Source organism: Marinobacterium nitratireducens, from assembly GCF_014645375.1.
Lineage (GTDB): Bacteria > Pseudomonadota > Gammaproteobacteria > Pseudomonadales > Balneatricaceae > Marinobacterium_A > Marinobacterium_A nitratireducens.
Map to the genome: position 1 here is coordinate 370,773 of NZ_BMLT01000004.1, position 57,161 is coordinate 427,933.

At 63.4% G+C, this 57,161-nt stretch carries 51 protein-coding genes (1 of these 51 only partly in view); 35 read left to right on the plus strand and 16 right to left on the minus strand.

Annotated features, from left to right (window positions below; translation table 11 throughout):
- Positions 1-181 precede the first annotated feature (181 nt).
- Both IEX85_RS09975 and IEX85_RS09980 read left to right on the plus strand, forming a co-directional pair.
- Positions 182-898, plus strand: a complete 717-nt coding sequence (locus IEX85_RS09975) for an AzlC family ABC transporter permease (protein WP_188860431.1) — start codon at positions 182-184, stop codon at positions 896-898.
- The gene (locus IEX85_RS09980) at positions 891-1,205 is read left to right on the plus strand and encodes an AzlD domain-containing protein (protein ID WP_188860432.1); all 315 of its coding nucleotides are present in this window, start codon (positions 891-893) and stop codon (positions 1,203-1,205) included. The genes IEX85_RS09975 and IEX85_RS09980 overlap by 8 nt, the downstream gene beginning before the upstream one ends.
- A gap of 168 nt (positions 1,206-1,373) precedes the next feature.
- Here IEX85_RS09980 and IEX85_RS09985 read toward each other — a convergent pair whose 3' ends face one another.
- Entirely contained in the window at positions 1,374-1,892 is a 519-nt protein-coding gene (locus IEX85_RS09985; protein WP_188860433.1) for a retropepsin-like aspartic protease family protein, read from the minus strand.
- 326 nt (positions 1,893-2,218) lie between these two features.
- Here IEX85_RS09985 and IEX85_RS09990 point away from each other — a divergent pair, with 326 nt between their 5' ends.
- On the plus strand, positions 2,219-2,494 hold the full coding sequence (locus IEX85_RS09990) for a hypothetical protein (RefSeq protein ID WP_188860434.1): 276 nt from the start codon (positions 2,219-2,221) through the stop codon (positions 2,492-2,494).
- 326 nt (positions 2,495-2,820) lie between these two features.
- Here IEX85_RS09990 and mmsB read toward each other — a convergent pair whose 3' ends face one another.
- From mmsB to IEX85_RS10015, 5 genes are all read right to left on the minus strand, one after another.
- A complete protein-coding gene (gene mmsB, locus IEX85_RS09995; protein ID WP_188860435.1) occupies positions 2,821-3,711 on the minus strand; it encodes a 3-hydroxyisobutyrate dehydrogenase in 891 nt (296 codons plus the stop codon).
- Positions 3,712-3,791: 80 nt separating this feature from the next.
- Positions 3,792-4,889, minus strand: coding sequence for an enoyl-CoA hydratase/isomerase family protein (locus tag IEX85_RS10000; RefSeq protein ID WP_188860436.1), 1,098 nt, complete (start codon positions 4,887-4,889; stop codon positions 3,792-3,794).
- Between the two features lie 9 nt (positions 4,890-4,898).
- Complete coding sequence (locus IEX85_RS10005; RefSeq protein WP_188860437.1) at positions 4,899-5,675, minus strand: enoyl-CoA hydratase; 777 nt, start codon at positions 5,673-5,675, stop codon at positions 4,899-4,901.
- Positions 5,676-5,853: 178 nt separating this feature from the next.
- Positions 5,854-7,011: an acyl-CoA dehydrogenase family protein gene (locus IEX85_RS10010; RefSeq protein WP_188860438.1), complete on the minus strand. Its 1,158-nt coding sequence runs from the start codon at positions 7,009-7,011 to the stop codon at positions 5,854-5,856.
- Between the two features lie 60 nt (positions 7,012-7,071).
- Positions 7,072-8,565, minus strand: coding sequence for a CoA-acylating methylmalonate-semialdehyde dehydrogenase (locus IEX85_RS10015; protein WP_188860439.1), 1,494 nt, complete (start codon positions 8,563-8,565; stop codon positions 7,072-7,074).
- A gap of 136 nt (positions 8,566-8,701) precedes the next feature.
- On the opposite strand from IEX85_RS10015, the gene IEX85_RS10020 reads away from it, so the two are divergent.
- Both IEX85_RS10020 and phhA read left to right on the plus strand, forming a co-directional pair.
- Positions 8,702-9,601, plus strand: coding sequence for an AraC family transcriptional regulator (locus IEX85_RS10020; protein ID WP_188860440.1), 900 nt, complete (start codon positions 8,702-8,704; stop codon positions 9,599-9,601).
- A 66-nt stretch (positions 9,602-9,667) separates the two neighbouring features.
- On the plus strand, positions 9,668-10,468 hold the full coding sequence (phhA, locus tag IEX85_RS10025) for a phenylalanine 4-monooxygenase (protein ID WP_188860441.1): 801 nt from the start codon (positions 9,668-9,670) through the stop codon (positions 10,466-10,468).
- Positions 10,469-10,738: 270 nt separating this feature from the next.
- Here phhA and IEX85_RS10030 read toward each other — a convergent pair whose 3' ends face one another.
- Positions 10,739-11,920: an acetyl-CoA C-acyltransferase gene (locus IEX85_RS10030; protein WP_188860442.1), complete on the minus strand. Its 1,182-nt coding sequence runs from the start codon at positions 11,918-11,920 to the stop codon at positions 10,739-10,741.
- Positions 11,921-12,321: 401 nt separating this feature from the next.
- On the opposite strand from IEX85_RS10030, the gene IEX85_RS10035 reads away from it, so the two are divergent.
- The 7 genes from IEX85_RS10035 to IEX85_RS10065 all read left to right on the plus strand — a co-directional run bounded on the left by IEX85_RS10035 (position 12,322) and on the right by IEX85_RS10065 (position 21,086).
- Positions 12,322-12,735: a MerR family transcriptional regulator gene (locus IEX85_RS10035; RefSeq protein ID WP_188860443.1), complete on the plus strand. Its 414-nt coding sequence runs from the start codon at positions 12,322-12,324 to the stop codon at positions 12,733-12,735.
- Positions 12,736-12,811: 76 nt separating this feature from the next.
- On the plus strand, positions 12,812-13,423 hold the full coding sequence (locus IEX85_RS10040; protein WP_188860444.1) for a peroxidase-related enzyme: 612 nt from the start codon (positions 12,812-12,814) through the stop codon (positions 13,421-13,423).
- Between the two features lie 46 nt (positions 13,424-13,469).
- A complete protein-coding gene (locus IEX85_RS10045; RefSeq protein ID WP_188860445.1) occupies positions 13,470-15,158 on the plus strand; it encodes an AMP-binding protein in 1,689 nt (562 codons plus the stop codon).
- A gap of 11 nt (positions 15,159-15,169) precedes the next feature.
- A complete protein-coding gene (locus tag IEX85_RS10050) occupies positions 15,170-15,985 on the plus strand; it encodes a class I SAM-dependent methyltransferase (protein ID WP_188860446.1) in 816 nt (271 codons plus the stop codon).
- 246 nt (positions 15,986-16,231) lie between these two features.
- Positions 16,232-18,649: an EAL domain-containing protein gene (locus IEX85_RS10055; RefSeq protein WP_188860447.1), complete on the plus strand. Its 2,418-nt coding sequence runs from the start codon at positions 16,232-16,234 to the stop codon at positions 18,647-18,649.
- A gap of 269 nt (positions 18,650-18,918) precedes the next feature.
- On the plus strand, positions 18,919-20,478 hold the full coding sequence (locus IEX85_RS10060; protein WP_188860448.1) for a PAS domain-containing sensor histidine kinase: 1,560 nt from the start codon (positions 18,919-18,921) through the stop codon (positions 20,476-20,478).
- Positions 20,475-21,086, plus strand: a complete 612-nt coding sequence (locus tag IEX85_RS10065) for a response regulator transcription factor (RefSeq protein WP_188860449.1) — start codon at positions 20,475-20,477, stop codon at positions 21,084-21,086. The genes IEX85_RS10060 and IEX85_RS10065 overlap by 4 nt, the downstream gene beginning before the upstream one ends.
- Positions 21,087-21,222: 136 nt before the next feature.
- Here IEX85_RS10065 and IEX85_RS10070 read toward each other — a convergent pair whose 3' ends face one another.
- The 3 genes from IEX85_RS10070 to IEX85_RS10080 form a co-directional block, all read right to left on the minus strand.
- Positions 21,223-22,032 (minus strand): alpha/beta fold hydrolase, encoded by an 810-nt coding sequence (locus tag IEX85_RS10070; protein WP_188860450.1) that lies wholly within the window; start codon positions 22,030-22,032, stop codon positions 21,223-21,225.
- 188 nt (positions 22,033-22,220) lie between these two features.
- On the minus strand, positions 22,221-22,634 hold the full coding sequence (locus IEX85_RS10075) for a PaaI family thioesterase (RefSeq protein WP_188860451.1): 414 nt from the start codon (positions 22,632-22,634) through the stop codon (positions 22,221-22,223).
- Between the two features lie 56 nt (positions 22,635-22,690).
- Entirely contained in the window at positions 22,691-24,328 is a 1,638-nt protein-coding gene (locus tag IEX85_RS10080) for an AMP-binding protein (protein ID WP_188860452.1), read from the minus strand.
- Positions 24,329-24,544: 216 nt separating this feature from the next.
- On the opposite strand from IEX85_RS10080, the gene IEX85_RS10085 reads away from it, so the two are divergent.
- From IEX85_RS10085 to IEX85_RS10110, 6 genes are all read left to right on the plus strand, one after another.
- Complete coding sequence (locus IEX85_RS10085) at positions 24,545-25,093, plus strand: TetR/AcrR family transcriptional regulator (RefSeq protein WP_188860453.1); 549 nt, start codon at positions 24,545-24,547, stop codon at positions 25,091-25,093.
- An 853-nt stretch (positions 25,094-25,946) separates the two neighbouring features.
- Positions 25,947-27,113, plus strand: coding sequence for an isovaleryl-CoA dehydrogenase (locus IEX85_RS10090; protein WP_188860454.1), 1,167 nt, complete (start codon positions 25,947-25,949; stop codon positions 27,111-27,113).
- Positions 27,114-27,387: 274 nt separating this feature from the next.
- Positions 27,388-28,995 (plus strand): carboxyl transferase domain-containing protein, encoded by a 1,608-nt coding sequence (locus tag IEX85_RS10095; protein WP_188860455.1) that lies wholly within the window; start codon positions 27,388-27,390, stop codon positions 28,993-28,995.
- A 24-nt stretch (positions 28,996-29,019) separates the two neighbouring features.
- Complete coding sequence (locus tag IEX85_RS10100) at positions 29,020-29,814, plus strand: enoyl-CoA hydratase/isomerase family protein (RefSeq protein ID WP_188860456.1); 795 nt, start codon at positions 29,020-29,022, stop codon at positions 29,812-29,814.
- Between the two features lie 124 nt (positions 29,815-29,938).
- The gene (locus IEX85_RS10105; protein WP_188860457.1) at positions 29,939-31,933 is read left to right on the plus strand and encodes an acetyl/propionyl/methylcrotonyl-CoA carboxylase subunit alpha; all 1,995 of its coding nucleotides are present in this window, start codon (positions 29,939-29,941) and stop codon (positions 31,931-31,933) included.
- The gene (locus IEX85_RS10110) at positions 31,933-32,835 is read left to right on the plus strand and encodes a hydroxymethylglutaryl-CoA lyase (protein WP_188860458.1); all 903 of its coding nucleotides are present in this window, start codon (positions 31,933-31,935) and stop codon (positions 32,833-32,835) included. The genes IEX85_RS10105 and IEX85_RS10110 overlap by 1 nt, the downstream gene beginning before the upstream one ends.
- Before the next feature lie 777 nt (positions 32,836-33,612).
- On the opposite strand, the gene IEX85_RS10115 is transcribed toward IEX85_RS10110, so the two are convergent.
- Entirely contained in the window at positions 33,613-34,629 is a 1,017-nt protein-coding gene (locus IEX85_RS10115) for an LLM class flavin-dependent oxidoreductase (protein WP_188860459.1), read from the minus strand.
- A 348-nt stretch (positions 34,630-34,977) separates the two neighbouring features.
- Positions 34,978-35,403: a CBS domain-containing protein gene (locus IEX85_RS10120; RefSeq protein ID WP_188860460.1), complete on the minus strand. Its 426-nt coding sequence runs from the start codon at positions 35,401-35,403 to the stop codon at positions 34,978-34,980.
- Between the two features lie 125 nt (positions 35,404-35,528).
- On the opposite strand from IEX85_RS10120, the gene IEX85_RS10125 reads away from it, so the two are divergent.
- From IEX85_RS10125 to IEX85_RS10145, 5 genes are all read left to right on the plus strand, one after another.
- Entirely contained in the window at positions 35,529-36,455 is a 927-nt protein-coding gene (locus tag IEX85_RS10125) for an ABC transporter ATP-binding protein (protein WP_188860461.1), read from the plus strand.
- Positions 36,456-36,638: 183 nt separating this feature from the next.
- Positions 36,639-37,400 carry an ABC transporter permease gene (locus IEX85_RS10130; protein WP_188860462.1) on the plus strand — a complete coding sequence of 254 codons (762 nt, stop codon included), beginning with the start codon at positions 36,639-36,641 and terminating at the stop codon, positions 37,398-37,400.
- 287 nt (positions 37,401-37,687) lie between these two features.
- Positions 37,688-38,782 carry an extracellular catalytic domain type 2 short-chain-length polyhydroxyalkanoate depolymerase gene (locus IEX85_RS10135; RefSeq protein WP_229721866.1) on the plus strand — a complete coding sequence of 365 codons (1,095 nt, stop codon included), beginning with the start codon at positions 37,688-37,690 and terminating at the stop codon, positions 38,780-38,782.
- A 4-nt stretch (positions 38,783-38,786) separates the two neighbouring features.
- Positions 38,787-39,299 (plus strand): hypothetical protein, encoded by a 513-nt coding sequence (locus IEX85_RS10140; RefSeq protein ID WP_188860463.1) that lies wholly within the window; start codon positions 38,787-38,789, stop codon positions 39,297-39,299.
- Between the two features lie 618 nt (positions 39,300-39,917).
- Complete coding sequence (locus IEX85_RS10145) at positions 39,918-40,946, plus strand: sodium:calcium antiporter (protein ID WP_188860464.1); 1,029 nt, start codon at positions 39,918-39,920, stop codon at positions 40,944-40,946.
- Between the two features lie 158 nt (positions 40,947-41,104).
- Here IEX85_RS10145 and IEX85_RS10150 read toward each other — a convergent pair whose 3' ends face one another.
- A complete protein-coding gene (locus IEX85_RS10150; protein WP_229721867.1) occupies positions 41,105-43,012 on the minus strand; it encodes a sigma-54-dependent Fis family transcriptional regulator in 1,908 nt (635 codons plus the stop codon).
- A 497-nt stretch (positions 43,013-43,509) separates the two neighbouring features.
- Here IEX85_RS10150 and IEX85_RS10155 point away from each other — a divergent pair, with 497 nt between their 5' ends.
- The 8 genes from IEX85_RS10155 (at position 43,510) to IEX85_RS10185 (ending at position 49,663) form a co-directional block, all read left to right on the plus strand.
- Positions 43,510-44,496, plus strand: a complete 987-nt coding sequence (locus tag IEX85_RS10155) for a thiamine pyrophosphate-dependent dehydrogenase E1 component subunit alpha (protein ID WP_188860465.1) — start codon at positions 43,510-43,512, stop codon at positions 44,494-44,496.
- Positions 44,497-44,521: 25 nt separating this feature from the next.
- Entirely contained in the window at positions 44,522-45,541 is a 1,020-nt protein-coding gene (locus tag IEX85_RS10160; RefSeq protein WP_188860466.1) for an alpha-ketoacid dehydrogenase subunit beta, read from the plus strand.
- Between the two features lies 1 nt (position 45,542).
- Positions 45,543-45,776: a biotin/lipoyl-containing protein gene (locus IEX85_RS10165; RefSeq protein WP_188860467.1), complete on the plus strand. Its 234-nt coding sequence runs from the start codon at positions 45,543-45,545 to the stop codon at positions 45,774-45,776.
- Between the two features lie 25 nt (positions 45,777-45,801).
- Entirely contained in the window at positions 45,802-45,924 is a 123-nt protein-coding gene (locus tag IEX85_RS24130; protein ID WP_268238070.1) for a hypothetical protein, read from the plus strand.
- A 37-nt stretch (positions 45,925-45,961) separates the two neighbouring features.
- Positions 45,962-46,648 (plus strand): 2-oxo acid dehydrogenase subunit E2, encoded by a 687-nt coding sequence (locus IEX85_RS10170; protein ID WP_188860468.1) that lies wholly within the window; start codon positions 45,962-45,964, stop codon positions 46,646-46,648.
- Between the two features lie 5 nt (positions 46,649-46,653).
- Positions 46,654-47,400 (plus strand): lipoate--protein ligase family protein, encoded by a 747-nt coding sequence (locus tag IEX85_RS10175; protein WP_188860469.1) that lies wholly within the window; start codon positions 46,654-46,656, stop codon positions 47,398-47,400.
- 49 nt (positions 47,401-47,449) lie between these two features.
- Entirely contained in the window at positions 47,450-47,983 is a 534-nt protein-coding gene (locus IEX85_RS10180; RefSeq protein ID WP_229721868.1) for a gluconate 2-dehydrogenase subunit 3 family protein, read from the plus strand.
- A gap of 99 nt (positions 47,984-48,082) precedes the next feature.
- Positions 48,083-49,663 carry a GMC family oxidoreductase gene (locus tag IEX85_RS10185; protein WP_188860471.1) on the plus strand — a complete coding sequence of 527 codons (1,581 nt, stop codon included), beginning with the start codon at positions 48,083-48,085 and terminating at the stop codon, positions 49,661-49,663.
- A 300-nt stretch (positions 49,664-49,963) separates the two neighbouring features.
- On the opposite strand, the gene IEX85_RS10190 is transcribed toward IEX85_RS10185, so the two are convergent.
- Entirely contained in the window at positions 49,964-50,515 is a 552-nt protein-coding gene (locus tag IEX85_RS10190) for a cytochrome P460 family protein (protein ID WP_229721869.1), read from the minus strand.
- A 102-nt stretch (positions 50,516-50,617) separates the two neighbouring features.
- Here IEX85_RS10190 and IEX85_RS10195 point away from each other — a divergent pair, with 102 nt between their 5' ends.
- The 4 genes from IEX85_RS10195 (at position 50,618) to IEX85_RS10210 (ending at position 54,542) form a co-directional block, all read left to right on the plus strand.
- A complete protein-coding gene (locus IEX85_RS10195) occupies positions 50,618-51,430 on the plus strand; it encodes an AraC family transcriptional regulator (RefSeq protein ID WP_188860472.1) in 813 nt (270 codons plus the stop codon).
- 320 nt (positions 51,431-51,750) lie between these two features.
- On the plus strand, positions 51,751-52,344 hold the full coding sequence (locus IEX85_RS10200) for a VOC family protein (protein ID WP_188860473.1): 594 nt from the start codon (positions 51,751-51,753) through the stop codon (positions 52,342-52,344).
- Between the two features lie 245 nt (positions 52,345-52,589).
- Positions 52,590-53,840 carry a HupE/UreJ family protein gene (locus IEX85_RS10205; RefSeq protein ID WP_188860474.1) on the plus strand — a complete coding sequence of 417 codons (1,251 nt, stop codon included), beginning with the start codon at positions 52,590-52,592 and terminating at the stop codon, positions 53,838-53,840.
- Between the two features lie 210 nt (positions 53,841-54,050).
- Positions 54,051-54,542, plus strand: a complete 492-nt coding sequence (locus IEX85_RS10210; RefSeq protein ID WP_188860475.1) for a GNAT family N-acetyltransferase — start codon at positions 54,051-54,053, stop codon at positions 54,540-54,542.
- 96 nt (positions 54,543-54,638) lie between these two features.
- On the opposite strand, the gene IEX85_RS10215 is transcribed toward IEX85_RS10210, so the two are convergent.
- Both IEX85_RS10215 and aguA read right to left on the minus strand, forming a co-directional pair.
- Positions 54,639-56,096, minus strand: a complete 1,458-nt coding sequence (locus IEX85_RS10215) for a Na+/H+ antiporter NhaC family protein (protein ID WP_188860476.1) — start codon at positions 56,094-56,096, stop codon at positions 54,639-54,641.
- A 147-nt stretch (positions 56,097-56,243) separates the two neighbouring features.
- Positions 56,244-57,161, minus strand: the 3' portion of a protein-coding gene (aguA, locus tag IEX85_RS10220) for an agmatine deiminase (RefSeq protein WP_188860477.1). Its footprint extends 177 nt past the window's final position; only the last 918 of its 1,095 coding nucleotides appear in the window; the start codon falls outside the window, past its right edge; its stop codon occupies positions 56,244-56,246.

Below are 57,161 nucleotides of genomic sequence, written 5' to 3' on the forward strand. Positions count from 1 at the left end.
CGGCGACAGCATCACCCGAACCGGCATTTCAAACGGCCATCAGCAAACCCACCTCTGGCATCACGCCGGGACAATACAGGAACGGTATCCTCAGGGGTTGAGACGCCTGCGCAAGATCGTCCAAGCCCGCAGCCTCCCCGGCTCCTATACTGGATTGCGCATTCAACTTTGACGGAACCCCATGACACCCGCACGACTCTTCCTGACCGGTGCCCGAGACACCTTGCCCCTTATTCTCGCGGCGATTCCCTTCGGCATCGTTTACGGCGCCCTGGCCATGAACAACGGTCTGTCCGAATGGGCGACGCTGGCGATTTCGCTGTTCGTTTTCGCAGGCTCCGCGCAGTTCATCGCCGTCACCCTGGTCGCCAGCGCCGCCGCCCTGCCGGTGATACTGCTGACCGTTTTCGTCGTCAACCTGCGGCACATGCTCTACGCCGCCAGCCTGATGCCCTGGGTCAGCGGCCTGCCGCAGCGGCTGCGGGCACAGATGGCCTTCTGGCTGACCGACGAAACCTACGCGGTGGTCACCAACCGCATCGGCCAGGACCCGGAGCTGAAAGGCCTGCCCTGGTATTACTGCGGCTCGGGGCTGGCGATGTACGGCAACTGGGTATTCTGCACCTGGCTCGGCATCAGCCTTGGGCAGCAGATTCCGAACCTGACCGACTGGGGGCTGGACGTCGCCATGGTGGTCGCGTTCATCGGCATCGTGGTGCCGGCGCTGCAGAGTCGTGCCCAGTGGGCCTGCGCCCTCTGCGCCGGCGTCTGCGCACTGCTGACCCATGACTGGCCGCACCAGAGCGGTCTGTTGTTCACCGCCCTGGTGGCCATCACCATCGGCGTGGTGCTGGAGCGCCGGGCGGCCAGCAATACACGGGAGACGTCGTATGAATGAAGCACTGCTGATCGCGGGTATGGCGCTGCTCACTTTCGGTCCGCGATACCTGCCGCTGGCGCTGGCGGGACGGGTGAGGATTCCACCGCTGCTGGAACAGGCGCTGCGCTTCGTGCCGATTGCGGTTCTCAGCGCCATCATCGCCCAGACCACGCTGGTGCGGAACGGTGAGATCGACGCCAGCCCCGGCAATCCCTATTTGCTCGCGGCCGTCGCAGCCGGCGTAACCGCGTATTTCAGCCGACAGCTGTTCGCCACCGTGGCGGTGGGACTGCTGGTGTACGCAGCTGCACGCTGGCTGCTGTAAGCCCGGTTATCCACTATCCTCGTCGGCCTCATCTGCAGAACGGGGATACGATTCGGCACCCTGGAACCCGGTGGCGTTCGCTGCGCTCAGGCCACCCTACGACAGCAGCTTCGCAATTCGCAGCGAGGCGCCGCTCCCACGTTTTCTGTCTGCGCCTCACGAAGCGTCTCAGTGCAGCCGCAGGGTCAGGGTATCGCCGCGCTGCACCAGCTCCAGATCCTTGATGAAGCTCATTCCCAGCAGCACCATATCCCCGGGCATGCCCGGGTTGATGTTACCCGGCACATCGTGCAACCGAATGGAGCCCAGACGCACTTCGCTAAGGCGGGTATCGAAAACCGTGGCAACGCCATTGGCGGTGGTGACGCGGGACGCGAAACCCGGCTTCAGTCCCAGCCGCTGTGCCAGACCTTCCGGTACGCTGATACGGGTCGCGCCGGTATCGACCAGAAACTGAACCGGCTGACCGTTGATCAGTCCCGGCGCGATGTAGTGACCTGCGCGATTACGCTGCAGCACCACCTCGGCCGGCCCTTCGCTGCTGATCGCGGCGAGCTCGCTATTGGGGTTGTACTGGCGCTCCAGCCAGAACTCGAAGCCTAGCACCAGCACGCCGAGCAACGACAACCAGGCGGCAAACCACATCAGGCGTCCGGCCCTGCGCGGACGATTGTCGGGAATATTCATGCCAGTAGAGGCAACTGAGCGCGGCAAAAGTTCAGCCCGGACCATTCGGCACCCCAAGGGCCTGACAAACAGCGAATTAAGCAAGGAACAGTCCAGAAGGGACGCCGGCACGATAAAAGCTGAAGCAATCTAATAAAGTCTGTTGAGAGCGATTCGTAGAAACGCTCAGTTTACAGGCCCAAACCCTCTAAATGCGGGCATATATCCCATACAGGATCGAAGGCCGCATGCCTCACGCCGAATTATTGATGAATATTTCTAATCTATTTGCTGAAAAACTGTCGCTTGAGTCAACTCAGTGCTGTCCGTAAGATGGCGTCCATCAAATGATTGCTGAGCTCTTAGGAGCCGATGGTTTGGGGACCACGTCGAATTTGCAGGCAATCGAAACCGTGACACCGAGGCACAAAGTAATGTTTCACGAATATCAGATTCAGCATTTCGCATCTGTTGGCGAAGTTAACGTGGAAAACCTGATCGCGGCCGCACGCTCCGAACGTGCCAAGATCGTACGCGCTTTTCTGTCCAGGATTTTCCGCCGTCAGGCTCAGCCGGCATTCACCCAGCCGGCATTCACCCAGCCGGCACTGCAGGCCAGCTAAGACGCTGCCCGAACCTCTTTATCGATTGACTTGTTGTTCTTGTGAACTTCGGCCGGCCCCGGAAACGGGTGTCCGGCCTTTTTTGTCGTCATCCCCGCGTAAGCGGGCAGCCAGCAGTTCCCGGTGTTTATGGATTTCCGCGTTCGCGGGAAAGACGTGCTTCTAAGGTGATCGAATTTCGAATGATGGCCGGCCGGTAACTTTCACTGCACTTTCCCGCTAATCCGCGATGAACCTTTTTATTTGGCGAACTAACAGTTGTGAGTTCCCGGTGGACAGTTAAAGCGAGCCACCGGCACCCACTCGCCACTCGCCACTTGCCGGTGTCATTCCTCACGATAGAGGTTCAGCACGCTGGAGAAGTCCAGAGCGCCATTGCCCTTGGCCTTGTGCAGACTGAACAGCGCGCGGGCCGCTGAGCCCATCGGTATCGGCGAGGCGCTCTGCTGGCTCAGTTCCATCGCCAGCCCCAGGTCCTTGAACATGAGGTTGGTCTGGAATCCGCCCTCGTAGTCACGCGACGCCGGCGCGCTTTCCATGACACCGGGCCAGGGGTTGTAGACGTTCAGCGCCCAGTTGCCGCCGGAACTCTGCTTCATGATTTCGGACAGCACGGCCGGGTCCAGGCCGTTCTTGACCCCCATGTTCAGCGCCTCGCAGGTACCGGTCATCAGAATCGCCAGCATCATGTTGTTGCAGGCCTTGGCGATCTGACCGGCGCCGTGATCGCCGGCATGGAAGATATTCTTGCCCATTTTTTCCAGCACCGGCCGGGCACGCCCGAACTGCTCGTCGGACGCGCCAACCATAAAGCTCAGGGTGCCGGCCTGGGCGCCGCCCACACCGCCGGATACCGGCGCGTCGATAAAGTCGAGACCGCGGTCGGCGGCGGTTTTCGCCACCCGCTTGGCCACTTCCGCCTCGATGGTCGAGCAGTCGATGATCAGCGCGCGGGGGTCGATGGCGTCGAGCAGCGGCTCGGCGCCGGATACGTAAAGGCTTTCGACATGCACCCCGGCCGGCAGCATGGAGATGACGAATTCCGCCTCTCTGACGGCGTCGACAGCGCTGGCCGCCTGCACGCAGCCTTCTTCGACGGCATGGGCAAGCGCCTGCTCCGACAGGTCGAAGGCCTGTACCCGATGCCCGGCCGCGGCCAGGTTGTGGGCCATGGGGCCACCCATGTTGCCCAGTCCGATAAATGCGATCGTAGCCATGATTATTATCCTTCTTGTTCGCGGAGCCCAACGTCTGACAGCGCCGGGCGCCGGTTGATGTTTAGCAGGCTGTTACGGCTTCACAGATCCGCCAGCGGGTTGTCGTCCCATGGGCTGGCGAACAGCCCGGCAAGAACGTTTTCATCGACCTCGCCCACCGACTTGAAAGTCCAGTCCGGGTTGTTGTCCTTGTCGATCAGGAGCGCGCGCACGCCTTCGCGCACTTCCCGGTAACGGCAGCACTGTACCGACAGCTCGAATTCCCGCTGAAACACCTCGCGCAGCGACAGATGACGGCAGCGCCCGAGCTGCTCGGCGATCAGCCTGAGCGACAGCGGACTGCCGTTGCGTACCGCCTTCTGCGCGCGCCTGACCCACTTGTCCTCGGTATCGAGGGCCAGCAGCGCCGCGACCACGTCCTCCACGCTGTCGTGATCGGTCAGGGTGCGAACCAGGTCGAAGTGATCGCGAATCGGCGACGCCATCCCGGCAAACGCCGGCCGCGACTCGCTCTCGAGTTCGCGCAGGACCCGGCTGACGGTACCGCCGGCATCGCGGGACCAGTCCTCGGCGGCCAGCCGGCCCACCAGACCGTCGCGCAGATCGGCGCGCACCGCCCGGTCGGCAAGCCCCAGGAACAGCGCATCGCGGGCATTGACCGGATTGCCGGTGAGGCCGAGGAACAAACCAGTGCCGCCGGGCATGCGGTTGAGGAACCAGCTGCCGCCGACATCCGGGTAAAGGCCGATGGTCACCTCAGGCATCGCCAGGTGGGAGGTTTCGGTGACCACCCGGTGGCTGCAGCCGTTCATCAACCCCATGCCACCGCCCATGACGATACCGCTGCCCCAGCAGATGACCGGCTTGGCATAGGTGTGCAGGCAGTAATCCAGCCGGTACTCGCGGCCGAAGAACTGCTCGAGAAAATCCGCGTCACCGCCGGACATTGCCTTGTACAGATTGACGATATCGCCGCCGGCACAGAACGCCTTGCTGCCCTCGCTGTCGAGCAGCACCGCCACCACGCGCTTATCATCACGCCAGCGGTCGAGCTGCGGCTGGATCAGGTCGATCATCTCCAGCGTCAGCGAATTGAGCGAACGTTCGGCGTTAAGGCGGATCTCGCCGATCAGGTGACCGTCGGCGGTCGGATGTTCGGTAAAAAGTACGGCGCTCATCATGCCTCCTCAGCGGTTTTTCCATTCGGGCTTGCGCTTTTCGAGGAAGGCGTTGACCCCTTCGCGCTGATCCTCGCTGTGGAACAGGTCGACAAACAGCTCGCGCTCGAGAATGTAGCCCTGATCCAGCGGACGGCTGCGGCTCGACTGTACCAGTGTTTTACAGGCCGCCACCGCCACGGGGCTCTGCGCAGCGACCTGCTCCGCCAGCTGCAGCGCGCGCTCCAGCGCCTGTCCCTGTGGGACCACCTCCTCCACCAGGCCGATCTTCTCGGCGCAGGCGGCATCGATACGCTCGCCGCAGAGGATCATGCGCTTGGCCCAGCCTTCTCCCACCAGCAGCGCCAGGTTCTGGGTGCCGCCGGCGCAGGGCAGCAGGCCGACCTTGGCTTCCGGCAGTGCCATCTGCGCCTGCGCTTCGGCGATGCGGATATCGCAGGCCAGCGCGACCTCGAGACCGCCACCCATGGCGAAACCGTTGATCGCCGCGATCGAGACGCCGCGAAACCGGCTCAGGGTTTCGAAGGCTTCTCCGAAGCGGCGCGCCATATCGCGCGCCACGGCGAGATCGCCGTCGGCGAACAGCTTGAGATCGGCGCCGGCGGAAAAGAACTTCTCCCCCTGCCCGGTCAGCACCAGCGCGTAGATATCGCGGTCGGCGTTCAGTGCTTCCACCAGCGCCTTCAGCTCGCCGAGGCTCGCCGCAGTCCAGGTGTTGGCCGGCGGGTTGTTCATGGTCACCAGCGCCACATGGCCCCGACGATCGCAAATCAAAGCGTCACTCATCCTGTCTCTCCTGTTAATCTCGCGTGCAACCAGGCTCCCTACCTATATGCACGTCGCGTCAAAGAAACGGGCGCAGGTGCGCGTACATATTGGTTTCTGTGACGCTCGCATTGTCCTGCGGCCGGTGATGAAGCCTCTTTGCTTCATGAATTAATCCTCCGGATTAATACCGCTGCATTCAAAGCAGTTCGGCCGCGCCTTCGCTCAGCAGCCGGCGCGAGATGATCAGTCGCATCACTTCGTTGGTGCCTTCGAGTATGCGGTGCACACGGCTGTCGCGCAGATAGCGCTCCAGCGGATACTCCTTGATATAGCCGTTACCGCCGAACAGCTGCAGCGCCTCGTCGCAGACCCGGTAACCGACGTCGGTGGCGAATCGCTTGGCCATGGCGCAGTAGGTGGTGGCATCGCCGTGCCCGTTGTCGAGCTTGCTGGCGGCAAGACGCACCATCTGGCGCGCGGCGACGAGTTCGGTCGCCATATCGGCGAGCTTGAACTGCAGCGCCTGAAAATCCGCCAGCCGCTTGCCGAACTGGCGACGCTCGAGCATGTAATCGCGCGCCTCGTTAAGCGCCTGCTGGGCGGTGCCGAGCGAACAGGTGGCGATGTTCAGACGACCGCCGTCGAGCCCCTTCATCGCCAGCTTGAAGCCCTCGCCTTCGCTGGCGAGCAGATTGCCCACCGGGACTTTCACGTCCTCGAAGGTAATCATGCGCGTCGGCTGACAGTTCCAGCCCAGCTTGTCTTCCTTGCGACCGTAGGAAATACCGGCGCTGTCGGCGTCGATCACCAGCGCCGAGATGCCCGACGCACCCTCGCCGCCGGTCCGGGCCATCACCACCAGCACATCGGTACTGCCGGCGCCGGAGATGAAACACTTGCTGCCGTTGACGATGTAGTGGTCGCCATCGCGGCGGGCGCTGGTTTTCAGCGAGGCGGCATCGGAGCCGGCATTGGGCTCGGTGAGGCAGTAGGAGCCGAGCTTGACGCCGCTGGCCAGCTCACCGGCATAGCGGTCGCGAACCAGGTCGCTGCCGAAAGTCGCCACCATCCAGGTCACCATATTGTGGATCGTCAGATAGGCGGTGGTGGAGGTACAGCCCATGGCCAGCTGCTCGAAAATGATATGGGAGTCGAGCCGGCTCAGACCCATGCCGCCATGCTCCTGCGCGGTATACAGGCTGCAGAAGCCGAGCTCGCCGGCCTTCTTCAGCACATCTACCGGAAAGTGCGCCTGCTGGTCCCATTCGGCGGCATGGGGTGCCAGTTCGTTTTCGGCGAAAGCCCGCGCCATGTCGGCGAAGGCCACCTGATCTTCATTCAGTTCAAAGTCCATAGCTATTACCCCGGTCCGAATAGCGGGGGAAGGCGATACCCTCCCCCGTACTCTAGTGTATTACTTCAGCGCGATGGTCATGTTCGGACCCGAGGCGATATCGTCCTCGAACCAGCGCGCGGTCACGGTCTTGGTCTCGGTATAGAATTTGACCGCCTGCTTGCCGTAGGCGTGCTGGTCACCGTAGAAGGACTTGCGCCAGCCGGTGAAGGAGAAGAACGGCAGCGGCACCGGCACCGGCACGTTGATGCCGACCTGACCGACCTGGATCTCGTGCTGATACTTGCGCGCGGCGGCACCGGAGGCGGTGAAGATAGAGGTGCCGTTGCCGTAAGGGTTCTCGTTGATCAGCCTGATTGCCTCGTCGAGGGTCTCGGCTTCGATGGCGACCAGCACCGGACCGAAGATTTCCTCGCGGTATATCGACATCTCGGGCGTGACCCTGGTGAACAGCGTCGGCCCGACCCAGTTGCCGTCCGGCGCGTCCGGTACCACGCACTCACTGCCATCGAGCAGGCACTCGGCGCCGGCTTCCTTGCCTTCCTGGATAAACCGCAGCACGCGCTCCTTGGCCTGGGGGTTGATCAGCGGACCGTAGCCGGCTTCCGGATCGTTCCACAGTCCCGGGCGCACCTGGGCCATCGCCTCGCGCAGTTCCGGAATCCACTTGCGCGACTCGCCAACGAACACCGCGACCGAGATCGCCATGCAACGCTGGCCGCCGGCGCCGACCGAAGCGCCGACCAGGTTGTTGATCACCTGCTGCTTCTGGGCGTCGGGCATGATCACCATATGATTCTTGGCGCCGGCAAAAGCCTGAACGCGCTTCATGTTGTCGGTGCCGGTACGGTAGATATGCTCACCGACTGCGACGGAGCCGACGAAGGAGATCGCCGGAATATCCGGATGGTGCAGCAGCTGATCGACCTGCTCCTTGCCGCCGTGAATCACCTGCAGCAGACCGTCCGGCGCGCCGGCTTCCCGGAACAGCTCGGCCAGACGCATCGGCGTCAGCGGATCCTGCTCCGACGGCTTCAGCACGAAGGTGTTGCCGCAGGCAATCGCCATCGGAAACATCCACAGCGGAATCATGGCCGGGAAGTTGAACGGTGTGATGCCGGCGCAAACGCCGAGCGGCTGGGTGTAGCTGTAGCAGTCGATCTTGCGGGCGACGTTCTCGACCGTTTCGCCCATCGACAGCGAGGCGATATTGCAGGCGTGCTCGACGACCTCGATACCGCGCCAGACATCCCCCCTGGCGTCTTCGAAGGTCTTGCCGGTCTCTTTCGCCAGGATGGTGGCGATCTCGTCGTGGTTGTCCTTCAGCAGTGCCTGGTAGCGCAGCATCAGGCGGGCGCGCTCGGAGACCGGCGTTTCCTTCCAGCTCTCGAACGCCGCCTTGGCGCTGGCCACGGCGCGATCGACCTCGGCTTCGGTGGCGCAGGGGACCTGCGCGATTACCGCCTGGGTCGCCGGATCGGTCACCGGAATCAGATTCCGGCTTTCGCTCTGGATCATCTCGCCGCCGATCAGAAGGGGGACAGTCTGTGTCATTGCTCGTCACCTGCTTATCATTGTTTTTGGGGTTGCTGAATTTGTAACACAGCCCCGGACCGGCACGGATTGATAATCTTGCGCACTTGATGGACTATATTGCTGAAGAGTACAGGATTACCCCTAGGCATGCAGCATGAGCCAACCATCGAGCTGGCCGTTATCGGTCGAGAGTATCCGTTTCGTGATGCCGCGGCGCATCGTCAAGGCGCTTTCGGAGCATCCGCTGAGCGCCGAGCTCTACCCCCTCGGCATCGGCTACTATCAGCATGCACGGGGCCACCGGATGCACCGTGCGCAGCACGATGATCACCTGCTGATCTACTGTCTGGAAGGCCGCGGCCAGCTCGAAACCGACGGCAAATCCCGTACCGTTCGCGCAGGCGACCTGGTACTGCTGCCCCGCGGACGCAGCCATCGCTACCATACCGACGAGGCCGCGCCCTGGAGCATCTACTGGATACACTTCGATGGCCCGCAGGCGGACAACTTCATCGCCGCACTCGACCCGGACCCGCAGTCGCCACTTATTCCGCTGGGCCTGCACTCCCGGCTGGTGGCCGATTTCGAAGCCCTGCTGGATGCCCGTCAGGCCAGTCATCAGCTCGACGCCTTCGTCCACTGCGCCAATCAACTGCGACAGCTCCTGACACATATTGCGCTGTTACGCCCGCTTGCCAGGCGCCAGGCGGACGACAGCCTCGATCTCGAGCGGGTACATAGTCTGATGCAGGCGCGACTGCACGAGCAGCTCGACGTCGAAACCCTGGCCGCCGCCGTCAGCCTGTCCAAGTACCACTTCATCAAGAAGTACAAGGCACTGACCGGCACCACCCCCATCAGCCACTTCATCCATCTCAAGATCGAGCGCGCCTGCCATTTGCTGGACGTCACGACCAAAGGCGTGAACGAGATCGCCTGGGCGGTGGGCTACGAGGATGCCTATTACTTCTCGCGCATCTTCAAGAAATCCATGGGCATCTCGCCGACCGAATACCGTCGCCTGCGGGTCGGGGACCTGGGGTACAAAGGCTGATCGAGGAACCCCCGCCGCCGGCGCTGGCCTAAGCTTGATGTAGAGGGCTGAAGAGGAGTGTTGCAGATGGGCAAGGGCAGCAAGTATGTCTCCCACAAGCCGGGACCCGATGGCCACATCGAATGGAGCGCAGAGGAAAACGCCATCTGGCGCATCCTTATCGAGCGCCAGCTGAAGGCTATCGAAGGCAAGGCATGCGACGAGTACCTGGCCGGCCTGGAACGGCTAGACCTGCCGCGACGTCGAATTCCGCAGCTCGAAGCGGTCAGCGCCAGACTTCGCGCCGCCACCGGCTGGTCGCTGAAAGCGGTACCGGCACTGATCAGCTTCGATTCCTTTTTCCAGGCGCTGGCAAACCGGCAGTTTCCGGTCGCCACCTTCATCCGCCGCCGCGACGAGCTCGACTATCTACAGGAGCCCGATATCTTTCACGAGATCTTCGGCCACTGCCCGCTGCTGACCAACCCCGCTTTCGCCCATTTCACCCATACCTACGGACGTCTGGGCTACGCGGCCGGCAAGGAGGAACGGGTCTTTCTGGCCCGGCTGTACTGGATGACCGTCGAGTTCGGGCTGCTGAACACCCCACAGGGACTTCGGATCTACGGTGGCGGAATCCTTTCGTCCCCCGGCGAGACCGAATACGCGGTCAACAGCCCGCTGCCGGAGCGCAAGCCTTTCGACATCCTCGAGGTGATGCGCACGCCCTATCGTATCGATATCATGCAGCCAATCTACTTCGTCATCGACGATATTGCCGAGCTGTACGAAATCGCCGAAATGGACCTGATGGCCGTGGTGCAGCAGGCCCGGGCACTGGGACTGCGCCCGCCCCGGTTCGATACCGACGACAAGCGCGCCGGGTGATCAGCAGTACAACCAACTGCCGCGCCAGCCCCCTTCGCCGCGGGGAAGTACCCGTAAGTTTGGGTACGCGGCTCCCACATGGCAACACCCGATCGTGGGAGCGGCGCCTCGCCGCGAAGGCCCTGAGCAACAACAAAAGCTTCGCCGCGGGGGCGCGGCTCCCACGATATGGAGACTCCGCCTGACCCGTGGGAGCGGCGCCTCGCCGCGAATAAGCCGGTGCGATGTTCAACAAACTTCGCCGCAGGGACGCGGCTCCCACCAGGGTGGCTAAAGCAACTCCACCGCCACCGCGGTCGCTTCACCGCCGCCGATACAGAGCGAGGCCACGCCTTTTTTCAGTCCGCGCTGCTTGAGGGCATGCAGCAGCGTCACGATAATGCGTGAACCGCTCGAGCCGATCGGGTGACCCAGGGCGCAGGCGCCACCGTTGACGTTGACCCGGGCATGATCGAGCTCCAGCTCGCGCATCGCCAGCATGGTGACGACCGCGAAGGCTTCGTTGATCTCGTAAAGATCGACCTCCTCGCGCGTCCAGCCTGCCTTGTCCAGCACCTTCTCGATGGCGCCGATCGGCGCGATGGTGAACTCCTCCGGCAACTGGGCGTGGGTGGAGTGGGCAAGGATCCGCGCCATCGGCGCAAGTCCGCGCTGCCGTGCTTCGGCTTCTGCCATCAATACCAGCGCCGAGCCGCCGTCGGAGATCGAGCTGGAATTGGCCGCGGTTACCGTTCCGTCCTTGGCGAAGGCGGGTCTCAGGCCGCGAATCTTGTCCGGCCGGGCGTTGGCGGGTTGCTCGTCGGTTTCGACCCGGGTTTCGCCGGCGCGGCTCGTTACCGTCACAGGCTCGATCTCATCGACAAAGGCGCCGGATTCGATGGCATGCCGCGCCCGCTCCAGCGATGCGATGGCAAAGTCGTCCATGGCCTCGCGGCTGACTTCGAAGCGGTCGGCCGATTGCTGCGCGAAGGTGCCCATAAGCCCTCCCTTGTAGGCATCCTCAAGACCATCGCAGAACATATGATCGATGACCTTGCCGTGCCCCATACGCATGCCTTCGCGCGCTTTCGGCAACAGATAGGGCGCCTGGCTCATGTTTTCCATGCCGCCGGCCACCATCACCTGTGCGGAGCCGGCACGGATCTGGTCGTGCGCCAGCATTACAGCCTTCATGCCGGAGCCGCACATCTTGTTAACCGTGGTGCAGCCCGCCGACACCGGAATTCCGGCGCCCAGCGACGCCTGGCGCGCCGGCGCCTGCCCCAGCCCCGCAGGCAGCACGCAGCCCATCACGACCTCGTCGACGTCGGCAGGCTCAAGGCCCGCGCGCTCGAGCGCCCCCCTGATGGCGACGGCGCCCAGCTCTGGCGAACGCACCGAAGACAGACTGCCCATCATTCCTCCCATCGGGGTACGGGCAGCACCGACAATCACGACCGAATCCTGGCTCATAGCAGCACCTCAGTTTACGTAAACGTCAATTATTATGATTTGAAGCATAGCACAGGCCAAATCCGCCAGGCTACCGCTTCCGCCGCATCCACAGTCCGGCATCACCCGCTCGGGCAGACGCAGGTTCGAAACACAGACGACTTCCATTGCTCCGGTAACGCATCGAGGCCGGACCACGAACACCCGTCCCCCGCCGCTGCGGATCGGCAAAGCCCACCAATACAGACATACCCTTACGACCTTAGTTTGAGCATCACTTCCGGCGCTTGCGCTGCATTCAAGCGAAAATTTATATATTTCAGATAGTTAAAAAAAAGATGTCGGGCAGGTTAAAATTTCAGCTATTGTTAGATACATATTTACGTTTACGTAAACATACATTAATCTCGGAGCTCAGATGCATGACTGACGAAACAACCTACTCCATCAGCGATTTGTCGCAGGAGTTCGATATCACCACCCGAAGCATCCGCTTCTACGAAGATCAGGGCCTGCTGTCGCCGCAGCGTCGCGGCCAGACCCGGATCTACAGCCGCCAGGACAGGGTTCGCCTGAAACTGATCCTGAGGGGCAAGCGGCTCGGGTTTTCGCTTAACGAGTGCCGTGAGCTACTGGAGCTCTACGATCACACGACCAGCGGAAGCGAGATGCAGCTGCAGCTACTGCTGACCCGGATTACCGAGCGGCGCGCGGTGCTGGAGCAACAACTGAAGGATATCGAACTGATGCAACGCGAGCTGGACAGCGTGGAACAACGCTGCCGCGAGGAGCTGCAGGAACGGCACGGCCAGGCCACAAAAGACTCGGTCGCCTGAGCGCAGATTGCCTGATGGAAAACAAAAACAAAGGGCTCCCCCAGCGACAGGGCCCACCATCAGGAAGGCACAACCCATGGCGCAGACCGGAAATAGCGGTACCAACAGCGATCTGACGGCGCTCGACCTCGTCGTTCCGCCGCGGCAGACACTGCCGGAGCATCTGCAGCGCTACTTCGACAAATGCGAGGAGAAACTCGGCCTCGTTCCCAACGTACTGACCGCCTACAGCCACAACCCCGGCCAGCTCGAAGCCTTTTCCCGCTTCTACAACGAACTGATGCTGGGCGACGGCGGGCTGAGCCCGCTGGAGCGCGAAATGATCGCGGTCGCGGTGTCGGCCGTGAACCGCTGCTACTACTGCCTGACCGCCCACGGCGCGGCGGTACGCGAGTACTCGGGAAATCCAGAGCTCGGCGAGCAGCTGATGATGAACTACCGCGTCGCCGACCTTGGTCCGCGGCAGCGAGCCATGCTCGACTTCGCCGTGCACCTGACCGAACACCCCGATCGCGTCGGCGAAGCCGAACGCCAGCAACTGCGCGATGCCGGCTTCAGCGACGCCGAGATCTGGGACATCGCCAGCCTCACCGGCTTTTACAACATGACCAACCGCCTGGCGGGCGCGGTCGAGATGCAACCCAATTCCGAATACCACGCCCGCCATCGCGGGCGCCATGGCACCTGAATCACCACCATAAACGTCTTGGGCATAACAACAAGAGGTCTCCTCGATGACTAATGCGCTTCCCAGCTATAGCAGTGGCACCAGCAACAAACCCCTGATCGGCATGACGATCGGCGACAAGTTCGATCAGATCGCCGCGACCTACCCGGACAATGACGCCCTGATCGTGCGTCACCAGGGCATTCGCTGGAGCTATCGCGAATTTCAGCAACAGGTCAACCGCTGCGCCAGAGCGCTGCTGGCGGTCGGTATCCGCAAGGGAGACCGCGTCGGTATCTGGTCGCCGAACAATGCGCAGTGGACCACACTGCAGTTCGCCACCGCCAAGGTCGGCGCCATCCTGGTGAATATCAACCCGGCCTACCGCCTGCATGAGCTCGAATACGCGCTGAACCACTCCGAAGCCCGGATGCTGGTAATCGCCGAACGTTTCAAGAGTTCCGATTACACCCAGATGCTGTACGAGCTGGCGCCGGAGCTGAAAGCGGCTGCGCCGGGAGAGCTCAAGGCCGCCAAGCTGTCGCACCTCGAGATTCTGGTGAATCTGGCGGAGCAGCCCTATGACGGCATGTGGCGTTGGGACGACCTGATCGAGCAGGCCGACGGCACCGACGAAGCACGCCTGGCAGAAGCGCAGTCAGGCCTGCAGTTCGACGACCCGATCAACATCCAGTACACCTCGGGCACCACCGGCTTCCCGAAAGGCGCTACCCTCACCCACCACAACATTCTCAACAACGGCTATTTCGTCGCCGAAAGCATGAAGCTCACCGACCAGGACCGGCTGGTGATCCCGGTCCCGCTGTACCACTGCTTCGGCATGGTCATGGGCAACCTCGGCTGCATGACCCATGGCGCCACCATGATCTACCCAGGCGAAGGCTTCGAGCCGAAATCGGTGCTGGACGCGGTGGCCGAAGAGCGCGCCACCGCGCTGTACGGGGTTCCCACCATGTTCATCGCCGAGCTCGAACATCCGGACTTCGCGCAGTACGATCTGAGCTCTCTGCGCACCGGCATCATGGCGGGGTCGCTCTGTCCGTCCGAAGTGATGAAGGCGGTCAACTCGAAGATGCATATGCAGGAAGTCCAGATCGCCTACGGCATGACCGAAACCAGCCCGGTTTCGACCCAGACCGCCGCCGACGACCCGTTCGACAAACGCGTCACGACGGTCGGCCGCACACAGCCTCACCTGGAGTCCAAGGTCATCGACCCGGCAACCGGCGGCGTGGTGCCCCGTGGCGAGATCGGCGAGCTTTGCACCCGTGGCTACAGCGTCATGCTGAAGTACTGGAACAACGAAGAGGCGACCCGCGACGCCATCGACGAAAACGGCTGGATGCACACCGGCGACCTGGCGACGATGGACGAAGAGGGTTACATCCAGATCGTCGGTCGTATCAAGGACATGGTGATCCGCGGCGGCGAGAACGTCTACCCGAAGGAAGTCGAGGAGTTTCTCTACAGCCACCCGGCGGTATCGGATGTCCAGGTCACCGGCGTGCCCGACAAGAAGTACGGCGAGGAGCTGATCGCCTGGGTCAAGCTGCGCACCGACGCCGACCCGGTAACGGAGGACGAACTGCGGGCATTCTGCAAGGGCCAGATCACGCACTTCAAGATTCCGCGCTATTTCAAGTTCGTCGAGGAATTTCCGATGACCGTGACCGGCAAGATCCAGAAGTTCAAGATGCGCGAAATCTCCATCAAGGAACTCGGACTCGACGACTGACGGCATCGGGCATGGAGCACTACCATCGCCACCTGAGTATCGACACCCTGCTTGAGCGACTTCGCAACGCCTATCCGCAGGGTGCCGACGCCTGGCAACTGGCACCGGTCGATCAGCTTCATACCGGCGGCATCCGGGCATCGCTCAGTCTGTGCGAGCGGGTGCAGCGGCTCGGAAGCCGCTGCATTCTCGACATTGGCGCCGGTAGCGGCGGCCTGCTGCACCTGCTGGCGCAATTGCCCGATACCCGGGTCGTCGGCATCGACCTGTGCCATGCCTACAACCGCCTGAACCGCGGCCTTGGCGATATTCGCCGGCAATCACGGGCGCCGGCGCTCTGCACCGGCGACGCGGCAGCCCTGCCCTTCGCCGACCAGGCTTTCGATACCCTGGTGATGCAGCACAGCCTGCTCAACATGCCCGACAGCGCCGGCGTTCTGCGCGAATGTGCACGGGTCCTTGAGCCCGGCGGTCATCTGTTGCTGCACGAACTGGTGCAGGGTCGCTCCCCCGGCCCGCTGCACTACCCCGTCCCCTGGGCTGACAGCCCCCGCGACTCCCATCTCGAAGACAGCAGCCGCCTGCAGCAGCGCCTGCTCTGTGCGGGCTTCGAAATCATCGAGTGCCGCGACCTCACAGCCAATACGCTCGACTGGCGCCAGCGTCAGCAAACCAAGGAACGCGATCCGGCCCGAGCGGCGAAGGCCCCGGTTTCGCCGCGCTGGATACTGGGCCCGGACTTTCCGCAACGCGCCGACAACCTGCTGCGAAACCTTTGCGATGGTCGGGTTGCCGCCATCGAACTGCTGGCCCGGCTGCCGGCATAATCCGGATTCCGCCCGGCCCCGTTTGCGCGCAGACTTCAGGGCGGATGTCTATACTCAAGCCCTGAATGGAGAAACCGGCCCCAGTGTACTGCTTCCCCCTCAGCGATACCTGCGGCGAGATACCGGCTATCGGGTCGCGCAGTACAGGACGGCCGGAACACAAAGGAGAGACGACATGGCGCTCATGTTGTCGTACAGGCAAACGATCGGCGGCCAGGATCGCATCAGCCGGCCGGGACGGATCGCATGGCCCTGAACAGCCGCCGCCGGCGGGCTGCGCGCCTGCTTCTTGCATTACTGGGCACCATTGCGCTGCTCGCGATTCTGCTCATCTGGATCACCCTGCTGATCCAGTCGGGCACGCGCGCCTTCAGCAGCGGCGAAAACCTCTGGTCCCGCGGCTATCAGAACGCCCTTTTCTTCGCTGACCGCTACGCCGAAGCCGGCGCCCCCGAGGACCTTCGCCAGGCACTGCGGTTTCTGTCGGTACCCCTCGGCCACTACCAGGGCCGGCGAGCACTGGAACAGAACCCGCCGGATCTCGAGCGGGCCCGGCAGTCATTGCAGGCAGGCGGCATTTCAGAAAGCGATATCGAGCTCCTGATCTGGACCCATCGCTATTTCAGCCGCCTGCCCTTCATTTCCGAGACCCTGCGCAACTGGCGTGCCAGCGACACGCGACTGATGCAGTTGCAGCAGCTGATAGAAGACGTGGTGCACGCCCGCGGCCAGACCGAACTCGACGCCGAGCTGATTGCGCGTCAGCGCGCCGAGTTGCGTACGATCAGCGAGTCCCTGGGGCCGGCTCCGTCGCCCTTTGCCGGTTCGCTGCGCCAGGGTGAACGGGCGCTGCGCAGCGCGCTGATCGCCGCCAGCACCCTGGCGATGCTGATGCTGGTGCTGCTCAGCTGGCGTCTCAGCCGGCGCCTGCTGGAGGCGCTGCACGCAGCGGAAGGCAAGTTCCATACGGCATTCGAACAGGCCGCCATCGGCATGGCCGAAGTCGGCCCGGACGGCCATTTCATCGAGGTCAACGAGGCCCTTTGCCGTATGCTGCGGTATGACCGGGAGGACCTTCTCGGCACCCCACTGCAACGTTACACCCACGCCGAGGATATCGACAGCAGCAACCAAGCGCTGAAGCGGCTGACATCCGGCGTCTCCCGCTCCGAAACCTACGACAAGCGCTACATCAGCCGCGATGGCGAGACCCTCTGGACGCGGCTCACGGTATCGTCGGTGCGCGACGGCGACGGGGACCGGCTGCGGCTGTTTTCCATCGTCGAAGACATCACCCATGCCCGCAAGCTATCGGACGAACTGAGCTATCGCGCCAGCCACGACGGCCTGACCGGGCTCTGGAACCGGCAGGAATTCGAACTCCGGTTGCAACAGGCGGTGCAGGATGCCCGCACCAATGACAGCCAGCATACCCTGGCCTTCATCGACCTGGATCAGTTCAAGGTCGTCAACGACACCTGCGGCCATATCGCCGGCGACCATATGCTGTGCCAGGTGGCCCAGGTACTTCGAAACCATCTGCGCGATCATGATCTGCTGGCACGGCTCGGGGGTGACGAATTTGCCGTGCTGCTGCACGATACCACGGGCGATGGCGCCAGGCTTGCCGCGGGCAAGCTGCATCAGGCAATAAAGGACTACTGTTTCCACTGGCAAGGGCGCAACTTCAGCCTCTCGAGCAGCATCGGGCTCGCCACCATCAACGGCAACAGCCATGACAGCACCTCGGTGCTGCAGGCGGCCGATACCGCCTGCAACATGGCCAAGGACAGTGGCCGCTCACGCATCCATTTCTACCTCGAGCGCGACAGCGCCACCGAACACCGGCGCCGCGAGATGGAGTGGGTCAGCGGCATCCGCGATGCGCTGGACAACGCCCGCCTGAGTCTGTTCGCACAACGTATCCGGGCGCTGGATGGCGACCGGCCCGAGCGCTTCGAGGTGCTGGTTCGCCTGACCGACGCCGAGGGTATCGAGCACCCTCCCGGCGCCTTTATGCCCGCCGCCGAGCGTTACAACCTGATCGGGGAAATCGACCGTTTCGTACTGACGCGCACGCTGCAGTTGCTGGCCCGCCAACAGGACCGGCTCGCGCGGATCGACGCCTGCCATATCAACGTCTCGGCCCGCTCCATCGCCTGTCCCGAATTTCGCGCAGAAGTGACCCGAACACTGCGACAGTCCGCCCTCAAAGGCCCCAGGATCTGCTTCGAGATCACCGAAACCGCGGCGGTCACGAGTCTGCACGACGCCCTCGAATTCATCGCCAGCGTACGCGAGTTGGGGTGTCAGGTTTCGCTGGACGATTTCGGCAGCGGCCTGTCGTCTTTCGGCTATCTCAAGAACCTTCCGGTGGATCTGCTCAAGATCGACGGCAACTTCGTGCGCAGGGTGCACGAAAGCCCGGAGGACAAGGCCATCGTGCAGGCGATCAACCATGCCGCCCAAGCCCTGCAAAAGGCCACCGTCGCCGAGTTCGTCGAGCACGGCGATGCCATCGAAGTGTTGCGCGAGATCGGCGTCGACTACGTTCAGGGCTATGCCGTGCATCGCCCCGAACCCCTGGAGCAGCTGCTGGCCCGCAGTGGCAGTGGTGCAATGCCGCCTTCCAGCGACCGGCTGGCGACCACCAGCGGGCACTGACCCCCACGAATTGCCGCGCAGGCAACGCCTGTGCCGCCCAATCCAGACCCGTTTCGACTCGGACGCTGCATCCCACTGATTCAGGAGACGACTTGGTGGGCGAGATTGCGCTGGTTCGCCCGCAGAGCGGGCTCCTACAGGCGAAACGGCCCGGCGCCAATCCCCTCTCGTCGCAGCGATAGGTCTGCGGCGCCTGATGCATCGATAATCCTGCGCCTCTCTTGGTAAACTAGCGATATTGTATACAGAAACAGCAGAAGAGCACTGGCATGCCCACAGCACGAGAGCAGGCGCTGGAGTCGGAACTGGCAAGCTGCCGGCGCGAAGCCGATCGCTACCGCCTGCTGGCGGAGCAGTCGACGGATATGATCTCGCGACACCGGCCGACGCCGGACTGGACCTACGTCGATGTCAGCCCCGCGGTCGAAAAGCTGCTGGGATATCGCGTCGAGGAAATGATCGGCACCCGCGGCTACGATCTGTTCCATCCCGATGACGCCGATAACCTGATCAAGCGGACCGCCTCGGTCAGCTACCGCGGCGGCCTCTATACCAATGTATTTCGCTACCGCCACAAGAAAGGCCACTACATCTGGCTCGAGACCACCAGCCGGACCATCCGCGACGAGCAGGGGCAGCCGCTCGAGATCATCTGCGTTTCTCGCGACGTCAGCGCTCGCGAGCAGGCGCAGCTCGCGACCCGGCGCCTGGCCCGCGTGGTCGAGGCCTGCTCCGACATGGTGATGTTCTGCGCCGCCGACAGTCTGCAGCTGACCTACCTGAACGAGGCGGCCTCGACCACGCTCGGCAGCCACCTGAGCGGAGCGACAGCGCTCGGCCTGCAGCAGCTGTTCAGCGACGAGAGCTACGAACAGCTGCTGCGACCGGCACTGGAGCATGCCGCCCGTCATGGCATCTGGCACGGCAGTATCGCAATGCAGCTACCCGCGGATGCAGCTCCGCGCATCGCCGAGATTCACGAGCTGATCGCGCATCGCAACCCCGGCAGCCTGGGCGGTATCGAGTACTACTCGGTCATCGGCCGGGATATCACCCAGAGGCGCCAGGCGGAAGAGTCCGCCAAGCGCCAGCAGCAGGAGATGGCGCACATGTCGCGCCTGCTCTCGGTCGGCGAAATGGCCACGGGCCTCGCCCACGAGATCAATCAGCCACTGGCGGCCATTCTGAACTACTGCCGCGGCACCCTGCGCCGCGTCGAAGAGGAGCAGAAACTGGCGCCGGAGCTGGCGCTGCAGACCATGGAGCGGATCACCGGTCAGGCCCGCCGCGCCGCCGAGATCGTCAAGCGCCTGCGCAGTTTCGTGCGCCGCACCGAATATCAGCGCATCGAGTTCTCCATCAATGACAGCTGCCGCGAAGTGGCCGGCTTCCTCAACCAGGAAGCGAGTGACAACGGTATCGATTTCGAGTTCGAGCTCGCCCCGGAGGATCCGAAGGTCTGCGCCGACCGCATCCAGATCGAGCAGGTGCTGCTCAACCTGATGCGCAATGCAATCGAGGCCTATGCGGATTGTGACAGGACCCGGCGACCGGTTACCATTGCAACCCGCAGCGACAACGGCCGTATCGACGTGATCGTCAGCGACCGGGCCGGGGGAATCGATGCCGACACCCTGCAACGGCTGTTCGACGCTTTCTACACGTCGAAGCCGGGCGGCCTCGGGATGGGTCTGCAGATCTCCCGCACCATTATCGAAACCCACGGCGGTCAGCTCTGGGCCGAGAGCGACGGCTGTGACGGCACCCAGTTTCAGTTCCAATTGCCGGCCGATCGGCGGCAACTGTCACGACATCAGGATGGCAAATGACACAGCAACCGGATGCAACGGTTTTTATCGTTGACGATGACGACGACTTCCGCGACTCGATGCAGTGGCTGCTCGAATCCGATGGCCTCGGAGTACGGAGCTTCGCCTCGGCCGAGTCCTTTCTTGAACACTACACAGGTGCGCCCGGCTGCATGCTGCTGGACGTGCGCATGCCGACGCTGAACGGGCTGGCGCTGCAGCAGATCATGCAGGAAAGGGGCATCGCCCTGCCCCTGATCGTGATCAGCGGGCACGGCGACATTCCGATGGCGGTCACCGCGATCAAGAACGGCGCCATGGACTTCCTCGAAAAGCCGTTCGACGACGCGACCCTGCTCCACCGGGTACGCGAGGGCCTGGCGCAGGCCCAGAGCCTGCAACAGCAACAAAAGCAACTGACGGAGCTGCGCAGCCGTCACGAGACCCTGAGCCGGCGCGAAAAGCAGGTGATGGAACTCGTGGTCGCCGGTATGGCCAATCGCGAAATCGCCGAGGACCTGGGCATCAGCCCGAAAACGGTTGAGGTTCACCGCTCCCGCGTGATGAGCAAGATGCAGGCCGACAGCCTGCCGGAGCTTGTCAATATGGCAGGCCGGCTCGACGGGTAACGGGTTACGGGTTACGGGTTACGGGTTACGGGTTACGGGTTACGGGTTACGGGTTACGGGTTACGGGTTACGGGTTACGGGTTACGGGAAATTGTCACGTGTCACTTGTCACCTGTCACCTGTCACCTGTCACCTGTCACCTGTCATCCACGATGCTGCCGACAAAATCCGTAATTGCCGTCAGCGCCGCCTCCGGGGCCTCCAGGTGCGGAATATGGCCGCAGCCGGGCAACATCAGGCCTCGCGCCCGGTTGCCGATTCCCTCGCAGATATCCTCGACCTGCGCCGGAAGGCCGTAGTGATCCTCCTCGCCCTGCATGATCAGCGACGGGCAGAGAATATCACCCAGCCAGGGACGCAGATCGAAGCCCTCGTATCCCGGCCGGGTCCAGGTCTCGTGCCAGGCCCGGAACAGCAGGTCGGTGCGCTCGCCATGGTAGCGGGCAAGCCGCTGCGGCAGGTCGCTGCCCGGAGCCTGATAGCGACGAACCGCGTCGTTGATGCCGGCAGTCGTCAGCACATCGACATAGATATGCGCCGCCATCGTCACCACCCCGGCCACCTTTTCGCCCAGCACCGCCGCGCCGATCAGCGCAATCGAGCCGCCATCGCTATGCCCGACCAGCACCACCGGGCCGAGCCCGGCGGCGTCCAGCACCCGCGGCAACCAGACCCTGCCTTCCTGCTCCAGGTAGTCGTCCGGCCGCGGCAGCTCGATCGGGCTGGAGCCACCGTAGCCGCGCCGTTCGTAAACGAAGACATCGCAACCGGTACGCCCCGCCAGCTGCTGCGGCACGGTTTTCCACATATCGATACAGCCCAGCGCCTCATGCAACAGCACCAGTGTCGGCCGGCCCCTTTCGCCGCCGCTTTGGATGCCGTGCAACGCCCGGATACTGACATCGTCACCAAGCTCCAGCTGGCGCGTCGTCCATTCAATCGTCATCGATATGCCTTTCGTTACGGGTTACGGGTTACGGGTTACGGGTTACGGGTTACGGGTTACGGGTTACGGGTTACGGGTTACGGGTTACGGGTTACGGGTTACGGGTTACGGGTTACGGGTTACGGGTTACGGGTTACGGGAAATTGTCACCTGTCACCTGTCACCTGTCACCTGTCACCTATCAACTGTCACCGCGGTATCGCATAGGTGATGGTCGCCTGCGCCACCGGCTCTGCCCCGTCGCCGGAATAGACGTACACCTCGCCAACGCCGAGAGAACGGCCGACCTTGAGCATGCGCGCCTCTGCCACCAGATCGGCACAGGCCTTGGGTTTGCGCAGAAAGCTGATATTGAGATTGCTGGTCACCGCCAGCGGCACAGCGCCGATCCTGGTCAGCAGCGCGGCGTATACCGCCACGTCCGCCAGCCCCATCATCACAGGTCCCGACACGGTGCCGCCCGGGCGCAGATGCTGGTCCGAGACCGACAGCCGCATGCGCGCGCTGCCCGGCCCGACCTCCTCGAGCACACCATACTGATCCCCCTGGGGAAAATGCTCGCTCAAAAAGCTGTTCAGCTGCTCCAGCGACAAAACCGGCATCCGCCACTCCTCCAGTCAAATAGATGTCCAGCGGGGGCGGCGGGCCGCCCCTTTCGTCAAACCGCGAGCGCTTCGCTCTCCTCTCTCGCCTGATTGCGCAGCACGAAACGCTGGATCTTGCCGCTCGGCGTCTTCGGCAGCGCCTCGACAAACTCGATCTCACGCGGGAAGGCGTGCGTCGAAAGACGGGAGCGTACCAGCTGCTTGAGGTCGTCCGCCAGCTCTTCGCCGGCATCGTACTGGGGCTTGATCACCACGTAGGCCTTGATGATGGCGCCGCGGCTCGGATCCGGTTTGCCGACCACGCCGCTCTCGGCCACCGCCGGATGCTCGAGCAGCGCGCTTTCGACATCGGCGGGGCCCACCCGGTAGCCGGCGGTGGTGATGATATCGTCATCGCGGCCGGTATAGGTAAAGCTGCCGTCACCGTGGCTCATCACCACGTCACCGGTGAGATAGTAGCGGCCCTGGAACGGCGACTTCTCGCCCCAGGTGTAACCCTGGAAAATGAACAGCGGCGACCGTTCGGTATCCACCGCCAGCTCGCCCACCTCGCCATCGGCGATCTCCCGGCCTTCGGTGTCGAGCGCCACCACCCGGATGCCCGGCAGCGAATAGCCCATGGAACCGGCGCGTACCGGGTGCTCGAGCGCATGGTGATTGCAGCAGGTCATGCCGGTTTCGGTCTGGCCGTAATGATCCATGACGGTACAGCCCAGACGCTTCTTCACCCAGCTGATGACCTCGGGATTCAGCGCCTCGCCGGCACTGCTGGCCACCCGCAGGCCCAGAGGTTCACCACCTTCGCCGTCGTCGGCGGCCTTGAGCATGCGATAGGCGGTGGGCGCCGCCGCCAGGTTGCTGATGCGGTACTTGCGCAGCATTGCGTAGGTGCTGTCGGCGGTGAAGGCATTCTCGTTGAAATGAGTGGCGCAACCGAGCAGCAACGGACCGATCACAGCGTAGTAGAGCCCGTAGGCCCAGCCCGGGTCGGCGACATTCCAGTAACGGTCTTCGGGACGAAGGTCGATGGCATAGCGCATGTAGGCGTAGAAGGCGAGCAGCGCCCGTGCCGGAACGGCAACGCCCTTGGCCTTGCCGGTGGTGCCGGAGGTGAACATCTGCAGGATGGGCTCGTCGGCGCCGATCCGCACCGGAGTGAAGTCGTCGCTCTGCGCCGCCAACGCGGTCGCGAAGTTCGCATCGCCATCGTTGTCCGCATTGACCAGCAACACCGGCGGGCAGTCCCGAACCTCGTCGAGCTTGCCGCGGTTGGCCATATCCGTTACCACCAGGCGGGTGCCCGCACGACCGAGACGGTATTCGATGGCGCCCGAGCCGAAGGCGGTGAACAGCGGCTGGTAGACCGCGCCGGCGCGCAGAGTGCCGAGTATGACCACCAGCAGCTCCGGGGTTCTTGGCAGCAGACCGGCGACCCGGTCGCCCCGGCCTACGCCGATGGACTGCAGATAGTTGGCGAAACGCGCCGCCTGCGCCTGCAGTTCGGCGAAGCTGTGCTGGCTGGCGGGCCTTTCGACCCCCTCGTAATAGAGACCGATCCGATCGCCATCGGCCCAGCGGTCGCAGATCTCCTCGCAGACGTTGACCCCCTGATCGAGACTGCCGATCAGTTGCCGCTCGATCGTAGCCGCGGTGAAATCTCCATAAAAACCTTCGTACGCTTGCATGCTCATCACTTGCCCCTGCTTGTTTTTTTGATATCGGGCCGGAGCCAACCGGCACCTAGGGATTACCCCAATTCATACATAGCTTTGACGTAAACGTAAAGTATCGAAATGTAACAACCCGGGCTTCACCGTGCTCGCTCGAAGGCGCCCGAACATCTCCATACGTTTACGTATAGTTGAGTTCTGAGATAAGCTATGCGAACGCGAATCCAGGAAAACCGCATGAACATCAAGCTCAGTCGCCATCAGTGGATCACCGAAGCATTTGCGGTCCTCGCCGAAGCCGGCGTCGATGGCATCAAGATCGAGGGGCTCGCCAAACGACTGCGCGTCACCAAGGGCGGGTTCTACTGGCACTTTCGCAACCGTGAAGATCTGCTGCTGCACATGCTCGAACAATGGCGCGTCGGCCGTATCGAAACCATACACGAGCAGACCCGCGACGAAGACCACGCCGCCGATACTCTCAAGTATCTGATACGCCTCTATACCGACAGCACCAACCTGCGCGGCAACGCGATCGAACTGGCGGTACGCGACTGGGCGCGCAGCGACAGCCGCGCCGCCGAGGCCGTCGAAGCCGTGGACCGGGAGCGCCTGGACTGCGTCTCCAGCCTGTTCGCGCAGCTGGATCTCTCCCCCGACGACGCCTACTCCCGCGCCTACCTGTTCTACTCCTTCATCTTCGGCCAGAGCCTGCTCAACGACGACAGCTGCCGGCTGGAGCCCAAGAAGATCAAGCAGTTCTGCACCCGGTTTCTGGTCTCGTAGGTTGGGTCTAGCGCCGCAGGGACCACAATGGACTGTGGAAATGCCAGCATTGCAGGAGCATATGCTGGCCGCGTAACCCAACACCGGACGGCGGGTTCGGGATAGGGTCACGCCAACCGAGACCAATCGATCTGTACTGCGATCGATATTGCGGGTTCCGCGATGCCCGAACCCAGGGGTCATCGTTGGACCCTATACGGATGCATCGCTGCACCCACCCTCCGGTCCGTAGTTCCTCACCAATACGTAGGTTGGGTCTAGCGCCGCAGGGACCACAATGGACTGTGGAAATGCCAGCATTGCAGGAGCAAATGCTGGCCGCGTAACCCAACACCGGACGGCGGGTTCGGGAATCGGTCATGCCAACCGAGACCAATCGATCTGTACCGCGATCGATATTGCGGGTTACGCGATGCCCGAACCCAGGGGTCATCGTTGGACCCTATACGGATGCATCGCTGTACCCACCTTCCGGTCCGTAGTTCCTCACCAATACGTAGGTTGGGTCTAGCGCCGAAGGCGCGTAACCCAACACCGGACGGCGGGTTCGGGAAAGGGTCACGACAACCGAGACCAATCGATCTGTACTGCGATCGATTTGACGGGTTACGCGATGCTCAAGCTCCGCGCGAGGCTGTCGATTCACTGCCAATTCATCGCTAACCCATCCTCCGATTCGTGCGACCGATCACCATCGAGTAAAACCCTTTCAGCCTACCGTCGCCAAACACCTTACGTATACGTCAATTAAATATACGCATCCGTATTGACGTTAACGTAAAGATTGCCATACGATAGCGTATAGTCAAAACAAACAGGGGTGATCCCCCAATCCCACGAGAGGGCCGGCACGATGATTTCACAGTACTCCGAACTGAATTTTGGTCTGGGCGAAACGCTGGATATGTTGCGCGAGCAGGTCAACGCCTTCGCGACGGACGAGATTGCGCCGCTGGCCGAGGCGACGGACCGCGAAAACGCCTTCCCGAACCAGCTGTGGCGCAAGTTCGGTGAGATGGGTCTGCTCGGCATCACCGTCAAGGAAGAGTTCGGCGGCGTCGACATGGGCTACCTGGCCCACGTCATCGCGATGGAGGAGATCAGCCGGGCCTCGGCCTCGATCGGCCTGTCCTACGGTGCCCACTCCAACCTCTGCGTCAACCAGATCCACCGCAACGGCAGCCAGGAGCAGAAAGAGAAGTACCTGCCGAAGCTGGTCAGCGGCGAGCACATCGGCGCGCTGGCGATGTCCGAACCGAACGCCGGCTCCGACGTGGTATCGATGAAACTGACAGCCCGCGACAACGGCGACCACTACCTGCTCAACGGCAACAAGATGTGGATCACCAACGGTCCGGACGCCAACGTCTACGTCATCTACGCCAAGACCGACCACAGCAAGGGCCCGCACGGCATCACCGCCTTTATCGTCGAGCGCGACTTCCCCGGTTTCTCCCGTGCCCAGAAACTCGACAAGCTCGGCATGCGCGGCTCCAACACCTGCGAACTGGTATTCCAGGATTGCGTGGTGCCGAAGGAAAACATCCTCGGTGAGCTGAACGGCGGCGTGAAGGTGCTGATGAGCGGCCTCGACTACGAGCGCCTGGTACTGTCCGGCGGTCCGCTGGGCATCATGCAGGCGGCAATGGACGTCGTGGTTCCCTACATCCGCGAGCGCACCCAGTTCGGCAAGGCGATCGGCGAGTTCCAGCTGGTACAGGGCAAGGTGGCCGACATGTACACCCTGATGAACGCTGCCAAGTCCTACGTCTACACCGTGGCACGTTCCGCCGAGCGCGGTGAAACCACCCGCAAGGACGCCGCCGGCGCTATCCTGTATTCGGCCGAAAACGCCACCAAACTGGCCCTGGATGCCATCCAGCTGCTCGGCGGTAACGGCTACATCAACGAATTCCCGACCGGCCGTCTGCTGCGCGACGCCAAGCTGTACGAAATCGGCGCCGGCACCTCGGAAATCCGCCGCATGCTGATCGGCCGGGAGCTGTTCCAGAACAACTAAGGATCGCCGCAACCCGGCGGGGAAAACGTAGGATGGGTGGAACGGCGCCCGAGCACGGAGTATCCGGTACCTGTGCAGACAGAGCGCCGTGCAACCCATCTTGATGCGCCAGTTAAGCACCGTGACATGATGGGTTACGCCGCTCAATCGCTTGGCAGACCTGAAACCGGGTGCCATTGCGGCTCCACCCATCCTACAAACTGCGTACCAGATTCGCCAAGCCGGCACAGAATCAGCGATGAATTACCCCCGCCGGAATGTCGAGGAGTATGAAATGACGGTTTTACAGAGCAAGATCAATCCGCGCAGCGACGAGTTCCGCGCCAACTTCGAAGCCATGAGCAAGGCGGTCGGCGATCTGCGCGAAAAGGTCGCCGCCATCGAGCTCGGCGGCGGCCCCGAATACCAGGCCCGCCACACCGCCCGCGGCAAGCTGCTGCCGCGCGAGCGCATCAACCGGCTGCTGGACGAGGGCTCGCCCTTTCTCGAGCTGTCCCAACTGGCGGCCTTCGGCGTCTACGACGAGGATGTACCGGCTGCCGGCGTCATCGCCGGTATCGGCCGGGTGTCCGGCACCGAGTGCATGATCGTCGCCAACGACGCCACCGTCAAAGGCGGCAGCTACTACCCGCTGACGGTGAAGAAGCACCTGCGTGCGCAGGAGATCGCCGAGCGCAACCACCTGCCCTGCATCTACCTGGTCGACTCCGGCGGCGCCAACCTGCCGCGCCAGGACGATGTCTTCCCGGACCGCGATCACTTCGGCCGCATTTTTTACAACCAGGCGCGCATGTCCGCCAAGGGCATCGCCCAGATCGCCGTGGTCATGGGACTGTGCACCGCCGGCGGTGCCTACGTACCGGCGATGGCGGACGAATCGATCATCGTGCGCGAACAGGGCACCATCTTCCTGGCCGGCCCGCCGCTGGTGAAGGCTGCAACCGGCGAGGTGGTCTCGGCCGAGGACCTCGGTGGCGCCGACGTACACTGCAAGACGTCCGGTGTGGCGGACCACTACGCCGAAAACGATGTGCATGCACTGCAGATCGCCCGCAGCTGCATCGCCAACCTCAACCGTCGCAAGCCGCTGGAGCTGGCGACCCAGCCGCCCCGCGCGCCGCTGTTCGATCCCGAAGAGCTGTACGGCATCGTCGGCACGGACCTGAAAAAGCCCTTCGACGTTCGCGAAGTGATCGCACGCCTCGTGGACGGATCCGAATTCGACGAGTTCAAGAAACTCTACGGCACCACCCTGGTCACCGGTTTTGCCCATATCCACGGCTACCCGGTGGGTATCGTCGCCAACAACGGCATTCTGTTCGGCGAGTCGGCGCAAAAAGGCGCGCACTTTATCGAGCTGTGCTGTCAGCGCCGCATCCCGCTTTTGTTCCTGCAGAACATCACCGGCTTCATGGTCGGTCAGAAGGCCGAGTCCGAGGGTATCGCCAAGCACGGCGCCAAGATGGTCACCGCGGTGGCCTGCGCCGACGTGCCCAAGTTCACGGTGCTGATCGGCGGCAGCTTCGGCGCCGGCAACTACGGCATGTGCGGCCGCGCCTACAGCCCCAACATGCTCTGGATGTGGCCCAACGCGCGCATCTCGGTCATGGGCGGTGAGCAGGCTGCGGGCGTGCTGGCAACCGTCAAGCGCGACGGTCTCGAGCGCAAGGGCGAAAGCTGGTCGGCAGAAGACGAACAGGCCTTCAAGCAGCCGATCATCGACACCTACGAAGCCCAGGGGCATCCCTACTACGCCAGCGCGCGCTTGTGGGACGACGGCGTCATCGACCCGGCCCAGACCCGCGACGTCATCGGCATGGGACTGTCGGCGGCGCTCAACAAGCCGATCGGCGAGACCAGATTCGGCGTCTTCCGTATGTGACGTCCGGACCTGACGGAGAGAGTCATGAGCAACGAAACCGTACTGCTGAACATCGACGATCGCGGCGTGGCCCGGGTAACGCTGAACCGGCCCGAGATCCACAACGCCTTCGACGATGCCATCATCGCCCGGCTCACCGAGATCATCGGCGAGCTCGACCGCGACCCGAACGTCCGGGTACTGGTGCTGGCCTCCAACGGCCGGAACTTTTCCGCCGGCGCCGACTTCAACTGGATGAAGCGCATGGCGGCCAACAGCCGCGACGAGAACTTCACCGATGCGCTGGGGCTGGCCGGCCTGATGTCCACGCTCAACGGCACCACCAAGCCGACCGTCGCGCTGATTCAGGGCGCGGCCTTCGGCGGCGCCGTGGGCCTTGCCGCCTGCTGCGATATCGTCATCGCCACCGAAGCCAGCCGCTTCGCGCTGTCCGAAGTGCGCATCGGTCTGACGCCGGCGACCATCAGTCCCTATGTGGTACGCGCCATCGGTGAGCGCCAGGCGCGACGCTACTTCCAGACCGGCGAAGCCTTCGACGCCACCCAGGCCCAGGCCTTCGGGCTGGTGCACGAAGTCGTCAGCGACGACGAGGCCCTGGAGACCCGGCTCGACGAACTGCTGCAGACCCTGCGCCGCAACGGTCCCTGTGCCATGCAGGCCGCCAAGGACCTGGTATTCGCCGTCAGCGGCAAACCGGTCGATCGCGCCCTGATCGACGAAACCGCCCGTCGCATCGCCGATATCCGTGTCAGCGACGAGGGCCAGGAGGGTCTTTCCGCCTTTCTGGAAAAACGCGCGCCGAACTGGATCGAGGAATAAGAAGCCATGTTCAACAAAATTCTGATCGCAAACCGTGGTGACCGCGCCCTTCAGGGCGCAGCGGCGAAGCCAAATTGCATGCCCTGCACAGCAGGCGCAGGCGATCTCGACACGGAGGCACACGATGTTTAATAAAATTCTGATCGCAAACCGTGGCGAGATCGCCTGCCGCGTAATCAAAACCGCGCACCGTCTCGGTATCCGCTGCGTCGCGGTCTATTCCGAGGCCGACGCCAACGCCCGCCACGTGGCCATGGCCGACGAGGCCTTCCTGCTCGGCCCCGCGCCGACCAGCGAGAGCTACCTGCGCGCCGACAAGATCATCGAGATCGCCAGGAACACCGGCGCCCAGGCGATCCACCCGGGCTACGGTTTCCTGTCCGAGAACACCGACTTCGCCAAGGCCTGCGAGGACAACGGCATCGCCTTCATCGGCCCGCCGGCCTCGGCAATCGCCGCCATGGGCTCCAAGTCCGCCGCCAAAGCGATCATGCAGGACGCCGGCGTGCCGCTGGTGCCGGGCTATCACGGCGCCGACCAGTCCCCCGCCCTGCTCAAGCAGGAAGCGGAAAAATGCGGCTTCCCACTGCTGCTCAAGGCGGTCGCCGGCGGCGGCGGCAAGGGCATGCGCGTGGTGGAATCGATGGCCGAATTCGACGAGGCGCTGACGTCCGCCTGCCGCGAGGCTAAGAACGCCTTCGGCAACCCGGACATGCTGATCGAGAAATACCTGACCCAGCCGCGCCACGTCGAGATCCAGGTGTTCTGCGATCAGGCAGGCAACGGTGTTTACCTGGCCGAGCGCGACTGCTCGGTGCAGCGCCGTCACCAGAAGGTGATCGAGGAGGCGCCGGCGCCGGGGCTGTCCGACGAGACCCGCAGGGCCATGGGCGAAGCCGCCGTGCGCGCGGCCCAGGCGATCGACTACGTCGGCGCCGGCACCGTGGAGTTTCTCTACGACGTCGACGGTTCCTTCTACTTCATGGAAATGAACACCCGACTGCAGGTCGAGCACCCGGTCACCGAAATGATCACCGGCCAGGACCTGGTCGAGTGGCAGCTGCGGGTCGCCGCCGGCCAGCCGCTACCGCTGGCGCAGGACGAAATCCGCATCGACGGCCACGCCTTCGAGGCGCGTATTTACGCCGAGGATCCCGATCACGACTTCCTGCCCGCCACCGGCACCCTGCGCTACCTGCGCACGCCGTCGGAGAACCGTCATGTACGGGTGGATACCGGCGTGATCGAGGGCGACGAAGTCAGCGTCTACTACGACCCGATGATCGCGAAGCTGATCGTCTGGGACGACAATCGCGAGCGGGCGCTGTCCCGCATCGCCCAGGCGCTGGAGGAGTACCGCATCGCCGGCCTCAAGACCAACGTGCGCTTTTTGCGCAACCTGGCTCTGGCCGAGCCGTTCCGCGCCGCCGATCTCGATACCGGCTTTATCGAGAAGCACCGGTCGCTGCTGTTCCCGCAGTCGAAGCTCGATCGCGATTACTGCCTGGTCATGGCCGCCGCCTTCTTCCTGGAAAGCGGCCGCGAGGGTCGCATCAACGAGGCCGACCCCTGGTCGCCGTTCGGCCGTCAGAACGCCTGGCGCCTGAACTCCCGCTATGCCCGCCCGCTGCAGCTGGCGGTGGGCGACGAGATCCATGACCTGCGGGTGCTGGATCTCGACAACGGTTACGAGATCAGTGTCGGCGACGCCAGTTACCGCGTGCGCGCCGGCCTCGCTGACGACGCCCTGGAACTGACCATCAACGGTCACCGCCTGACGGTGCACGGCCATCTCGATGGCGACGATCTGACGCTGTTCGACCAGGGTGAGCAGTTCGCCTGCCGCCTGCACCGCGAAACCTTCGGCGAGTCCGACCATCAGGGCGACGCCTCCCTGAGCGCGCCGATGAACGGCGCCGTGGTCGCGGTGCTGGTCAGCGCCGGCCAGCAGGTTGCCCGGGGCGAAACCCTGGTGATCATGGAAGCGATGAAAATGGAGCACTCGATCAAGGCGCCGGTCAATGGCGTGGTCTCAGAGGTGTTCTTCGCCGAGGGCGAGCTGGTATCGGAAGGCGCCGAGCTGGTGGCACTGGAAAGCACGGTCGAGGAGGCCTCCTGATGGCGCTGCCAAAACAGGTACGGCTGGTCGACGTCGGCCCCCGCGACGGTCTGCAGAACGAACCCGGCGTGATCGAGACTGCGGTCAAGCTCGAACTGATCGACCGCCTCGGCGCCGCCGGCGTGCGGCACATCGAGGCGGCCAGCTTCGTCTCGCCCAAATGGGTGCCGCAGATGGGCGACGCCGCGGCGGTCATGGCCGGACTCGAGCGACGTTCCGACGTGGTCTACGCTGCCCTGACTCCGAACCTGAAAGGCTTCGAAGGTGCGCTGGCCGGCAAGGCGGACGAGGTGGCGGTCTTCACCGCTGCCTCCGAGGCGTTCACGCAGAAGAACATCAACTGCTCCATCGCCGAGAGTCTGGACCGATTCGCACCGGTGATCGGTGCGGCCAGGGAGGCCGGCATCCGCGTGCGCGGCTATGTTTCCACCGTACTCGGCTGCCCCTACGCCGGTGAAATCGAGCCTGCACAGGTGGCGGCGGTAGCGCGCGAGCTGCTGGACATGGGCTGCTACGAAATCTCGCTCGGCGACACCATCGGCGTCGGTACGCCGGTAAAAGCCAAGCGGATGCTGGAGGCGGTCACCAAAGAGGTGCCGCTGGAGCAGCTGGCCGCCCACTTCCACGACACCTACGGCCAGGCGCTGGCGAACCTCTACGCGGTGCTCGAGGAGGGCCTGGCGGTCATCGACAGCTCGGTCGCGGGACTCGGCGGCTGCCCTTATGCCAAGGGGGCTTCGGGCAATGTCGCCAGCGAGGACGTCGTCTACCTGTTGCAGGGACTCGGCGTCGAAACCGGTATCGACCTGCAGCAGCTGGTCGCTACCGGCCACTGGATCGCCGGCAAGCTCGGCCGCAGCACCGGTTCCAAAGTCGGCCTGGCGCTGGGCTGCAGCGACTGACCGCCGCTACCTTTGGTAGGAGCTCGCTCTGCGAGCGAATTGCTGCACGCGTCCGGTTCGCCCGGAGACCGGGCTCCTACAACCGCCACCCTTCCATCCCTCGACAGCCTCAGCGGTTCAGGGAAGCTGCCAGCTGGGTCGGCCTGGCCATGGGCTGCGGCCGTTAACCGACGGCGCTTTTCGCAGGAGCCCGCTCCGCGGGCGAATCACCATCGTCGTCCGGTTCGCCCGGAGACCGGGCTCCTACAACCGCCACCCTTCCATCCCTCGACAGCCTCAGCAGTTCAGGGAAGCTGCCAGCAGGGTCGGCCTGGCGCTGGGCTGCAGCGGCTGACCGCCGCTACCTTTCGTAGGAGCTCGCTCTGCGAGCGAATTACTGCACGCGTCCGGTTCGCCCGGAGACCGGGCTCCTACAACCGCCTCCCTTCCATCCCTCGACAGCCTCAGCGGTTTAGGGAAGCTGCCAGCTGGGTCGGCCTGGCCATGGGCTGCAGCCGTTAACCGACGGCGCTTTTCGTAGGAGCCCGCTCCGCGGGCGAATCACCATCGCCGTCCGGTTCGCCCGGAGACCGGGCTCCTACAACCGCCACCCTTCCATCCCTCGACAGCCGCAGCGGTTCAAGGAAGCTGCCAGCTGGGTCGGCCTGGCCATGGGCTGCAGCGGCTGACCGCCGCTACCTTTCGTAGGAGCTCGCTCTGCGAGCGAATTACTGCACGCGTCCGGTTCGCCCGGAGACCGGGCTCCTACAACCGCCTCCCTTCCATCCCTCGACAGCCTCAGCGGTTCAGGGAAGCTGCCAGCAGCTCGTAGCTGCGCAGACGGTCCTCGAAATCGTGGGTGACGGCGACGATGCCGATCTCGTCGGTGCCGTAGCGCTCAGCGATGGCGCCCAGCTGGTCACGGCACTCGGCAGGCGACACGCACACCACCGATGCCAGAGTGGCATCGAAATAGGCCCGATCCGACGGACCCAGTTTTGCCTTCAGATCGATCGCCTCCCGGGGCGACAGAATGGGCGCACGCGCGCCGTGGCGAAAGGCTCTCACCTTCCAGTAAACCTGGGACGACGCCAGGAACTCCGCCTCCTCGCGGCTTGCGGCACAGATCGCCGACACCGCGATCAGCACCTGCGGCTCACCGGCATGGCCGGCCTCGCGCCAGGCCGCACGATATTCCTCGACGATAGTGACCGGCCGATCTTCCGGACCGATAAACAGCGCCAGCGCCATATTCATGCCGATCTGCCCGGCAAGCGCCGCGCTGCCACCGCTCGACCCCAGCATCCAGAGCTCCGGACAGGGGCTGTCATCCGGCATTACCCGCAGCTCGTGATAGGGATGATGATCCGGTATGCCGCCTTCGAGAAAGCCCTTGAGCAGCATCGCCTGCTGCGGATAGAAGTCCTCGCGGGCCTGGGCATAGGGGTAGGCCAGCGCATGACTCGCAAGCCCGTCACCGCCGGGGGCCCGGCCGATCCCCAGGTCGATGCGCCCCGGGAACAGGGTTTCGAGCAGGCGGAACTGCTCGGCCACCTTGTAGGGGCTGTAGTGCGGCAGCATCACGCCGCCGCTGCCGACCCGGATGGACTCGGTCACGCTGGCGATATGGCTGATCAGCACTTCCGGGGAGGGGCCTGCGAAGTTGATGCTGTTGTGGTGCTCGGCGACCCAGTAGCGGTGATAGCCGGCGCGCTCGCAGGCCTGGGCCAGTCGCGCGGACAGCGCAGGTGGCGACAGCTCCTGCTGCTTGCCGGGAACGGGCGACTGGTCGACGACGGTCAGTTTCAGGGACATAGGATTCGACTTGGCAGTGGAAATAAACCGCCCAGTATAAGGTGTCGATGCGGTCCGCGCGACGCAACAGTCCGTTGACGCAGGCGCCCTCAGTCACCGCCACCGCCGCAGCCGCCGCCACAGCACGAAAACAACCAGCAGGACGCCGAAAGCGGCAACCGATTTTTCCATCGCCGGCGAAATCCTTTCAGTAGACGGGACTTCACAGCTTACCATCCGGGCCGGCCGCCCGCTTGCCGGCGGCGACCGGGTACAGGCCGATCAGAAGCCGCAACGGCGACGCAATAAGCTGCATGCGCGCTGCGCTTCCGGCCCGTATCGGTGACCCAAGGACCGGGCCCCGGGGACCTATGCGGGTTTCTTCGACTGCTCGGCCATTTTACGCAGCAGCATTTTCAGCATATGGCGCCTGGAAATCACCCCGATAACCTTGTTGTGCCGATCCACGACGGGATAGTTCTTCGGTTTGGGTGTCTTGCTGAGCATCTGTTGCGCAAGTTCCAGGGGATGGTCGTTCGGCGACACCGTCAGCACATCGGTGCGCATAACATCCCGAACCGTGGCCACCCGCTGGTTGTAATAGACCACCTGGATCGTGATATGCAGGCACTCCTGCTCCGAAATCCAGCCCACCAGCCTGCCCGCGTCGTCGACGACGGGCCCGCCCAGCATCTCCTTCTGGATCAGCTTTGCGGATGCGACATCCACCGGCATATCCGGCGTGATGACGGCAAACTCGGTACTCATGTAGTCGGCGATAGCCCCTGGTTCCATTATCGTGCCCCCCCATTTGGCTCGTGCGGTAAGTATAAGCACTGAATGGACAGAACTGCGCAATTCAGGCCAACCCGCGCGCCAGCAGTCTACACTCATGCTGACACCGGCAGCAGGACGCAGGCGTGGCACCGATCATTACCATCAACAATCTCAGCAAAACCTACGCCAGCGGCTTTACCGCCCTTCGGCACGTGCAACTCGATATCGAGCCAGGCGAGATCCTTGCACTGCTGGGCCCCAACGGCGCCGGCAAGACGACTCTGATCAGCATTATCTGCGGCATCGTCAACGCCAGTGCCGGCAGCGTCAAGGTCGCTGGCCACGATATCCGTGACGACTACCGCGATGCCCGCAGCCTGATCGGCCTGGTTCCGCAGGAGCTCGCGACGGACAGTTTCGAAAGCGTCTGGGCCACCGTCAACTTCAGCCGCGGCCTGTTCGGCAAGGCGCCGAATCCAGCGTACCTCGAGAAGCTGCTGCATCAGCTTTCGCTCTGGGACAAGCGCGACAGCCGGATCATGGCGCTCTCCGGCGGCATGAAACGCCGGGTGATGATCGCCAAGGCGCTGTCCCACGAGCCCCGTATCCTGTTTCTCGACGAACCCACGGCCGGTGTCGACGTCGAGCTGCGCCGGGATATGTGGGATATGGTCCGCGACCTGCGCCAGGATGGCGTCACCATCATCCTCACCACCCACTACATCGAGGAAGCGGAGGAGATGGCCGACCGGATCGGCGTGATCAACCGCGGCGAACTGGTCCTGGTGGACGACAAGGTCTCGCTGATGCAAAAGCTCGGCACCAAGGAACTGCGGTTGCAGCTGCAGGCACCGCTGCAGCATCTCCCGCAAGCGCTGGAGCCGTACCGGCTGGAACTGAGCGACGACGGCCTGGAACTCACCTACCGCTTCGACGCCCAGCACGAGAACACCGGTATCGCCGACCTGCTGCGCAGCCTCAGCCAGCAGGGTGTGGATTTCAAGGATCTCCACTCGAAGCAGAGTTCGCTGGAGGAGATCTTCGTCGACCTGGTGAGGCGCAAGGCGTGAAGGGCAAGGCGTTCAGATTAGGTGTCGACTTTAGACACTGCCGTCCGACATCAATCGATCTGTACTGCGATCGATATCGATATGGTGGGGCCGCGATGCCCGGGCGCTGCGGTGACGGGAACATCCTGCCGTTGCATCGCTTGTCCCACCCTACCCACTCACCACTCACCACTCACTACTAACATGAATATTCACGGCATCAAGGCAATCTACCGCTTCGAAATGGCCCGTACCGGGCGCACGCTGATGCAGAGCATCGCCTCGCCGGTGCTCTCCACATCGCTTTATTTCATCGTTTTCGGCACCGCCATCGGCTCGCGCATGGGCGAGATCGACGGGGTCGGTTATGGCGCCTTCATAATCCCGGGCCTGCTGATGCTGTCGCTGCTGAGCGAGAGCATTTCCAACGCCTCGTTCGGCATCTTCTTCCCGAAGTTCTCGGGTACCATCTACGAGGTGCTGTCGGCGCCGGTATCGCCGCTGGAGATCGTCACCGGCTATGTCGGCGCGGCAGCCACGAAATCGGTGATTCTCGGGCTGCTGATCCTGGCGACGGCCAGGCTGTTCGTCGACTACAGCATTCTGCACCCGGTCTGGATGGTCGGCTTCCTGCTGCTGACCGCCATCACCTTCAGCCTGTTCGGCTTCATCATCGGGATCTGGGCCGACGACTTTCAGAAGCTGCAGGTGATCCCGCTGATGGTGATCACGCCCCTCACCTTCCTCGGCGGCGCCTTCTACTCGATCGAGATGCTGCCGGAGCCCTGGCGTTCGCTGACGCTGTTCAACCCGGTGGTCTACCTGATCAGCGGTTTCCGCTGGGCCTTCTACGGCACTTCCGACGTCAACGTCGCCGTCAGTCTCGGCATGACGCTGGTCTTCCTGCTGCTGTGCCTGCTGCTGATCCGCTGGATGTTCCGCAGCGGCTATCGCATCCGCAACTGAGCCAAAACGTCAGCAAAGCCACTACGCGGATTCTGCGCCGCAGCATAAAAATCCATCAACAAAAGCCCTTTGCCCAGCAGCAACAAACACTAGCGACAAAGGTCACGAAACAGTGTTATCTTCCAGCTTATGCCGATACTCGACCGTCAACGAGCGAGATAAAATAATAAAACAAACGTATGAAAAACCACTACGTCCAGCCAGGCAGGTCTACACTGTTGTTGCATTTGCGTAATAAAGTTCCGGCCGTTTGACCGCAATCCTTGCCAACACAACAGGTGGTTTCCATGAAACACTTCGATCGACTGCTGCGCCTCCGGCTGCTGTCGCTGCTCGTACTGATTCTCGCCGTCATGCCTCCGGCCGAGGCCGCAAGGCTTCCCGGGTTCGGCGCCGACATCAGCAAAACATCGGTGTCGGGACTGTCGTCCGGTGCCTTCATGACGTCACAGATCTACGTCGCCTTTTCCGACATTATGGTCGGCGCCGGCATCGTGGCGGGCGGGCCCTACCTCTGCGCCAAATCCTGGGCCGGCAACAGCCTGCTGACCAACGCCACAACCGCCTGCATGAACCCGCTGACACCGAGCGTCGGCCCCAACACACCGCACCTGGTGGCGCTTACGCGGGATCTGGCCTCGTCGGGCGCGATCGACCCGATCGAGAACCTCGCGGACGACCACCTGTACATTTTCAGCGGCAAGAGCGACACCACCGTCACCACCGCGGTCGTGGATCAGACCGCCGCCTACTACGAAGCCCTCGGCGTGCCGGCATCCTCCATCCGCTACGACACCAGCGTCAACGCCGGCCATGCGATCATCACCGACGAAAACGATGACACCGACTGCTCCAAAACCAAGGAACCCTATGTCAACGACTGCGGTTTCGAACAGTCCAACATTATTCTGAACCAGATCTACGGCTCCCTGAACCCGCCGGCAGATACGCTAAGCAGCGAGATCATGGCGTTCGATCAATCTGAATTCATCGATGCAGCCAACACCAGCATGAGTGATACCGCCTACGCCTATGTCCCGGCGGTCTGCAAAACCCACCGCAGTTGCCCTGTGCATGTGGTTCTGCACGGCTGCGAACAGGGTGCTGCGGTCATCGACCCCAGCAACAAGTACTACGCCCAAACCGGCTACAACCAGATGGCCGAAGCCAACGACATCATCATGCTCTATCCCCAGGTTCAGCCCTCCAACGCCGCACCGGTCAACCCCAAGGGTTGCTGGGACTTCTGGGGATATTCGTCGCCACAAAGCGCCGATCCCGACTACTTCACCCAAAACGCCCCGCAATTGCGTGCGATACGCAGCATGATCGACCGCCTGGCGGAGCCCGTTACCACAATCTCCTCAACCGACACGGAGTAAAATAATGAATCAATCCGTTACCGAACTTTTCGATACCAGCCTTCTGGATGCCGTCGAGCAGTGGAACGACTACGCCAACGATAACGCCCAGACCGAACGGGTTCTCTGGGGACTCTTCACCCCGGTAAAGGACTCGCTGCAGATCGCGCAGCAGGTAATGGAGGCCGTTCAGGCCGGAAACTGGACGCTGCCTGCGTCACTGCCCGACCCCGAGGTCCTCGGCGGCATTACCAGCGAGCTTGGCGATATCCAGGCGGCGGCGTTCCAGAAGATGCTCGATGAGGTCGGCCGCTACCAGAACACCGGGGCCGAAGCCGGCAAGCTGCTCAGCGAAGCGCTGGAAACCAGCGGCGAACCGCAAAAGCAGCTGGCGTCCTGGCTGGAAGCGAGCCTGAAGGTGACCAAGGCCTACCAGGAGGATTTCAACCAGCAACTGGCGGACCTCGGCGCCATCCAGTCCGCCTACACCGCCTGGTGGCAGAAAAGCGTCGAAAGCCTGTTTGCCGGCAAAGCCTGAGCCCGGACAACAGTAACACCGAGCCCCGCCGAGCTTCGAAAGCCTGCGGGGCTTTCTTTTGGCTCTTCGCGCTTTAGCATGAATCCACGGGCTAAAAGTCGGATGGGTGGAGCCGCATTGGCACACTGCTTAACGCTTTCAGCGAAGTTGACGCGGCGCAACCCATCAATGAGTCGACGCCCAAGATGGGTTGCACAACGCCCTGGCCGTATCAGTGACGGATACGCCGTACCGAGGCGTCGCTCCACCCATCCTACGATTTAGGTTTTTCCCGCTAAAGCGCGATGAGCCTTTCTTGTGGTCGCACGCAGAACCGGGGAGTCGGGCGCGAAGCCAAAAGTGCAAAAGATGCCGGGCAGGGCCCGGCAAAATGAACAACAACAGGTTCATCTCTAAGCCACGCCAAATGGCGCGCCTGCCACCACGATCGACAGCCCTGCCGTACGCGTTCGTCACGTATCGGCAGATCCCGTGTCAGCGGGTGGGAACTTGTGAAGTCCGGTTCTCCTTTCAGTCCTGAAGTATAGCCCGTACGCGGCATTCCTCCGCGGTCGCCATGGCCGGGGCACGGTTTCGGTCTATAGTGCAGGCAACCTATCACCTCGACCCGGGAGCCAAATGTTTCTCGACCTTGGTCTGACAGCCAACCTCGCACTCTTCATGTCTGCCGCCGCGGTGGTCGGCGTTTGCGGTGTACAGCTGACGGAGAAGGCCGAGATCCTGGCCCGCATCACCGGCCTCGGGCAAGCGATCCTCGGTGCCGTGCTGCTGGGCGCCCTGACTTCCCTGGCCGGCACCATTACCTCCGTCACCTCGGCCTGGTCCGGCGCCGCGGAACTCGCGTTCGGCAATGCCATCGGTGGCATCGCCGCCCAGACGACCTTCCTGGTGATCGCCGACGCCCTCTATCGCAAGGCCAACCTGGAACACGCCGCCGCCTCGGAAGAAAATCTGATGCAGGGCGTACTGCTGGTGGCGCTGCTGGCGATCCCGCTGATCGGCATTGCCGGCCCGGGGCTTACCATCTGGGCCGTCGATCTGACGTCGCTGGCGATCCTTGCGGCCTACCTGTTTGGAATACGCCTGCTGGCCCATGCCCACCGGGTGCCGATGTGGTATCCGCGCCCAACCAGCGCAACCGCGGAGCCGGAGGCGCAACCAGCGGAAACCCGCCTGTTCCGAACACGCGAAATCTGGTTGAAATTTCTGCTGCTCGCCGCCGCCGTCGCGCTCAGCGGCTGGGTGATTGCCCAGACCGGTATCGCGCTGACCCGGCAGACCGGCCTGTCCGAAACCCTGGTCGGCACCCTGTTCACGTCGGTCGTCACCTCGATTCCGGAGCTGGTCATCGCCATCACCGCAGTCAAGCGGGGCGCGCTGACCCTGGCGGTCGGCGATATTCTCGGCGGCAACACCTTCGACGTGCTCTTTCTCGTGCTCTCCGATGTCGCCTATCGCGCCGGCTCCCTCTACCAGGCGGTGTCGACGAGCATGGTGTTCTGGCTCGCGCTCAACATCCTGCTGACAGCCATTCTGCTGACAGGCATGCTGCGGCGCGAGCGGCAGGGACCTTTCAATATAGGTTTCGAGGGACTGCTGGTACTGGTGGTCTATTTGTCCGCCGTGATCCTGCTCTTTGTGCAATAAGACCGCAGCCGGCGGTTAGCGGGCCTGATTCGAAGCCCCCGAACGGCGCGAGGCCGGCCCTGCGGTGGACAGCCGTCACGCCACGACGAGCCGTTTGCCGGAAACAGCAGACACCGGCTCTGCAACCTGCCGCCATCCCCGGCCTTCCCGGCACCGACTCAGGAATCGGCGAGCCCGTATTTGCGGATCTTGCGGTGCAGCGTCGAGCGGCTGATACCCAGTGCCTCGGCGGCACGAACCACTACCCAGCGATGCTGTTGCAGGGCGCTCAGAATTCGTTGCCGCTCGTCGCTATCCGGCGCCCGGGCGCCCAGCGATACCAGCCGGTCGGGCGGCATCGGCGAAGTTTCAGACGGGGTATGCGCCGAACGCTCACCGGGCGCCGGCGGAAAGACCTCGTCTGGAAGGTCGGTCAGCCGGATGCTTGCGCCATCGGACATGCACAGCGCGAACTCCAGTACGTTCTTGAGCTGGCGTATATTGCCCGGCCAGTGGTATTCAGCGAGCACACGCCGTGCCTGGGCGTCGATCTCCCCCGCCTCTCCGTCCGGCAGACCGGCCAGAACGAGGTCGATCAGCGCGTGCAGGTCCTGGCGTTCACGCAGTGCCGGAAGAGCGACACGTACACCGCTGATACGATAGTAGAGGTCTTCGCGAAATCCTCCCTGCTCGACGATACTCGCGAGATCGCGATGCGTGGCGCAAATCACATGCAGATCCACCGGAACCGGTTTTATCTGGCCAAGCGGCGTGATCTCCCGTTCCGCCAGCACCCTCAGCAGCCGCGCCTGCAACGCCAGCGGCATATCGCCGATCTCGTCAAGGAACAGGGTGCCGCCGTTGCTGGCCTCGATCTTGCCGGTCTTGCCCCCCTTCAGACCACCGGTAAAGGTGCCGGCCCCGTAGCCGAAAAGTTCACTCTCGATCAGGGATTCCGGAATCGCAGCACAGTTGAGAGTGACGAACGGCTTGTCCCGCCGGGCGCTGCTGTCGTGGATGGCGCGCGCCCAGACCTCCTTGCCGGTGCCGGTCTCGCCCTGCAGCAGAATACTGATATTGCGATCCATGACGCGGTGGCAGATGTCGGCGTTGCGCTGCAGACGGCTGTCGCCGCCGGCGACACGGTACAGCGGCGAGTCCAGCGGTTTGCGCGGGGTCGGCGCAGGACTCGCCGCCACGGGGTTGCGGGCCGGCAGATGCCCGGCCAGACGCATCAGCCAGCCGGCCGCGGATGGCAAGGCGACGGGGGCACGGTGCACATCCTCCAGGTTGGCGCCGGTAAGTGCCGCAAGTCCCTGACCGACAATCAGCGCGCGCTCGGCGATGCCCAGCAGCAGCAGCGCCGGCGAGGTCGCACCGAGAATCCAGCCCGCATCGTTGACCGCCAGCAGCGCCGACGACAATGCCGGATCGGCGACCGGCGAGCTGACCAGCGCCAGCAGGTGGTGACGGGCGAAGGCATGGCGGAACATCGACGCCTCGATCTGATCCGCGGTATCGCAGACCAGGTTCAGCGCCAGCCCCTGCCCCACCTTGTCACCCCTGGCATAGGTGGAGATATCCAGCGCGCCGATCACGTCACCGTCCGGCGCAATCAGCGGCGCAGTCGAGCAGGTGAAACGCTGCAACTCGCGACCGAAGTGCTCGTCGGCGTATACGGTGAGCGCCTCCCCGGTGGCGAGGCAGGTTCCCAGTCCGTTGGTGCCCACCAGGTTCTCGCTCCAGACGGTACCGAGACTGAGCCCCTTGTCGGCCAGCTCCCGCCCCCTGCTGGAATCGATGTAATCGCGCAGCACGATACCGCTGGCATCGGTGACCAGCACGCAGTAGCCGGAATTGCCGCCGAGGTAGCGCAGCCGGTCGAACACCGGTTCCGCCGAGTGCAGCAGACTGTCGAGCTGATCGCGGGCGTAGCGGATTTCGGACTCGCTCAGACGCGGTGCACGCAGATCGCGGCCGGGCTCGAGCTTGTACTCTTCGATACAGCGACGCCAGGACCCCTGAATTTCGGGAGCGCGTTTGCCGTCGGGCAGCAGCCCTTGTCGATTGGGATTGCGAATGCTCATGGCAACGTCGGGAAAATTCGCCCATCTGGTTTTTATTATGTAGGACCATCATAGGCCCCGCGTCGCATCGATGTCTATGCAGGGGGCACTGAGCGAAGCGAACTGCGCCGCAGCAATGTCGGTTGGGCGCAGCGGCGTCCCCCAACACCGGAGGTTTCGATACCGCCCGATGCCGACCGATGCCAATCGATCGGTACGGCGATCGATATGATGGGTTCACGATGCCCAAAAAACGTCGGTGGCGTCCAATAAGTCGGGATGCATCGCTTAACCCATCCTACATCCCGCCACAGTGTGTGCAGGTGCCGCTACAGTCTGTCGCAACCGCTGCGACAGTCCGTGCCGGACAACTGGAACACAGCCACCCCAAAAAACAAAATAATCCTTTTATTTCAGTTATTTAAAAAACTGGCACAGGCTTTGCCCTATTCAAGACGAGCGTCAGAAGCGGCGCCTGCTGCGCCTTACGAATATCAAGAATAAAAGGAGTGGTTTCCATGAAGCCAAGCAAAGAACAGCAACTCTGGATGTATGAGCAGATGCTCGTCAGCCGCTACTTCGAGGAATCCATCGAAAAGATCTACATGGAGGGCAAGTCCCCCGCCTTCAATATGGCCAACGGCCCCATTCCCGGCGAAATGCACCTGTCCAACGGCCAGGAACCCTGCGCCGTCGGCGTCTGCGCCCACCTCGAGCCTTCCGATATCGTCACCTCGACCCACCGCCCCCACCACGTCGCCATCGCCAAGGGCGTCGATCTCGATCGCATGGCCGCCGAGATCTTCGGCAAGAAGACCGGTCTCTCCGGCGGCCGTGGTGGCCATATGCATATCTTCGACCCGAAGGTGAATTTCTCCTGCTCCGGCATCATCGCCCAGGGCATGGGACCGGCCGTGGGCGCCGCGCTGTCGCGCCAGATGCAGCGCAAAGCCGGCATCGCCGTCGCCTTCCTCGGCGAGGGTGCCGCCAACCAGGGCGCCTTCCACGAATCGCTGAACCTTGCCGCGGTCTGGAAACTGCCGGTGGTTTTCGTGATCGAGGACAACGCCTGGGGCATATCGGTGGCCAAGAGCGCCTCCACCGCCATCGAACGCAACGACCAGCGCGCCGCCGCCTATGGCATGCCCGGCCATTTTGTCCCGGGTAACGACCCGCTGGCGATCTACGAGGTGGCCGGCGAAGCCATACAGAGAGCCCGCCGGGGCGAAGGGCCGACGCTGATCGAAATCGAAACCTACCGCCTGGCCGGGCACTTCATGGGCGACGCCGAAGGCTACCGCCCGCAGGGGGAGAAGGACGCCCTCTTCGCCCGGGATCCGATTCCGAAGCTGCGCGAGCACCTCAAGGCCAGCGAAGGCTGGAGCGACGCCGAGGATGCAGCGCTGGTCGAGCGCAGCCGCGCCCGGGTCGATGCCGCTATCGCCTTCGCCCGCGACAGTGCCTACCCGGATCCGGAAGAAGCCCTCGACAAAGTGTTCGTCTGATAACAAAAATGAAAGGAGCAACGTCATGACGGTTGCAACCAAAGAAAGAAAACTGACCATCGCCCGCGCCATGGCCGAGGCGATCGCCCAGGAAATGCGCATCGACGAGCGGGTGTTCGTAATGGGCGAGGATATCGGACCGCTCGGCGGCGTGTTCGGCAACACCCGCGGCCTGTACGACGAGTTCGGCGCCGAACGGGTTCGCGACACCCCGATCTCCGAGACCGCCTTCATGGGCGCCGCGGTCGGCGCTGCCAGCGACGGCATGCGCCCGATCGTCGAGCTGATGTTCGTCGACTTCTTCGGCGTCTGCTTCGACGCCATCTACAACCTGATGGCCAAGAACACCTACTTCTCCGGCGGCGAGGTGAAGGTACCGGTGGTGCTGATGACCTCGACCGGCGGCGGCTACAGCGACGCCGGCCAGCACTCCCAGTGCCTGCACGCCACCTTCGCGCACCTGCCCGGCATGAAGGTGGTGGCGCCGTCCAACGCCTACGACGCCAAGGGCCTGATGACCGCGGCGATCCGCGACGACAACCCGGTGATCTTCATGTTCCACAAGGCGCTGCAGGGCATGGGCTGGCTCGGCACCGAGAAGGACGCCATCGTCCAGGTGCCGGAACAGGCCTACGAGGTGCCGATCGGCAAAGCGGCGGTGGTGCGCGAGGGCAGCGACGTCACCATCGTCGGCATCACCTCGGGCGTGCACCACGGCCTCAAGGCCGCCCGGCAGCTGGCCGAGCGCGGCGTCAGCGCCGAAGTGCTGGACCTGAGATCCCTGGTGCCGCTGGACCGCGAGGCCATCATCGCCTCGGTACGCAAGACCGGGCGCCTGATCGTGGTCGACGAGGACTACCACAGCTATGGCATGAGCGGCGAGATCATCAGCTCGGTGGTCGAACAGGGCGTGCCGCTGAAAGCGGCACCACAGCGGGTGGCCTACCCCGATATCCCGATTCCCTTTACCCGGCCGATGGAGCAGTGGGCACTGCCCAGCGCGGACAAGATCATCGCAGCCTTTGAGAAAATGGAGAGCAACTGAGATGTCTATAGAAGTACGAGTTCCCGAAACCCTCTGGGAAGAAGACAGCGAAGCGGTGATCACCACCTGGCTGGCCAGCGACGGCGGCGCCGTGGAACAGGGCGAAGTGATCGCCGAGCTGATGGTGCAGAAAATCCAGTACGAGCTGGAAGCACCGGCCAGCGGCAGCCTGCAGATTCTCAAGGACGTCGACGACGTCGTCGCCAAGGGCGACCTGATCGGCCATATCGGCTGACCGTGCCCCGCAACGGAGAATAACAATGACAACGATGAAAACCGAAACGGCCGACGCGACCCGCGTGATCCCGCTCAAGGGCGTGCGCGGCATGATCGCCGACAATATGCGCAAGAGCCTGGACCCGAGTGTAGACGGGGCCAGCTGACCATCCCGGCAGCCATGGGGAAACCACCATGACAATAATGAAAACAGATACTGATAGTCACTGCCGGGTCATTCCACTGCGCGGCGTGCGCGGCATGATCGCGGATAATATGCGCAAGAGCCTGGACGAGGCCGCCCAGCTGACGCACCACGCCGACTGCGACGCCAGCGCTCTGCTTGCGACCAAGGCGCGGCTGGGCGACCAGGGGGTGAAGGTCTCGATGGAGGATCTGATCGCCCACGCCGTGGTCGCGGTGCTGGGCCGCCACCCGGACCTCAACGGCCGGGTCGAGGCGCGCGAGATCCGCCTGAACCCGCAGATCCACCTGAGCATGGCGATGGCGCTGCCGGGCAACACCCTGGTCGCGCCGGCGATCTTCGATGCCGGCAACCTGTCGCTGATGGATCGCAGCGCCGCCCGCAAGGCACTTCAGCAACGCGCCCGCAGTGGCAAGCTGACCGTGCCGGAGATGACCGGCGGCACCTTCACGATCAGCAACCTCGGGCTGTCCCGGGTGCGCCACTTCACGCCGATCGTGAACCTGCCGCAGATCGCCATCCTCGGCATCGGCGAAACCCGGCAAAGGCCCTGGGTGAGCGAGGACGGCGAACTGGCCGTGCGGCCGGTCATGGGTCTGTCGCTGAGCTTCGATCACCGCGCGCTGGACGGCGCGCCGGCGGCGGATTTCCTCAGCGACCTGTGCCGCCAGATCGAGCGGGGGTAACCAGCATGGCCACCCACCGCGATCCGGCACTGGCGATACTCGATCCACACGAAGGGCTGCGCCGTGAAATGGCACTGCTGCAGTCCGTCGTCGACGGCGATCGGCAGGCAGGCCTGCTGCTCTGGCGCTGTGCGCCGTCCATCGTGGTGCCACGACGCCTGACCCACAAGCCGGGCTTCGACCGGGCCTGCGAGGCGATGGCGGGCCGCGGCTGGCCGGTCATCGTCCGTGATACCGGCGGCGACCTGACGCCGCAGTCGCCGGGCCTGATCAACGTCGCGCTGGCGTTTCGCCAGCGCCGGGCCGACGGGGGAATCCGCGACAGCTACCTGAAACTGTGCAATCCGCTGATCGACTGCCTGCGCGGGCTCGGCATCGAGGCCTACTGCGCCTCGGTCGAGGGGGCCTTCTGCGACGGCGACTACAACCTGGTGGTCGGGGGGCGCAAGCTCGCCGGTACCGCCCAGCGCTGGCGCAAGCTGGCACCGGCGACCGGAGCCGCAGACGATATGTTCGCGGTGCTGGCCCATGCAGTGATCCTGGTCGACGAGGATCTCGACACCCTGTGGCACGTCGGCAACGCCTTCTACCGTCACTGTGGCCTGGAGGCGCGGATCGACGAGCGTCTGCACGTATCCCTCGCCGAGCTGCTGCCGGATGCCGGCCCCGCCCTGTTGGAACAGAGCCTGGAACGCTTCCGGGCCTGCTTCGACGACTGTCTGCAGTCCCCATGCGATACGTCGGACCAATGAGAACAGGCGCCCGGGCAGTCCGCCCGGGCGCATGAGAGAGGAAATCGAGATGAAGAATAACAAACCCGATCTCGGCCGCCGCCGCTTTCTGGCGCGCAGCGGCATCACCGTCGCCGGTGTCGGCATCGTCAGCGCCGGCCTGCTCAGCGCCACGGCCTGGGCCGCCAGGGCCGTCGGCGAGCAGGGCAGCGCCACCCTGATGCGCATGGCCCGCGACATCTACCCCCACGACAGGCTCGAGGACAAATACTACGCCGCGGTACTGACCCCGCTGGCGCAGCAGGCCGAAGCCGATGCCGACCTGCGCACGCTGCTGCAGGAGGGCGTCGCCGAGCTCGACCGCCGCAGCCGGGAACGCTTCGGCAAGCCCTTCCTCGACATCGCCGCCGAAGGCGACCGCGTCCAGATCCTGCGGGCGATGGAGGACGGCGCCTTCTTCCAGCGCCTCCGGGGCGACCTGATGATGGGTATCTACAACAACCCCGAACTCTGGCCCCGCTTCGGATACGGCGGCTCCGCCTGGCAGCACGGCGGCTATATCAACCGCGGCTATAACGAAATCGACTGGCTGGTGCTGAGTTGACAGCAACGAGTTGACAGTGGCCGCTCCCCGCACGGCGGCCAACCGGTAGCGATCTGTTAACTGTTTTCTGTCCACTGTTTACTCATCTGGAGATTAACAATGACAACAAAATTCGATCTCAACGACGACAGCCTGGTCGTCATCATCGGCTCCGGTGCCGGCGGCGGCACCCTGGCCAACGAACTGGCACAGAAGGGCATCCGATCCGTGGTGCTGGAAGCCGGCAAGCGCTTCACGCTGGACGACATCGAGAACGACGAGTGGAAGATGTTCGGCAAGATTTCCTGGCTCGACAAGCGTTATGTCGAGGGACCGGCACGGCTGGCCAAGGATTTTCCGAACCTGCCGGCCTGGATCGTCAAGGGCGTCGGTGGCGCCACCATGCACTGGGCCGGCGTGGCGATGCGCTTCCAGGAACACGAGTTCAAGATGAAGAGCACCAACGGCGTTGTGCCCGGCGCCAACGTGCTCGACTGGCCGATCACGCTCAAGGAACTCGAGCCCTACTACGTCAAGGCCGAGAAGAAGATGGGGGTGTGCGGCACCGAGGCCACCGGCATGCCCTTCCACGGCCAGAGCAGCCACTACAAGGTGGTCGCCGAGGGCGCGCGGCGCATTGGCGCCAAGTGCGACCAGGCCACCCTGGCGATCAACACCCAGGTCCGCGACGGCCGCCCGTCCTGCCAGGTCAACGGCTTCTGCATGCAGGGCTGCAAGATCGGCGCGAAGTGGTCGACGATGTACACCGAGATCCCGAAGGCCGAGGCCACCGGCAACGTCGAGGTGCGACCGCAGTCGATGGTACTGCGCATCGAACACGACAAGAGCGGCAAGGTCACCGGCGTGCTGTATGCCGACAAGGATGGCAACCAGCAGCTGCAGAAAGCCCGTGTCGTCGCGGTCGCCGGAAACTCGATCGAATCGCCGCGCATGCTGCTCAACTCCGCCTCGTCGATGTTCCCGGACGGCCTCGCCAACTCCTCCGGCCAGGTCGGTCAGAACTACATGACCCACACCACCGGCGGCGTCTACGCCGAGTTCGAGAAGCCGGTGCACATGTACAAGAGCACCGTGGTGCCCGGCATAGTCCACGAGTGGAAGGACAACGACGCCAGCCGCGGCCACCTGGCCGGCTACGAGCTGGAGATCCTGCACCTGGGCCTGCCCTTCATGTCGGCCTTCCTCAATCCCGGCAAGAGCGGCTGGGGCCGCGAGCTGGCGGACTCGCTCGCCAACTACGACAAGATGGCCGGCTTCTGGATCTGCGGCGAGGACATGCCGGTCGAATCCAACAACATCACCCTGCACCCGACCGAAAAGGACCAGTACGGCCTGCCGGTGCCGGTGGTGTACAAGACCGACCATATCAACGACACCCGGATGCGCAACCACGCCTATGACCGCTCCACCGAGCTGTTCGAGTCGATCGGCGCCACCAAGGTCAATTACCTGCCGCCCTACCCGGCCAGCCACAACATGGGCACCAACCGGATGAGCGAGAAGGCCCGCGACGGCGTCGTCAACAAGTGGGGCCAGAGCCACGATATCAGCAACCTGTTCGTTTCCGACGGCAGCCAGTTCACCACCAGCGGCACCGAAAATCCGACCCTCACCATCGTCGCGCTGGCCATCCGCCAGGCCGACTACATCGCCGACCAGATGCAGCGCCGCGAGATCTGATCGCCGGCCCGCGCAATCTCCCGATTCTCAGCCCGCCTGACTTGGCGCGTCCCCGGACGCGCCTTTTTTATACGGGTGACGGGTGACGGGTGACGGGTAGAAATCGTAGGATGGGTGGAGGCGCCAACGCAGCGCGTCATCCGTTTGGCAAAGAGGTCCGGTGGCGGCGCAACCCATCAGTGACTCCACCTCCCTGATGCTGAACCGCCACTCCAAGATGGGTTACACGACGCCCGGGCTGCATCAGATTCGAATACTCCATGCACAAGCGTCGTTTCACCCATCCTACGAATCCGGCGTCTATTTCAGGGTCGGATAGCCTTCGATAAAGACCCAGTCGGTCTGCTGCGCCGGCACGTGACAGCCCCTGCAGGTTTCCTCGAAGCTTTTCGAGACATTGGTCGCCGGGTCCTTTGCCTCGTATAGCGCCCAGCCCCAACCTTCGCCCCAGTGCGGACCGTCGAAACGCCCTTGCGCGTCCTTCACCATGACGAACCACACCGCCGGTGCGCCGGCCCACTGTGCCTGGCCCGTGGTCTTCTCGCCCGACTCCAGCGTGCGGATCTCCTTGACCAGCACGGCACCGTCCGGGAAGGCCCCGGTTTCCCGGTACGCGGCCGCCGCCTCGGGCTGGGTATAGACGTCGTGAAAGCCGGCACCGGGCGCCGCCGGGTCGGCCACCACCCAGGAACCAAGGTGGGTCCAGTGCCGTCGGAAACCGTCCGGCAGCGTTATGGCGCCGTCGGCCCCGACCAGGGTGCCGTAGGTCTGGTCCGCCAGGGTATCCGCCATCAGCGGGACGGCGGTCGCCAGCAGCAGCGCCGCCAGCGGCATCTTCAGCAAGGTCTTCATGGTTCAGCTCCGGGTTGGTTGTTTCAGACTTTCCAAGGATGGCGGAGAAGTCGATACTTTTGATATTCAAAAGTCCATAGTTATTATCCAGGAGTCTCGAATATGGATAGGCTCGCCGCTCTGCTGGAACATGTCCATCTTCACGCCCGGGTGTTCAACAGCGGCCCGCTCTGCGACAGCGCCCGCTACGAGGGGCAGGCGGGGCTCGGCCATATCCACCTGCTGAAAGCCGGCAGTCTGCGCCTCGTCACCGAAGGCGAACCGGAGCGCCGGCTGGACGAACCGAGCCTGATCTTCTTTCTGCGGCCCCGGAGCCACAGCCTGATTCCGGGCCCGGGTGGCGCCGAAACGGTCTGCGGCGACTTCAGTTTCGGCTCGGCCCGCAATCCCCTGTCGATGGCGCTGGCACGCCCGCTGATCCTGCCGCTCGACAGCCTGGCGCCGCTGTCCAGGACCCTGGAACTGCTGTTCGACGAGGCGCTGGTCGAGCGTTGCGGCCGCCAGGCCGCGCTCGACCGTCTCTGCGAACTGCTCATCATCCAGCTGCTCCGCCACCTGATGGACAGGGACGAGATCGACGTCGGCCTGCTGGCGGGACTCGCAGACCCGCGCCTGGCGCGGGCGCTGATCGCCATCCACGAAGACCCCGCCGCCCCCTGGACCCTCGCGCAGCTCGCCTCGACGGCCGGCATGTCCCGCGCCCGCTTCGCCCTCGCTTTCCGCGAAACCCTAGGCCAGACCGCGGGCGACTACCTGGCGCAGTGGCGCCTCTGCCTGGCCCAGACGCTGCTGCGCGAGGGCCGGCCCATCGACTGGGTCGCCAACCGGGTGGGCTACAGCGGCGCGCCGGCCCTGGCCAAACGATTCCGCCAGTCGTGCGGGCTGTCGCCGACGCAGTGGCTAAAACAGTCGTAGGAGCGCGGCCTCCGTGTGAGCCGTATCGTGACGGCGGTTGTTCGCACCGGGGCGGCGCTCCTACGTAAACACCCGACCTCCCCCTCTTCCGTAGGAACGCGGCCTCCGTGCGATTGCATGCGAAGCACTGGCACAGACTGTCGCAGCTGTCGCCGCGACAGTCTGTGCCGCGGCACCCCGGACGCCCGGCGCCGAGCGCACCGGCTCCTCCGCAGGCCCCGTCATCCGCGGATTCGGGCCTATCGCGCCCCGCCCCTTTTTCTGGCATCGGATTTGCTCTGTACAGCGGGACAATCGATAACCATAAAAAGGATGATGCAATGCTTCGAATTTACGCCTTCGCCGTTTCGCTCCTGCTCTGCGCAGGCCTCGCCAATGCCGCCACGCCCGGCATGCGCGGCACCGACCATTTCGGCTTCACGGTACCCGACGCCGAGCAGGCGGTGGATTTCCTGGTCGATGTCATGGGCTGCGAGGCCTTTTTCACCATCGGTCCCTTCGGCCCGTTCGAAGATGACTGGATGAAAGAGAATCTCGACGTGAACCCGCGCGCCTCGATCCCGGTCGCGCACCTGGTGCGCTGCGGCAATGGCACCAATTTCGAGATTTTCGACTACGACTCGCCCGATCAGCGCGCCGAGAAGCCGAAGAACAGCGATATCGGCGGCCACCATATCGCCTTCTACGTCGATGACCTCGACGCCTCCATCGCCTATATGAAGGCGCGCGGCGTGCGCTTCCTTGGCGAGCCCCACCCGTTCACCGACGGCCCGCTCGAAGGCCTTACCTGGATCTACTTCATGGCGCCCTGGGGCATGCAGATGGAGCTGGTCTCGGCGCCCGACGGCAAGGCTTACGAAAAAACCACCGACGCCCGTCTCTGGGATCCGCGCGGCTCTTTACCCAGCAATTAAACAGGCCTCCCTGCCTGTTTAATTGGCGCCCTGAAAAGCCGGGCGGAATTTTGCGAAACCCCTTGGTTTTCAAGGCCAAGGATGGCGGAAGGCCGCCCCGCCATGTATGCAAAAAATGCAGGAGCAATTTTCTGTCCGGAGCTCGCATTGGCCTGCGGCCAATGGCGGTGCATCCATGCACCGCCCCCAGCTCTGCTTTTTATCAACAGCAGCGGCGGCTCTGCCGTCGCTGCAGGTAATTCGCCATGCCCACGAAACCCAGTCACCTGCTCCACGGGCTTGTATTCGTCGTCGCGATGCTCGCAGCAGGCCCTTCCAGCGCCCACTTCCAGAACTTTCTCGGACGCATTGTCCATCTGACACCCGTTGATGGCGGCATTCGCCTCTATGCCCGCCTGCCACTTGCCGCGGTCCTGCTGCCGGGCGACTGGCAACCCGGTGATTCCGTCCCCTACAGCCGGGAAGCTCCCGGTAGCGACCGGCCCGACGCCCTGCTGCTCGATACCGCCACTGTCGAATCGGAACCGGGGCCTTTACAGGAACGGCTGCGCGATGCGCTGCTGATCGAACCCTCGGTGTCAACGCAGCGCATCGAAGCAATCCGTATCGAGGCGATTGGCGAGCGCAGCCCCTTCAGCCAGCTGGCGCAGATTCGCGGTCAGCTGAACGAGCCGCTGCTTTTGCCGAAGGCGCCGCTTCCGCTGGCCGACGCCGTCATCGACTTCAGCGCTTTTTACCCTGGCCTTGCGCTTGCCGATATCAAGACGCTTTCCAGCAACCCGGGAGAGTGGCCCGATATCGCCGCCAGGACGATCAATATCCTGACGCTCTACCTCCCGGACGGCGCCACGCGGCTGACCTCGCAGGGCCCGCTGCATGCCAGGCTTCAAGCCGAAGACGGGGGAGTAACGCTGCTGACGCAGGTACGGTCGGGCTATCACCATGTGATGATCGGCCTCGATCACCTGCTCTTCATGCTGATCCTGATACTGGCAGCACGGCAATGGCGCGGCTTTCTGCGCATCTCCGCGGCTTTCACGCTGGGCCACTCGATCACGCTGGGGCTGGGCGCGGCCGGCTGGCTCGGCGCGCCAGCCTGGTTCGTGCCACTGATCGAAACCGCGATTGCACTGACCATCGTTTACAGCGGCGCCTGCCTGCTGCTAGGCCGTGGCGACCGACTGCTCGCCGGGCGGGTCTTCGCCATCGGACTGCTGCACGGTCTCGGCTTTGCGTTCGTACTGCAGCAGGCCAGCGGCAGCGCGCCCGGCGACCTGCTGCGGGCCTGGTTCGGCTTCAACCTCGGCATCGAGCTGGGGCAGCTGTCGGTCTACCTTGTCGCCGCGCCGCTGTTGTGGCTGCTGAAACGCTACTGGCCGCCCGTGTGTCTGCAGCCGCAGCACGCCCTTGGGCTGCCCTGCCTGCTGGTCGCATCGGCCTGGACGCTGCAGCGCGGACTCGAGCTGGCCGGCTCAGTTGGCTTTTTGGGGACATAAACGGGTGTTGGGTTCCGCGGCTGCGCCGCTCCACCCAACCTACAAACATCGCCGCCCATATAGGCTGGGTGCAGGTCCGAAGGGCCGGAACCCAACACTTCCGGTAAAGGCCAGACGGACATCCCCGGTCGGTGATTGCAAATTCGGTTACCATACCTGCTTATGAATGACCGCCTTTGCCACACAGCTCAAAAGAGAGTCGACTACGTCATGTCCGCGCCCGTCTTCCGCCCCGCCAACGCATCTGATGTATCCCGCTGCTTCGAGATTGAAACCCTTGCCTACGAGGGCGACGAGGCGGCGACACGGGAGAAAATCGCCACCCGGATATCGGTTTACCCACAGGGCTTTCTGGTGCTGGAACTGGAGGGACAGGTCATCGGATTCATCAACAGCGGCTGCGCCAATGAGGTGGTGATGTCGGATGAGTCCTTCAAGGAACTGGTGGGCCACGACCCCGATGCACCCAATGTCGTGATCATGTCGGTGGTGGTCGATCCTGCGTTTCAGGGCAAAGGCTACGCCGGGCTGCTGATGGATACCTTCGTCGCCAACATGAAGCAGCTGGGCAAAAGGTCCATCCACCTGATGTGCAGGGATCAGCATGTCGCGCTGTACCGCAGGTTCGGCTACCGCTACACCGGGCCGTCCGCGTCCGACCACGGCGGCATGTCGTGGCACGAGATGGTTATGGAGCTGTAAGACGACGACGCCCGGACAAGGTCCGGGCGTCGATGGATAGATAGGGCGTGTAGTCAGTTGGGTGGAGCACGCAGGGCGCAACCCAACACAGCTCGCTCAGAGCATAATGCCCAGCATCAGGAAGCCGATTGCCGAAATCACGCCACCAATCAGCGCATAAGGCAACTGGGTGATGGCGTGGCTCATCGGGCTGATGCCACAGGCCTTGGCGGACAGGACGGTCGAGTCGCCGTAGAAGCAGGCATGTGAGCCAAAGGCGGAGGCCGAAATCATGGCGCCGACGACCAGCGGGATGTTGGCATCGACCGCCACCGCCAGCGGCAGGATGATCGGCATGCCGACGACGAAGATACCCCAGAAGGACGCCGTGGCAAACGCCAGCGCCGCCATCACCACAAAGGCCACCATCGGCAGCATGTCCGCGGTCATGAAACCCGTGGTCGCGTTGATCACGTACTCGGTGGTGCCGAGGGCGTTGTTGACCTCCGCCAGCATAAAGCCGCAGAACAGTGTGCCCAGCGGCATGATCATGCCGACGAAGCCCTTGAGGATGCCATCGAACATCTGGCCCATGCTCATCAGTCGCTGCAGGCCGAAAAATGCCAGGGTCACGAAAATCGACGCCATGGCACCGGACATGATGTCGATGTCGAAGTACCAGGTGAAGAAGATCAGCGAAAGGATCGGCACGAAGAAGTTCAGCATGTTGGACTTCTCGACACCGCCCTCCAGTTCGGTGTTGTATACGGCGTCGGCATCGCTGACCAGTTTGCCGCTAGCAGCGCGCTTCTCGGCGTCCTTCATCTTGCCCAGCAGCGGCAGCTTGCCGGAAATGGCCAGCACTACCACGACCAGGCAGACCCAGGCGTAAAGCATGTACGGGATGGAATCGATGAACAGGTCGATACCGGCGCCCTTCGCGGCGACCTCGTTGTCTTCCAGCAGGCCGGCGAAGAAAACGGCCCACGTCGAGAACGGCAGGATGATGCAGACCGGCGCGGCGGTGGAGTCGACAACGTAGGCGAGAAATTCGCGGGACACCTTCTTTTTATCGGTTGCCTTGCGCATCGAGGAGCCGATGGTCAGGGCGTTGAGGTAGTCGTCGATGAAAATCGCAAGGCCCAGCGCCATGGTCGAAAACAGCGTGCCCTTGCGGCTGTGCACCCGGGTGGTCAGCCAACGGCCGAAGGCTTCGGCGCCGCCACCGATGGTCACCAGCGAGATCATCGAGCCCATCAGGCCGCACGCGATGAAGATCCAGGCCACGGTGTCATTCATGAAGACATCGAGAAAGGTGGTGCCGAGCTGGGGAATGAAATCGGCCGGAGAGTTGGTCATCAGCAGACCGACAAGGACACCGATGAAGAGGGACTCTATGGTTCTTTTGGTGTAGAGCGCGGTGAATATCACCACGGCGGTGGGCAGCAGGCTCAGCAGCCCGAAGTCAGCCGCCTCGCCAAAAGCCTGAAAACAATAAAGTGCAAAGCCGACCACCGCAACTGCCAGCACGGTCACTGCGATCGTTTGACTGGGATGGGTTTGATTCGAAGTCATGCAAGTGTCTGTCGAAGTAGACATCTTTGTTCCTCTTTTATAGTTGTTTTGCCCGGCAACAGGAACACCGGGCCTGTCACGGAGCGGCAGCCGCCGCCCCGTGCAGGTATCAATACATTGCGCCGTCGCTATTGAGCGAGGGAGAGGTCAGGCGGTGGGCATCTGCTGCGTAATGCAGTGAATATTGCCGCCGCCCAGCAGGATCTCGCGGGCATCGACACCGATGATTTCCCGCTCAGGAAACAGTTCCTGGAGTATCGCCTGAGCCTCCCCATCCCTCGCGGGATCGAGCAGCGGGAACACGACGACACTGTTGCCGATATAGAAATTGATGTAGGAGCCCGCCATCCGCTCACCCTCGGTTCGCGGGTGGCTGTCGGACGCCAGGTCGATACCGCCGGCTTCCTCGGCGCTGATGAACAGCGGTCCCGGATGCGGCAGCTTGACGACTTCGAGCTTGCGGCCCCGGGCATCAGTGGCGTGGCTCAGTACTTCGTAGGCCTCGCGGGCGATCGCGTACTGCGGGTCTTCCGGGTTGTCGCACCAGTGCAGCGCTACAACGCCGGGCTTGACGAAGCAGGCGATATTGTCGATGTGACCGTTGGTTTCGTCATTGAAGGTGCCATGCGGCAACCAGATCACCTTGGAGATATCGAGATAGTCGGCCAGACAGGCCTCGATCTCCTCGCGCGCCAGATGCGGGTTGCGGTTGGCGTTGAGCAGGCACTCCTCGGTGGTCAGCAGGGTGCCTTCGCCGTCGACGTGGATGGCGCCGCCTTCCAGCACGATGGGCGCGCGGAAGCGACGGTCACCGGTGATCTCGCAGACCTTGCGGGCAACACGGTCATCCTTGTCCCAGGGGAAATAGAGACCGCCGTCGAGGCCGCCCCAGGCATTGAATATCCAGTCGACGCCGGCACGCTCGCCCTTGCCGTTGACGACGAAGGTCGGCCCCATGTCGCGCATCCAGCTGTCGTTGGAGCTGATTTCCACCACGCGCACCTGCGGCGGCAACATGGCGCGGGCGTTTTCGTACTGCTCGTCGCTGACGCCAACGTAGACCGT

Excerpts from the sequence above, each read along its gene's own strand:
- IEX85_RS09975 (WP_188860431.1), top strand. The coding sequence starts at position 182 with ATGACACCCGCACGACTCTTCCTGACCGGTGCCCGAGACACCTTGCCC.
- IEX85_RS09980 (WP_188860432.1), top strand. The coding sequence starts at position 891 with ATGAATGAAGCACTGCTGATCGCGGGTATGGCGCTGCTCACTTTCGGT.
- IEX85_RS09985 (WP_188860433.1), bottom strand. The coding sequence starts at position 1,892 with ATGAATATTCCCGACAATCGTCCGCGCAGGGCCGGACGCCTGATGTGG.
- IEX85_RS09990 (WP_188860434.1), top strand. The coding sequence starts at position 2,219 with ATGATTGCTGAGCTCTTAGGAGCCGATGGTTTGGGGACCACGTCGAAT.
- mmsB (WP_188860435.1), bottom strand. The coding sequence starts at position 3,711 with ATGGCTACGATCGCATTTATCGGACTGGGCAACATGGGTGGCCCCATG.
- IEX85_RS10000 (WP_188860436.1), bottom strand. The coding sequence starts at position 4,889 with ATGAGCGCCGTACTTTTTACCGAACATCCGACCGCCGACGGTCACCTG.
- IEX85_RS10005 (WP_188860437.1), bottom strand. The coding sequence starts at position 5,675 with ATGAGTGACGCTTTGATTTGCGATCGTCGGGGCCATGTGGCGCTGGTG.
- IEX85_RS10010 (WP_188860438.1), bottom strand. The coding sequence starts at position 7,011 with ATGGACTTTGAACTGAATGAAGATCAGGTGGCCTTCGCCGACATGGCG.
- IEX85_RS10015 (WP_188860439.1), bottom strand. The coding sequence starts at position 8,565 with ATGACACAGACTGTCCCCCTTCTGATCGGCGGCGAGATGATCCAGAGC.
- IEX85_RS10020 (WP_188860440.1), top strand. The coding sequence starts at position 8,702 with ATGAGCCAACCATCGAGCTGGCCGTTATCGGTCGAGAGTATCCGTTTC.
- phhA (WP_188860441.1), top strand. The coding sequence starts at position 9,668 with ATGGGCAAGGGCAGCAAGTATGTCTCCCACAAGCCGGGACCCGATGGC.
- IEX85_RS10030 (WP_188860442.1), bottom strand. The coding sequence starts at position 11,920 with ATGAGCCAGGATTCGGTCGTGATTGTCGGTGCTGCCCGTACCCCGATG.
- IEX85_RS10035 (WP_188860443.1), top strand. The coding sequence starts at position 12,322 with ATGACTGACGAAACAACCTACTCCATCAGCGATTTGTCGCAGGAGTTC.
- IEX85_RS10040 (WP_188860444.1), top strand. The coding sequence starts at position 12,812 with ATGGCGCAGACCGGAAATAGCGGTACCAACAGCGATCTGACGGCGCTC.
- IEX85_RS10045 (WP_188860445.1), top strand. The coding sequence starts at position 13,470 with ATGACTAATGCGCTTCCCAGCTATAGCAGTGGCACCAGCAACAAACCC.
- IEX85_RS10050 (WP_188860446.1), top strand. The coding sequence starts at position 15,170 with ATGGAGCACTACCATCGCCACCTGAGTATCGACACCCTGCTTGAGCGA.
- IEX85_RS10055 (WP_188860447.1), top strand. The coding sequence starts at position 16,232 with ATGGCCCTGAACAGCCGCCGCCGGCGGGCTGCGCGCCTGCTTCTTGCA.
- IEX85_RS10060 (WP_188860448.1), top strand. The coding sequence starts at position 18,919 with ATGCCCACAGCACGAGAGCAGGCGCTGGAGTCGGAACTGGCAAGCTGC.
- IEX85_RS10065 (WP_188860449.1), top strand. The coding sequence starts at position 20,475 with ATGACACAGCAACCGGATGCAACGGTTTTTATCGTTGACGATGACGAC.
- IEX85_RS10070 (WP_188860450.1), bottom strand. The coding sequence starts at position 22,032 with ATGACGATTGAATGGACGACGCGCCAGCTGGAGCTTGGTGACGATGTC.
- IEX85_RS10075 (WP_188860451.1), bottom strand. The coding sequence starts at position 22,634 with ATGCCGGTTTTGTCGCTGGAGCAGCTGAACAGCTTTTTGAGCGAGCAT.
- IEX85_RS10080 (WP_188860452.1), bottom strand. The coding sequence starts at position 24,328 with ATGAGCATGCAAGCGTACGAAGGTTTTTATGGAGATTTCACCGCGGCT.
- IEX85_RS10085 (WP_188860453.1), top strand. The coding sequence starts at position 24,545 with ATGAACATCAAGCTCAGTCGCCATCAGTGGATCACCGAAGCATTTGCG.
- IEX85_RS10090 (WP_188860454.1), top strand. The coding sequence starts at position 25,947 with ATGATTTCACAGTACTCCGAACTGAATTTTGGTCTGGGCGAAACGCTG.
- IEX85_RS10095 (WP_188860455.1), top strand. The coding sequence starts at position 27,388 with ATGACGGTTTTACAGAGCAAGATCAATCCGCGCAGCGACGAGTTCCGC.
- IEX85_RS10100 (WP_188860456.1), top strand. The coding sequence starts at position 29,020 with ATGAGCAACGAAACCGTACTGCTGAACATCGACGATCGCGGCGTGGCC.
- IEX85_RS10105 (WP_188860457.1), top strand. The coding sequence starts at position 29,939 with ATGTTTAATAAAATTCTGATCGCAAACCGTGGCGAGATCGCCTGCCGC.
- IEX85_RS10110 (WP_188860458.1), top strand. The coding sequence starts at position 31,933 with ATGGCGCTGCCAAAACAGGTACGGCTGGTCGACGTCGGCCCCCGCGAC.
- IEX85_RS10115 (WP_188860459.1), bottom strand. The coding sequence starts at position 34,629 with ATGTCCCTGAAACTGACCGTCGTCGACCAGTCGCCCGTTCCCGGCAAG.
- IEX85_RS10120 (WP_188860460.1), bottom strand. The coding sequence starts at position 35,403 with ATGGAACCAGGGGCTATCGCCGACTACATGAGTACCGAGTTTGCCGTC.
- IEX85_RS10130 (WP_188860462.1), top strand. The coding sequence starts at position 36,639 with ATGAATATTCACGGCATCAAGGCAATCTACCGCTTCGAAATGGCCCGT.
- IEX85_RS10135 (WP_229721866.1), top strand. The coding sequence starts at position 37,688 with ATGAAACACTTCGATCGACTGCTGCGCCTCCGGCTGCTGTCGCTGCTC.
- IEX85_RS10140 (WP_188860463.1), top strand. The coding sequence starts at position 38,787 with ATGAATCAATCCGTTACCGAACTTTTCGATACCAGCCTTCTGGATGCC.
- IEX85_RS10145 (WP_188860464.1), top strand. The coding sequence starts at position 39,918 with ATGTTTCTCGACCTTGGTCTGACAGCCAACCTCGCACTCTTCATGTCT.
- IEX85_RS10150 (WP_229721867.1), bottom strand. The coding sequence starts at position 43,012 with ATGAGCATTCGCAATCCCAATCGACAAGGGCTGCTGCCCGACGGCAAA.
- IEX85_RS10155 (WP_188860465.1), top strand. The coding sequence starts at position 43,510 with ATGAAGCCAAGCAAAGAACAGCAACTCTGGATGTATGAGCAGATGCTC.
- IEX85_RS10160 (WP_188860466.1), top strand. The coding sequence starts at position 44,522 with ATGACGGTTGCAACCAAAGAAAGAAAACTGACCATCGCCCGCGCCATG.
- IEX85_RS10165 (WP_188860467.1), top strand. The coding sequence starts at position 45,543 with ATGTCTATAGAAGTACGAGTTCCCGAAACCCTCTGGGAAGAAGACAGC.
- IEX85_RS24130 (WP_268238070.1), top strand. The coding sequence starts at position 45,802 with ATGACAACGATGAAAACCGAAACGGCCGACGCGACCCGCGTGATCCCG.
- IEX85_RS10170 (WP_188860468.1), top strand. The coding sequence starts at position 45,962 with ATGAAAACAGATACTGATAGTCACTGCCGGGTCATTCCACTGCGCGGC.
- IEX85_RS10175 (WP_188860469.1), top strand. The coding sequence starts at position 46,654 with ATGGCCACCCACCGCGATCCGGCACTGGCGATACTCGATCCACACGAA.
- IEX85_RS10180 (WP_229721868.1), top strand. The coding sequence starts at position 47,450 with ATGAAGAATAACAAACCCGATCTCGGCCGCCGCCGCTTTCTGGCGCGC.
- IEX85_RS10185 (WP_188860471.1), top strand. The coding sequence starts at position 48,083 with ATGACAACAAAATTCGATCTCAACGACGACAGCCTGGTCGTCATCATC.
- IEX85_RS10190 (WP_229721869.1), bottom strand. The coding sequence starts at position 50,515 with ATGAAGACCTTGCTGAAGATGCCGCTGGCGGCGCTGCTGCTGGCGACC.
- IEX85_RS10195 (WP_188860472.1), top strand. The coding sequence starts at position 50,618 with ATGGATAGGCTCGCCGCTCTGCTGGAACATGTCCATCTTCACGCCCGG.
- IEX85_RS10200 (WP_188860473.1), top strand. The coding sequence starts at position 51,751 with ATGCTTCGAATTTACGCCTTCGCCGTTTCGCTCCTGCTCTGCGCAGGC.
- IEX85_RS10205 (WP_188860474.1), top strand. The coding sequence starts at position 52,590 with ATGCCCACGAAACCCAGTCACCTGCTCCACGGGCTTGTATTCGTCGTC.
- IEX85_RS10210 (WP_188860475.1), top strand. The coding sequence starts at position 54,051 with ATGTCCGCGCCCGTCTTCCGCCCCGCCAACGCATCTGATGTATCCCGC.
- IEX85_RS10215 (WP_188860476.1), bottom strand. The coding sequence starts at position 56,096 with ATGACTTCGAATCAAACCCATCCCAGTCAAACGATCGCAGTGACCGTG.